We start from the raw sequence: 57,671 nt of genomic DNA on the forward strand, positions 1-57,671 counted from the left end.
TAATTTACCTAAAGTGGCTTCAATTTTTGTGGCTGTTTCATTGTCGATTTCTCCAGTTACAGGCAAGCCATTTTTCTGTTGAAGATCGCTAACCGCTGCTTTTGTTTCTGCGGTGTAGTTTGCATTGTTTTCATCAACAGGATACGCTAATACAGCTAAAATAGCATTTAAGTTCTGAATATCTTCAGATTGATCTCCTTCTTTTAGCGTTTTATCGCGAGGAATCAATTTTAAATAGGCATACTCGGGGTAATCAGCTTTGATGGTTGGTTCAATTCCTTTTTCGTTGATCCATTCACCTTTTGGTGTTAACCATTTTAAAACAGTCAATTTTATTTCGGTTTGGTCATTTAAATCTTTCACCGTTTGGACTGTTCCTTTGCCAAATGTTTTCGTTCCAATTAATGGGACATTCGCAGATTCATGCAGTGCTGCAGCAAAAATTTCGGATGCACTGGCACTATTGCCATCAATGATAACTGCAACAGGTTCTTTTACTTTAAAGCCGCCGTCTAATTCTTTGGAAGCAACTTCTTTCATCGTACGTCCTTTTTTGTCTTCAAATTGAACAATTGTTTCGCCATTTTTTAAAAACATACTGGCCATTCGCTCTGCTTGATCTAGCAGTCCACCAGGATTTTGGCGTACATCAATTACAAAGGATTTAGCTCCTTTGTCACGTAAATTCGTGATTGTTTCTTTCAATTCTTGATATGTTTTTTTACCAAAGGACGTAATTTTAATCGAGCCAATTTGGGCATCTTTTTTGTCTAACTCACCAGTCACTGTTTTAACGGGAATTTTCCCACGTTTGATTGAGATATTTTTAGTTTCTCCCTCTCTTTGGATAGTCAATTCAACGGAAGTTCCTTTTTTTCCTCGGACTTTTGAGACGACTTCTGCTAGTTTCATCCCTTTTGTAGCTGTACCATCAACTTTTTCAATAATATCGCCTTCTTTGATTCCCGCTTTTTCAGCTGGGGAATCTGCTACAGGGGCCTCTGCTACAACTGGTTCGCCATCTTTCATTGTCATAGTGGCACCAATTCCTTCAAAATCACCAGATAAGCTTTCGTTTAAATCATTGGCAGCAGATTCATTTAGATAAGTTGAGTATGGGTCTCCAATGGCTTCAGACATGCCTTTTAAGGCGCCTTCAACTAATTCATTTTTATCTACTTCACCTACATAATTGGTACTAATTTCATTATATAAATCCTGCACTTTGCTTAAATCAGCATTGGTAATTGCCCCTTCTTGACTCATCTTTTTAACACGATGATCAAAATAAATATAACTACTTCCTCCAGCTAAAAATGCGACACAGAGGAGCGAAATAATATATTGATAAAAAGGAACAGTTCGTTTGTTCTTCATAGATTTCATCTCATTTCTAACAAATTCGTCACTACTTTTGTTTACTATAACATGAATGAAAAAAGAGGAAAAGCTTTGTTTGCTTTTCCTCTGGATTTATTTATTGTTTTCAAGGTACTTTTCCCATAACTCATCAAAGATGTCCATGTTGCTTAAATAGTCAGCATTCATTTCTAAATAAGAAGAAAGTTCATGATAATCCTCGGTTTGTTTTGGAAACTGAATATCTTTGGCCGCTTCATTGGCAAAATCAGTTTCAGGATCTTTAGCCGGACCTTTTAATGTCATTAAGTAATGGTAAAAGCTTCGTCTCATGTAAATTAATCACTCCATTTTTCTTCAATAAATTCACTTCTACGTTGATGGGACAATCCATAACGCAAAGCATCTTTTTTATAAAAGTCTTGATGGTATTCTTCAGCAGGATAAAATGGTGCTGCTGGTTCGATGGTGGTAACAATTGGTTCTGTAAAACGGCCGCTATTAGCTAGACGTTCTTTACTTTTCTCAGCAGTTTCTTTTTGTTCTTGAGAACGATAAAAAATAACTGGCCGATAATTATCGCCGCGGTCTTGAAACTGACCGAAAGCATCAGTAGGATCCGTTTGTTGCCAATAAATATCCACTAATTGTTCGTAAGAAATAATCGCTGGATCAAAAGTGATTTCTACTGCTTCCGTATGGCCTGTTGTGTGTGTTAGAACCTGTTCATATGTTGGATTAGGCACGTGCCCACCTGTATAACCCGAAACAACTGAGATAATCCCTGGTTGTGTATCAAAAGGCTGCACCATACACCAGAAACAGCCACCTGCAAAAATTGCTTTTTCTTCCATCTCTAACACTCCTTTTTTATTTCTCTTTTGGCAAGTATATATTCATTCGAATGTCATCGTCAACTAAATTAATCTTTTCTGCTCGAACAAATAGACCATTTTGCATTCTAAACTGATCTAAACGTAATAAAACAGTTTGATCATCTGGATTGATTTCAACCCATTTAGGTAGTTTGTAAGAACGTTTAGCAAATTTCAATACTTCTTTAATTGGCAAGCCTAACGTTCCTATAGACAAACTTTTTGCTTTTAATTGTACATTACCATTCGCCATCACGTAAGGATCAAAATATAAGTAAAAAGGAATGTCATGCCCTAACACCTGAAATGTTCCATTTAATAAAGCATCATTTTCTAAATAAAATTTATATTTGATCTCCGAACCTTTTTGAAAATCGGCTAAATAAAAGTCAATCAGTTTGTTCACTTGTTGTTTTTTTGACTGAATGGTGACGACTGGCTCGCCTTCTTTTTCAACAATTGCTGGTATTTTCTTTAAATCTGGTTCGCGAACTTGTGTTGCTCGAAATGTTACGAAAGCTACACTACCAATGACTAAACCCACTAGAACAAGAAAAGCGATTTTCCAGGGATTTCGTTTAGGATTGGTTGGTTGTGTCTTTTTAATTGATTTACTTGTTTTTGGCTTTTCTTCATTCATTTTATTCACTACCTTCTGATTTGGTTATCCATTCTTTCTCTGTCTTGACCATTTCATCCCGGACAGCTCCGGCCATAATTTGGTAGCCAAGATTATTCGGATGGAAGCGATCTTCTTCATATAACAAATTGTTTAAATCCTCTTTGCTAGCACTACTTCCTGTAGTTTCTGAGTCACCACCAGTTACGCCAACTTCATCGCCACGACCTTTATAGAGTAAATCATTGATAGGAATGAAATAGGCTCGTTTTTGCTCTTGAACCATTTCTTCGGTTGCTTGATTCCAGTTATCAACGATTTCTTGCATTTCTGTAATTTCGGAAAAGTTTAAGTAGAAGGGATTGTAAATTCCTAAGACATAAATAGGGGCCTTCTCGTTGTACTCTCGGATTTCTTCAAGTAGTCGTCTTACTCGGCGTTGATAGGCTTTTTGTGGACGATTGAACGAGCTGACTTTCAAGTCGAAAATATTACTACTAATTACTTTCATTAAGTCATTTCCGCCAACCGTTAGCGTAATCACGTCCGCAGAGGCAAGGCCTTTTTGAATTTCAGGTTTCTCTTTGATTCGTTTTAAAATTTGATCACTACGATCCCCATTTTTCCCAAAATTGTCTGTTTGAACACCGTTCAAGTTGTAGTGTTCTTTTAAATCATCCGCCACAATAGGAACAAAACCTCCACTATTCGTCAAATCGCCAATTCCTTCAGTTAAAGAATCACCGATTGCTGTATAACGAATGACTTCTTTTTGATTTTTTTGAGCAGTTGTGGCCACTTTCTCTTGCTTTAATAGTGGCTTTGCTTTGGGGATGGCCACACTTAACAATGTAAAAACACCTAGCGCAATGAGGATAGGTGTTAAGACGGTCAGCAAAATATGCTGTGTTTGTTTTTTCATCTTCGTCACTTCCTTTTAAATAAACCAACAAGAAATTTTCCTTTTCTTGTTAGAAAGAGGTTGCGTCTACTCATTTAAGAGTGAGACCCAACCTCGTTATTTCTTAGTCTGTATAGTACATAATAGCAAAGGCATTTTTTCCTGTATGTGTTGCAATGACTGGATTCGTATGTAATACGGGAATATCCATGTCTTTAAAGATTGCTTGTAATCCTTCTTTGAATCCATTTGCTAGTTCTAGCCCATCCGCATGAGAAATGCCAATTTGTCGAACATTTGGAATCTTACTTAATTCTGATTTCAATTCGTCAAACCATTTATTAAACGTTTTAACGCCTCGGCCTTTCGCTACAGGAATCAATTCCGTATTTTCAAAGTCCATGACAACTTTCATATTAAAAATGTTTGATAATAATCCTGTTGTACGGCTGATTCGTCCACCTTTAACCAAATTATCCAATGTTGAAATGCCAATGTATAATTTGGTATTTTGTTTGACGCGTTCAATTTCAGCTAAAATTTCTGGAACACCCGCTCCCGCTTGTGCCAATTTTGCTGCTTGAATGACTTGGAAAGACAAACCTTGGTCTGTAAAATCGCTATCAATCACCGTTACTTTACTTGATGATAAGTTGCTAGCTTGACGGGCCGCTTCAACCGTTCCACTTAAGCCTTTTGTCATGTGAATCGAAATTACTTCACTGCCATCTTCACCTAAGCGATCATATAATTCTACAAATTCACCAATTGGTGGTTGACTCGTTTTGGGTAAGGCCTTCGCATTAGCCATCATGTCCATAAATTTTTCGCCTGGCAAATGATCATCATCTGGATAAACAACGCCATCAACCATAATTGATAAAGGCATCATATGGATATTTAATTCATCTCTAAGACTTTTTTCCATCGTACATGAAGAATCCGTTACGATTTTAACGTTTGTCATAAATTTATCACTCTTTCTTTAAAAGGAACCTGTTTTCATGGTAGAATACCATTAAACGGTTAATTATCTAGTTATAGTATAACAGACACTGCCGAATTTTTCATCAAATTAAAATAAAGGAAGTGAATTTATTGGAAAAAACGCATTTCTCAAAAAAATACCTAATCGTGAACGAAGTCTTAAATGCAGTTACACATGGCATAGGCGCAGGTTTAAGTATTGCTGGCTTAGTCATTTTACTTGTTAAAGGAGCTCGTTTAGGCTCACCAATTCACGTGGTATCTTATGCTATTTATGGCTCCATGTTGATTCTACTTTTTTTATCTTCAACGTTATTTCATAGTTTAATTTTTACAAGAGCCAAAAAGGTCTTTCAGGTCTTCGATCATAGTTCTATTTTCTTATTGATTGCTGGCAGCTATACGCCGTTTTGCTTAATTAGTATTGGCGGTTGGTTAGGTTGGACCTTATTTAGTTTAGTCTGGTTAATCGCCATCGTCGGTATTGTCTATAAATCCCTCACGTTGCATAAACAAGAAACAGTGAAAAACATTTCAACGATTATTTATATTGTTTTAGGTTGGCTCTGTATCATCGCTGCTCGTCCGTTATATGAATCTCTTGGATTTACAGGAACAGCGTTATTGGTCGCAGGAGGCGTGTCTTACACATTAGGTGCAGCCTTCTATTCATTGAAAAATGTGCGGTTTATGCATGTAGTTTGGCATTTGTTCGTCATGCTTGCAGCGATCCTCATGTATTTTTCTGTTCTCTTTTATACGTAATCACAGCACAATAAGAACACGATGCTCAAAGCATCGTGTTCTTTTATTGCCCTAAATCTCTTTATTATAAAGGATTATTCTTCTTTTCGAATTATTTTAACATAAATTAGTAGAAAAGACTTTACAAAACGAACATACATTCGTATAATAACAATACGAACACTCGTTCGAATCAAATGAAGAGGTGATACACATGGAAGCAATTCGTCGTGTTGGATTTTTATTTTTTGTATTGGTTATAGGTATTTTTTTGGGAACATTAGGATTACGTCTTGCTTTTATGATCGTGACGCCGTTATTTATTCTTTGGTTTATGTCATGGGATGAGAAGCGTTATACACGTACACGTAAACAACAGCAAGCAAGATACGTTTATCGTAAGTTCCCTTAATAAATAATAAAACAGTGTGTTCCCCCCAAGCTACGCTCCGTTTTTATAAATATGTCAAAGAAAGAGCGAAGGATTAAATTCCTTCGCTCTTTCTAATTAAATTAGATTAATATTCCATTAAGGTAACAATATCGTAGCCATCAATTTTATCGCGGCCATGTAAATCCATTAATTCAATTAGGAACGCACAACCAACCACAATACCACCTAATTGTTCGACTAATTCGATGGTTGCTTTAATTGTACCACCAGTTGCTAACAAGTCATCACAAATCAAAACACGTTGACCTGGTGTGATGGCATCTTTGTGCAACGTTAATGTATCTGAACCATATTCTAAGTCATACGTCACTTCGATGGTTTCACGAGGAAGTTTTCCTTTTTTGCGAACCGGAGCAAAGCCAACCCCTAGTTCATAAGCCACTGGACAGCCGACAATAAAGCCACGAGCTTCCGGTCCTACAACCATATCAATTCTTTTTTCTTTCGCGTAATCCACGATTTGTTTCGTTGCTTCACGGTATGCATCCCCATTAGCCATTAATGGAGAAATGTCACGGAACACGATCCCTTTCTCAGGATAATCTGGAATGCTTGCAATGTAATCTCTTAAATCCATTTTTATTTGTCCTCCTCATTCCACAGCCATTGTTGTATTGTTTGACAATCACTGTAAAGTAGAAATTCTTCTGTTTTTATTTTTTTCAATCGTTGTTGGTACACTTGACTTTCAGTCAATGGTCGATTGTCGGGTTTCTCAATACTGTTTAAAACACCGCTTTCTATTGTAACAAATCCTAAGTCAAAAAACACCTGTATCATGAAAATTAATAATTTTTCTTGGATATTTAAGTAATTTGCCACCTTCGATAGCTGGGAACGTAGATTTACTTCTTTTTGCTGCAAAATAAATTTATACAATGTTGCAAATTGTTCACGTGAAGCCATACCGTTTAAATAAGCTTCTTCTGGTGAAATAAACATCATGTATATACGTTGTATCTCAGTCGCTTCAACAATTTCTTTAACCGTGATTGCTTCCACAGGACAGTCGACAAAAACCAGTTGTTCGATTTGATTTTGAGAAACAGCTTCCACCAATTCTTTTTGGTTTGACCAAACAATAATATTAGCGGTTGGATCTGAAATGAATTTTTGATTTTTTTCATCAAACAAAAGATAAGCTGTTGCTTCTGAAGGAATTGGTTTCGTTTGATTATTTTTGCCACGAAAATCAAATAATTGTCTTCCCGATACAGCAAAATCAGTCACCATTAATTGTGGTTTCTTACGACCATTCCATTCATTGATGGAAAGTTGGCCTGCCACATCGGCGGTTCCTTGTGCTAGTTCATCCGCTTGAGGCCCCATTTGAAAAGCAATTGCATCCAATTGTGCCCCTTCTTGATTCATTTGAAATTTCAGATGTGCATTATCTGCACCAATTTGCCGAATTTGCGTAGGCGTGATTTCCTTAAATACAAAAGTTGGCACAGTATTATCAGTCCCAAAAGGCGCCAAAATACGCAATTGATCAATAAAAGTAGTCGTTGCCTGCGAAACCGCTAAGCTCTCACTAATGAGTAACTCTTGTCCATTAGCCATATCAATTTGATTTTTTTCAATAAAGTGTGCCAAATGTTCTTGAACAAAAGAAATATTTTCAACAGGTAAAGTCATTCCCGCTGCCATATGATGCCCACCAAAATGAGTGAATTGCTCACGCACTTCGTTCAACGCCTCATAGAGATTCAAAGCGCTAATGCTACGTCCAGAGCCTTTAGCAGTCGTACCAGATTCATCTATTGCTAAAATAATGGTTGGTTTCCCCGTTTCTTGCATAATGCGGCCCGCGACAATCCCTAAGACGCCTTCATGCCAGCCTTGTTTCGCTAAAATATGAACCGGCGCATTCGGGTCGATTAAATCCAGGGCTTCTTTGGCAATCGTCGTTACAATGTCTTTTCGTTCATTGTTTTGTTGATCAATATATTTAGCGATTTCCAGCGCTTGTTCTTCATCAAATGTAGTCATCAATTCAACACCTGGTGCGGCTTCCCCTAATCGACCTAACGCGTTTAAACGAGGTCCAATGGTAAAGCCAATTGATTCTTCTGAAACAGCTTCCTTTTTCACACCCGCTTCTTGTAATAAAACGTCTAAACCAATTCGATCACCAGTTTGAATCATTTGAAGGCCCATTTTGACAAACGTTCTATTTTCATCGGTTAATGAAACCAAGTCAGCAATTGTCCCAATTGCTACCAAATCTAATAACTCAATTGGCAATTCACCAAGTAACGCAGTAGCGACTTTGAAAGCCACGCCAACACCAGCTAAATCTCCAAAAGGATAGTCTCCTTGCGGATGTCTAGGGTGGACAATCGCATAGGCTTCTGGTAATTGTTCAGGCAATTCATGATGGTCAGTAACGATTACATCTACTCCTTGTGCCATAGCGTAGTTAATTGCTTCATGTCCGGCTACACCATTATCAACGGTTACAATTAATTGGACTCCTTGTTCAATTTGTTCAGCAAATACGTCTTTATTAGGTCCATATCCATGAAGAAAACGATTCGGTAGAAAGTACTGAACCATGCCACCGACTAATTCGATTGCTTCTTTCATAACCGTGGTACTAGTGATGCCATCTGCATCATAATCCCCATAGACAAGGATTTGTTCACCCGCTTCGACGGCTTGCTGGATACGGGCTACCGCTTTCTCCATATCATGCATTAAGAACGGATCATAAATATCTTCGATAGTCGGATGTAGAAACTTACGTAATGCTTCTTCTGTCCGGATATTGCGGTGCCATAAAAGTTGGCCAATTAATGGATTAATTTCTTCTTTTTTTAATTGTTCTATAAATTCTACAGGTAATTCTGTCTTTGTCTGTAACTGCCATTGATAGTTTGATTTTTTCACGACGTCACTCCTAACCAAGTAATTATAGCAAAATTTTTCCAAAAACTAAAGAAAGCATTTTTTTAAATCTGAGAAAAAAACTGTGATATCTGTTAGATAAATAGCAGATATCACAGTTTTATTTTAAAAGAAACTTAGCGATAAAGTCTCTTCCTTATTTTTGTTCCTCTTCATTCACACGAGGTTTCACATAACGATCAATACGACTACCTGACACAAGCGTTGCGTCTACTTCTGTGTTTGATGTTTGTTCGTTGACCACTGGTTCTGAGACTTGTGGTGCTGCCGCTTGTTTGGCTTGCAAATCAGCCAATTGATTATCAAAAGAACGTTGAACTTTTTCCGTTTCTTCTTTGACTAATTTATCCATATCATTTTTATAAATATCCAACTCTTTTTGTACAGCTTTTAATTCTTTACGTTGGTTCCAAATAGTGGTTGTGGAGGTTAGTAACCCAACTAGTGCGCCAATAATTGCAGAACCTAAAATAATTAAGATTAACGGTCCACTAATTTTAGTAAAACCAAAGTTTACTGGAACAGCTTGATTATTTAAAACAGCAAAAATAACAACAATTAAGACCAACACAAGGCCCAAAATAACACGCCATTGATTTTTCATGACTTGATCGACTCCTTTATTTTTTATTTAAAATATTTCCCGCTATGAAATCTCCTAAATGTGGAAACAATGTATAAAAGCGAGCAGCTGCTTCCATGACAAACGGACGATTAATCTCACGTCGAGAAGTCCCCATACTCCCAACCACTTCTTTCGCTAATTTCGTAGGGTCCAAAACAATTTTATCCACCGCAGCTAGATAAGTGCCTGTCGGGTCCGCTTTATCAAAGAATTCTGTTTGGATTGGTCCTGGATTGACAGTCGTTACTGCTACACCCAACGGTTTCAATTCTAAACGTAAAGCATTTGAAAAACCTAACACAGCAAATTTTGTTGCAGAATAAACGGTTGATTTAGCTGTAGCCATCTTCCCAGCCATTGAAGCAACGTTGATAATATGTCCTTGCCCAGCTTCAATCATTTTAATAGCTACTTTTTGAGTAAACGTCATCATTCCTAGAACGTTGACATCAAACATTTGGTGTGCAACAGCCAAGTCAATTTCAACAAAATTTTCAAACAAGCCAAAACCAGCATTGTTGACTAAAACATCTATAGGACCTACTTCTGCTGAAATAGCTTCAACCACACGTTCAACACTTTCTGGATCGGCAATATCTAATTGATAAGAAAATGCTTCTCGTCCGCTTAAAGTGGCACACTGCTCGCGAACTTTACCAATCAAATTAATTCTGCGGGCGCAGACAACGACGACCGCTCCTTGTTTAGCTGCTTCATAACAAATTTGTTCACCTAAACCAGCTGAACCTCCAGTTACGACAACGACTTTATTTGTTAAATCCATCTAAGCTCCTCCTTCATTGGCAAATGGAATCTCAATGATATCCATATCTTTTACGATTTTTGTATTGGGGAAAATTTCTTGGGCTTCTTCTTGAAGCTGATAGGCCTCTTTGGTTAAATAACGGGCACTAATATGCGTTAAGATAAGTTGTTTTACTTGCGCTTCTTTTGCAACTTCAGCTGCTTGTTGACTGGTTGAGTGGAAGTAGGCTTTTGCCATTTTTGCTTCGTGTTTATTAAACGTACTTTCATGGACTAAAACATCCGCTCGTTGTGCTAAGGTTACACTATTTTTAGTTTTGCGAGTGTCTCCTAAAATCGTCACGATTCGTCCAGGTTTACGCTCTCCCACAAACGCTTGTCCATTAATTTCCTGTCCATCAAAAACAATCGTTTCACCACGTTTGAGTTTGCCATACAATGGCCCAGAAGGAATCCCTAAAGCTTGAAGTTTCTCTACTTGTAATTCTCCTTCATGCGCTGCTTCCTCAATTCGATAGCCAAAGCTCGTGATGCCATGGTCCAAGATATTACAGCGAACAGTGAATTGTTTATCTTTAAAAATAACGTCATTTTCTTTCGTTAATTCAATAAATTTCAGTGGATAGGACAACCGCGATTGCGAGACCCGTAAAGAAGTCTTGACAAAGTCAGCAACCCCAACTGGTCCATAGATTTCTAAAGGTTCTGTCCCGCCCTGAAAAGAACGACTACTTAACAAACCAGGTAAACCAAAAATATGATCCCCATGTAAATGTGTAATAAAAATCTTTTCAATTTTTCTTGGGCGAATACTACTTTTTAAAATTTGCAATTGAGTCCCTTCCCCACAATCGAAGAGCCAAACTGCATTTCGTTCATCTAATAATTTCAACGCAATCCCTGTGACATTGCGATGTTTTGCTGGTACACCAGCGCCAGTTCCTAAAAATTGTATTTCCATCTGCTACCATACTTTCTTTTAAACTTCCTTTTTATTTTAGAAGAAGTTTGCTCCTTTAGCAAATAATAATTTATCTATTTTCTCAAAGTTTACTTCTTAGTTTATCGTATTTTACGATAAAATAACAAAAAATTAGCAAACTACCATAAAAAACCGTGATTTCTTAGTATTTTAAAAGACTGTTTCCCTTTATTCAGAAAACAGTCTTTGCTCCTTATTCTTCTTTCGATGTTGCTTCTTTGTGTTGTTCTTTTTTTGCTTGCCACGATTGTTTCGCTTCATTTGCAACTTCGTTCGCATCGTTAATTTCTTGTTGGACTTCCTCTAAATCAAGCCGCGTGATTTCGCCACCTAAGTCAAACATAACCAATTGGTTGAGCGGACGGTTGTCTTCTTCTTCTGCAATTAATAACAATCCCGTTTGTCCTTCATCAATCTTTTGAATCACATGTTCAAAAACCGTTTGTGCTTCTTGAATTTCTTTGGCGTCTTTGCTTGCACCATACATACTTCCAGCAAACCAGCCAAAAAGAATGCCCAGAGGACCACCTAATATGCCTACTAGCATCCCAATCATGCTATCTTTTGATGTATGATTGTTGCCTGTAAAATCGATAAAATCATTGATTTTAAATTGATGCTGGCCATCATTAACATGCGTAACAACCGCCATTTGCTCACCTTTAAGCTGTCTTTCTGCCTGCATCTTTTTTATTTCGGAAAATGCTTGGTACGATTTACTTTCAATATCAAAGTTCATAATGATAATTCGTTTTGTCATACAAATCGCTCCTTTATTTTGGATACATCTATTTTAGCAAGAAAGGCTTGTCTCTAGCAATGAAAACTTTTTGGTTATGTATAAAAAAAGAAGATAGCTAGGCTACCTCCTTGTTAATGCTTATTTACCATCAAGAATATTTAAACGGACCTTTTTCGGACCATCGATACGTACACTATAAACAATTGTCCGAATTGCTTTTGCAACACGCCCTTGTTTACCAATGATACGTCCAATATCTTCTTTGGCCACAGTCAAATTATACTCGAGGAAATCAGTTGATTCCTCAATTTCTAATGAGACTGCTTCAGGTTGACTGACTAACGGACGGACAATAGTTAAAATTAACTCTTTCACATCTGCCATATTCAATCACCTTATTTCTTAACGTTTTTAGCTTCATGATGTTTTTTCATAACGCCTTCTTTTGAAAGGATGTTACGAACTGTATCAGAAGGTTGCGCACCTTTAGATAACCAATCTAAAACTAAATCTTCTTTTAAAACTACTTCTGCAGGGTCTTTCAAAGGGTTGTAAGTACCTACAGTTTCGATGAAACGTCCATCACGAGGAGAACGAGAATCAGCTACTACAATACGGTAAAAAGGACTCTTTTTAGAACCCATACGTTTTAAACGAATTTTAACTGCCATTATTAAATACACCTCCATTAACTTAATCACAAGAGTTAGTTTAACAGATTAACAGCAACCTGTAAAGAGTTTTTTCTTGACACCTTTACTTTTTTTCAATTTTTTTAGCCAATTTGCAGGAAAACAAACGAAATAATGAAGAATTTTTACAAAATTTGATAATAGTTGTACTGGTTTCTCACTTGAAAGCCTTCTGTTTGATAGAGATGAAGCGCTGCTTGATTTTCTGTTTCAACTTCTAAAAAAATAGTCGCTGAGGCTGACTTTTCTAAAATTATTCGGAGCGCAGACTGTAACACTTGACGGCCAAGACCGCGACCTCGTTGCGTTTTTGTCACAACAAAGCCATAAATCCCCCATTCGTTTTCAAAATGATCCAAACGTAGCGTGGCTAAAAGTTGATTGTTTTCTTTATAAATAAGTGTTCGTTGAAGGTCCTCCGGCAAAGGCGTACCTTCTAGTAACCTAGCCAAGGAATCCAAATCAGCCGCTTGTGGTCGGAGAAGTGTCAGCTTCGCCAACGCCTGTGAGTAAGTTTCTCTTTGAAAAACCAGATACTGTTCTGAAAAAGCTGGCACAATTCCTTGTCTATTAAAATAATTCAGGCCAACAGATTGCTTGTCGTCCATCACGATAAAGACTTCTTTCATTCCCCACAAAGCTGCTTGCTTTTCGAGTTCTTGAACAAGTTCTTCAAAAAATGGTCCTACATTTGGCGCAACAATCGTCGCTTCCAGGGTTTCCCCATCAAAACAATACCCTACGATATATGCTTGAATGGTTTGTTCCTTCCTGTATAAACCATAATAAGTATAAGCTGATTCCTCAGGAAATGTTTGTTCCAATTTATAAAAAGTTCCTTGTTTAATCATTTCCTTGTTTCTTAATTCAGTCAATGTTTGTTTCTCCAACGGTGTTAACTGTCGGCGCCAATTTTTTATTCAAGCAGTTGCTCCTTTACTCATCCTTTTACTAGCTATTATACGTGAAGTTACGAAGTTCAACAATGTACAAGGATAAAACGTTTGCGCTTTTTTTGAAAAAGTACTATCATAAAGTAAGTAAAAGAAAAATGGAGGGATTTACATGACAAAAAAAATTGGTATTTTTGTAGGGAGTTTAAGAAAAGATTCATTTAACAAATTGGTAGCAAAAACAATGGCGGACTTATTTCCAGCTGATTTCGAACCTGTTTTTATTAACATTGGTGATTTAGAATTATACAATCAAGATTTGGATGATGAAGGAACCCCCACCGAAGCTTGGACAACGTTCCGTGAAGAAGTTAAACAAGTAGATGGCGTAATGTTTGTAACACCAGAATATAACCGTTCAGTACCAGCTGTTTTAAAAAATGCATTGGATGTCGGTTCACGTCCGTATGGCGAAAGCATTTGGGATAAAAAACCAGGACTTGTGGTGAGTGTGTCACCAGGTGCAATTAGCGGATTTGGTGCGAACCATCATTTAAGACAATCATTAGTCTTCTTAAATGTTCCAACTTTACAACAACCTGAAGCCTATATTGGCGGTATTACGAACTTAATTGGTGAAGATGGTAAAATTATTGATGGCACTGTTGGTTTCTTACAATCAATTGTAGATGCTTACGTGGATTTCTTTAATCGCTTAACTGCCTAATTGAATCAATCGAGAAAAAGTGAGGCAACTTTTTACAGGTTGTCTCACTTTTTTTATTTTTTTACTTGACCCTCTCGTTACGTAAAGGTTTATGATAGATTTTGTCAGGAGGAATGAATGATGGAATATACAATTAAAAAAATGGCTTCACTATCTGGCGTCAGTGCACGGACGTTACGATATTATGATGAAATTGGTCTTCTTCAACCAGCCAGAATTAATTCTTCTGGTTATCGAATTTACGGGCAAGCCGAGGTGAATCGTTTGCAACAAATTCTTTTTTACCGTGAATTGGATCTGAAACTAGATGAAATTAAAGAAATTTTGGAGCAACCTGACTTTAATGTTGAACAGGCTTTATACGAGCATCAACAAAAGCTATTGGAAAAGCGCAATGAAATTGATCGTCTTTTAGCCTCTGTTCAACAAACCTTACACCATTACAAAGGAGAGATAAACATGTCAGATCAGCAAAAATTCGAAGCATTCAAACAACAACGAGTTCAAGAAAACGAAGAAAAATATGGTAAAGAGATTCGGGAAAAATATGGCAACGAAACGATTGAACAAGCCAACAAAAAATATTTAAACTTGACGGAAAAAGACATGCAAGCAATGCAGAACGTGGAAAAAGATTTATTTTCTAAGTTAGCCATGTATCAAAAATCACCCAAGTTGACTAGCCAACTTGCGCAAGAAATTTTCCAATTACACAAAGATTGGTTAATGTACTCTTGGTCAAACTATTCGCCAGAAGCGCACAAAGGGTTAGGCCTTATGTATGTTGGCGATGAACGATTTACGTCATATTATGAACAACACGGTGCTGGTTTTGCCGAAGCGTTAAACGCAATTATCCAAAACTACGCTTAAACAGAAAGTGCGCCATTAGTCTCTTCGACTGATGGCGCACTTTCTGTTTCTTCCAATAATTAACTAAAGCCTGTTTATCTTTTTTTCTTTTTCTTCTTTTTGTTTTTCTTCATCATACGATTCATGGCCATTTTACCTAGCTTGCCTTTAACGCCGCCACCTAGCATTTGATCCATACCAGGAATGTTCATATCCCCTTTGGACATTTGTTGCATCATTTTTTTGGATTCTTTAAATTGTTTAATCATACGATTGACTTCAACCACACTATTTCCTGAACCAGCTGCAATTCTGCGGCGGCGACTAGGATTTAATAGATCAGGATTTTCACGTTCTGCAGGGGTCATTGATAAGACCATCGCCCGTTTCCGTGCCACATCTTTTGGATCGACTTTGACATTTTCAATACCAGGCATGTTACTCATTCCAGGGATCATTTTTAATAAGTCTTCAATCGGTCCCATGCCCATAACTTGATCCAATTGCTCAATGAAATCGTTAAAGTCAAAACTGTTTTCTTTCATTTTTTGAGCAAGTTCTTCTGCTTTTTTCTCATCGTAATCTTGTTGCGCTTTTTCAATTAGCGTCAACATGTCCCCCATACCTAGGATACGACTCGACATACGATCGGGATGGAAAGTTTCTAAATCGGTTAATTTTTCACCAGAACCGACAAATTTAATCGGAGCGCCCGTTACTGTCCGAATTGACAGCGCAGCCCCCCCACGAGTATCGCCGTCCATTTTGGTAATAACAACCCCAGTAATTCCAAGCTGTTCATTAAAACTATCTGCAACGTTGACAGCATCTTGCCCCGTCATCGCATCAACAACTAACAGAATTTCATTGGGATTAGCCAACTCTTTAATTTGTTTCAATTCGTCCATTAAAGCTTCGTCAATGTGTAAACGGCCGGCCGTATCAATTAAGACATAATCATTTTTCTTTTCTTTTGCTAATGCTAACCCTTGACGAACAATTTCCACTGGATTAGCATCTGTTCCCATATCAAAAACGGGAACTTCTAATTGTTGACCTAAAACCTTCAACTGATCAATCGCTGCTGGACGATAAACGTCACCAGCGATTAAAAGCGGACGAGCGTTTTCAGTTTTCATTAAGTGTTTGGCTAATTTACCAGTAAAAGTTGTTTTACCAGCCCCTTGTAACCCTGTCATCATAATCACTGTCGGGATTTTTGGAGATTTATTCAGTTCAACCGTTTCTGAACCTAACGTTTTCGTTAATTCTTCATCAACAATTTTTACAATTTGTTGGGCTGGTGATAAGCTTTCTAATACTTCGACTCCTACTGCCCGTTCTCTGACGCGTTTTGTGAAATCTTTGACCACTTGTAAATTAACGTCGGCTTCTAATAAAGCCAAACGGATTTCTCGCATCATTTCTTTTACGTCGGCTTCGGAAACTTTTCCCTTACGACGGATTTTACTCATTGCCTGTTGTAGGCGGTTTGTTAAACTCTCAAAAGCCATAGTTTCATTCCTCTATTTCTTGAATTTGTTCAATATATTTTTTGATTTCACTATCTTTGGGATAAGTTTCTTGAACATACTGCTGTAGTTGTTCAAGATATTCTTTCCGTACAACATAGTTTGAATAAAGATGTAACTTTTTTTCGTATTCTTCTAAAATTTTTTCGGTTCGTTTAATGTTATCATAAACCGCTTGACGACTAACCTCATATTCTTCCGCAATTTCTCCTAAAGAAAAGTCATCAGCATAGTAAAGCTCCATATAATTCATCTGCTTTTCCGTTAATAATGTCGAATAAAATTCAAATAACGCATTCATGCGGTTTGTTTTTTCCATTTCCATGAGCCGTGCTCCCATCTTCAATCCCTTATAGGTTACCGATTTCATAGGGAATAGTCAATCTTTTTTTACTAAGTTTTTACCTTTTAAAAAGAAATGTCCGCAAGTTGCCATGTTTCTTCAGAATAAACGGTCATTCCTTGTTGAATAAAATAAGCAGTTGCGACTCCAACTCCAGCTTTTTTAATGCCAGAAAATTGTCCATCATAAATCAGCTGGCTGCCACAGCTGGGACTTTTTTCTTTCAAAATCAAGGTTGTAATTTGTTGGGCTTTTAATTTTTGATACGCGCGTTGTGCCCCTGCTTTAAATGCCTCAGTCACATCTTCCCCGTTATCAGTATATACATAAGCAGTATTCGCCCAAACATCAAAGCCGTCCCCGCCAATGATTTCTGCTGGCGGACGTGGAATAGGCAACTCTCCTAAAACTTCGGGACAAATCATTATTGCTTTTCCATTAGTTATAAGTTGTTTTAACGCTTCTTGTTCTTGAGATTTTCCATCGTAACGGCAACAAATCCCACCTAAGCAACTACTAATACCAATCATTCGCTTCTCCTCATTTCATTTCTCTATTATACCATGAGTTGACTTTTCTCAAAAGTAGCATTCTCGCTTACTTTAAAGTACGTTCTTCCTCTAAAAATATGTTAAACTAACCATAGTGAAATATACACTTATTTTCAGAAATTTCTTGAAGGAGTTATGTAAATGAAAAAAGTTCTTGTCGTCGATGATGAACCATCGATTTTAACTTTGTTAACCTTTAATTTGGAAAAAGAAGGCTATCAGGTGACTACTTCCGAAGATGGTAAAAACGGCTTCGAATTAGCTTTGTCTAATCAATATGATTTTATAATTTTAGATGTAATGCTTCCTGGTATGGATGGCTTAGAAATTACCAAAGCACTTCGTCGAGAAAAAATTGACACGCCTATCTTGATTTTAACTGCCAAAGATGAACAAGTAGATAAAATCATCGGCTTAGAAATTGGGGCAGATGATTATTTAACAAAACCTTTTAGTCCCAGAGAAGTCCTAGCACGCATGAAAGCTATCTTTCGTCGTTTAAAACCTACCACGACCGAAACGCTTCAAGAGGACACACCTAAAGCTCCGCTTGTGATTGGCGAGATTCGTGTGGATGAACAAAATTATGAAGTCTTTGTGCGCAATCAGCCCATCGAGCTAACACCGAAAGAATTTGAATTACTCGTTTACTTCATGAAACGCAAAGATCGGGTCATTAATCGGGAAACCTTGTTGGAACGAATTTGGCAATATGACTTCGCTGGACAAAGTCGCATCGTCGATGTCCACATTAGTCATTTACGTGATAAAATCGAGCCCGATCCCAAACGGCCCGTTTACTTAGTAACTGTCCGTGGCTTTGGCTACCGTTTTCAGGAGCCAAAACGATGAAAAAGAGACTGCGGATTGAATATTTTTTAGTTGCGGCAGTCATGCTTTTATTATTTGTCGGAAGTATTGCAGCGACCAATTTTTTCTTTCAAAAAGAAATGGTTGCTCAGCAAGAAACCTATTTAAGAAGAAAAAATACCCTTTTAACAGACCAGTTGCCCCCTTCCGTTTTCGAAAAAGGGCAACTGACAAACCAACAACAACTCCTTGTCACCCATGCGTTAGATGATGCAGAAGAACGGGTAACTTTGTTGCAAAAAAATGGTACCGTCTTTTTTGACAGCAGCCAAAATGAACCGCTAGAGTCGCACAAAAAACGGCCTGAAATCGCTGCGGTTCTATCAGGAGCTACCTATGGTTCCGCCTTACGAAAGAGTAAAACGTTAAATAAAGAACTTCTGTACGTTGCCACGCCCGTTTTAAAATCAGGAGAAATCGTTGGCATTATTCGGATTTCGGAACAAACCGCGCTATTTTCTAAAAATATCCAATCTTTTCGTCGCTATATTATCTTTACATTCGGCATCTTGTTCCTACTAATTACCTTGTTTATCTTTTTACTGTTACGGCAAAAAAATCAACCGCTAGTGACTGTCTTACCGATTCTGAAACGAATGCTTAAACATCCAGATGAAAATCGATCCATTATCCAGCAATCTTCTGAATGGAATGAACTTTACGAAACTATTAACTTACTGAGTCAACAAGTAAGTCAAACGTATAAAGCGTATACGTCTGCGGATGAGCAATTTCACGAACTTTTAGATGAGTTGATGATTGGTGTCTTTATCATTGATACGCAAGGACGGCTTCGTCTGTTGAACCCTAAAATGCAGGAAATGTTAGGACTCTCTGCTAAAAATATGCAAAGCAATTATCTTGAAGTGATTCAAGACGCCGATTTGATTCATTTAATCCATCAAGTCGTTGCTGAAAAAAACAGTTTACATCAAGAAATCACTGTGACACAAGGACCCACACCTTTACGATTAGATCTTTCTCTTCGTTACTTGGATGATCAAAGCGCCAATGATTATCAAGTGTTAGGAATTGCCTATGATTTAACGCGCGTTCGCCAACTAGAAAAAATGCAAAAAGATTTTGTATCAAACGTGTCTCATGAATTAAAAACGCCTGTCACTTCTCTTTTGGGCTTTACCGAGACACTCATAGATGGCGCCAAAGAAGATCCGAAAGTCCTTAATCAATTTTTGCACATCATGCAAAAAGATGCCCAGCGTCTGCAACAATTAATTCAAGAAATTTTAGAACTTTCTCGGGGCAGTGCAACAATTCCTTATGCAGAACAAGAAATTACTTTAGAAAAATTTATTACAGAAATTCTCGGCTCTTATCAGCAACAATTGGCAGCAAAACAGCTGAAAACAGTCGTTCATGGTCTGCCAGAGAGCCAGTTTTTCACCAAATACGAATTGTTTTATCCAATCGTGAAGAATCTAATTGAAAATGCCATTCAGTATTCCCAAGAAAATGGACAGATTACTATTTCTTATGCTATTGAAAATCAGCAATTACGTTTATCTGTTCAAGATACTGGCATTGGCATTAGTCAAAAAGACCAAGAACGTATCTTTGAACGGTTCTATCGTGTCGATAAAGCACGTAGCCGTCATTCTGGTGGCACCGGTCTAGGTCTAGCTATTGTCCAAAATTACACAGAATTATTAGGCGGTAAAATCGCCATTGATAGTCACTTAGGCTTAGGGACCACTTTTACAATCACCTTGCCTTTAACAAAAAAAGAAGCCTAAAAAAACTCAGCCAATCCTGTTTATTGGCTGAGTTTTTTTGTTTATTTTTCAGTTACTTTTCCATTTACATCACGTTCTACTTGCATGTCTGTGATGGCTAAATAACCTAAGTCTTTGACAATTGTCTTTTGAACATCATCGGTGACCATATAGTCTAAGAAGGCTTTTACTTCTTTATTAGGCTCCCCTTTTGTATACATATGTTCATAAGACCAGATTTTCCATGAATTGTCTTTCACGTGTTCTTCTTTTGGTTCAACACCATCAATGCTTAAGGCAACGGTGGAATCATCCATATAAGAAAAAGCTAAATAGCTGATTGCTCCTGGTGTTTGTTCAACAATTTTACGAACTGTTCCCGAAGAATCTTGTTCTTGTGATTGAACTGGTTTAGCTCCATCTAAGCCCCATTTTTCAAATGTTGCTCGGGTGCCACTTCCGTTTGCGCGGTTTATTACGACAATTTCTTGATCTTTGCCGCCCACTTCTTTCCAGTTTTTGACTTTGCCAGTAAAGACATCAATCAATTGTTGCTTCGTTAAATTCTTCACGCCGACTTCTTTGTTGACCACTGGTCCCATACCGACCACGGCCACCCGATGATCGACTAATTTAGAGGCATCCACGCCATCTTTCTCTTCGGCAAACACATCGGAATTTCCAATGGTCACTGCGCCATCTGCAACTTGCGAAAGTCCTGTTCCGCTGCCGCCACCTTGGACAGAAACTGTATAATTAGGATGTTCTTGTGTAAATTGATCTTTCGCAGCATCTACTAACGGTTGTAAAGCGGTGGAACCAACAGCGACAATTTTAACTGGTTTGTTACTATCCGCTTCGCTGGATTTTTCAGTTGTGCCTCCTTGAGCTCCGCACCCAGTTAATAATAACCCTAGACTCAGCATAGTTGCTGCAATTACACGTTTTTTCATCTTTGCACTTCCTTTTCAATTAGTTACAAGTTTAGTCTACCAAGACTCTGTTAATTCTGTTTCAATTAAATGTAAATAAAAGGTAAAGGTGTGTAAAGAATCTATAAAGGCTAGTGCGTTACGCGTTGTGTCGCCATGTAATGTGCGATTCGTTCCATGGCCGTTGTTAATTTATCCATATCGGACGCATAACTAATTCGGACGTATCCTTCTGCTTCTGGACCAAAAGAAATACCTGGAATCAACGCTACTGCTTCTTTTTGCGCTAAATCAATACAAAATTTCATAGAATCTTGTTCATAACCAGTAGGAATCTTAGCAAAAATATAAAAGGCGCCATTTGGACGTGCAACCTCAAACCCCAATTGAGTCATCTGTTCATAAACAAAATCGCGCCGTTTCCGATACTCTTCTTTCATAATTTCAGCATCATGCATTCCTTCGATTAAGGCACGAACAGCCGCTTTTTGAGACACTGTTGCAGCCGCAGTAACTAAATACTGATGAACTTTAATGATCTCCGCTGTTAAAATCGCTGGTGCAAAAATAAAGCCAATCCGCCAGCCTGTCATGGCATGTGATTTCGACAAACCGTTAATTAAAATCGTTTGGTCACGTAACATTTCAGCAATCGAAACATGACTCTCATCATAAGTTAACTCACTATAAATTTCATCGCTAATCACAAAAATGTCGTATTTTTTTAGAACATCAGCAATTGCTTGCAACTCTTGGCGGTTATAGGTGACACCAGTTGGGTTGCTAGGATAATTTAAAATAATTGCTTTGACTTGTTCCCCATGCTCGGCCATTGCCGCTTCAATCATTTCAGGGGTCAAGACAAAATCGTTGTCTCGTGTATCCAAATATACCGGTTCCGCCCCCGCCAATGTAATAATTGGTTCATACCCTGGGTAAATAGGTGCTGGCAATAGCACTTTGTCACCTTGTTCTAAAATTGCTAATAACGAAGCTGAAATCGCTTCTGTTGCTCCAACTGTTACTAAAATTTCTGTCGCAGGCTGGTAAGTCAAATGATACTTTTCTTTCATAAAATAAGCGGCTGCTTCACGGACATCTAATAAACCAGACATCCCTGTATAATGAGAAAAATTCGCATCAATTGCTTCTTTGGCTGCTTTTTTGATATGCTCAGGTGTGTTAAAATCCGGCTCTCCTAGCGTTAATTTTAAAATACCTTCAATTCCTGAGACTTGTTCGTCAAATTGACGAATTAAAGAAACAGCAATTTTATTTACTTGACGATTAAAACGATTGGTTAAATCCATTTAGCTTCACTCCTTCAGTTGACGTTATAGTAGCATAAATTGACCGTAAAATGAATGATTTTCTCATTGTTTCGCTAGATTTTTATTATAAATATCTCAAAAAAATGGCAGAGAAGAAAATAGGAGAACTTTGTCCTTTTCAACAAAGTTCTCCTATTTATTTATTTTTCGAAACGCCATGTCCGAATTTCAAACGGACGTAATGGTGCATCAACTTCTATCGCCGGTGTCAACGGTTCTTCTAATACATTTGTTAAACAAGTCGCTGGTTGTGTCTCTTTGTGAAGTTCACAAGGAATATTTTGCGCTGTTAGATTAAAGCCACGAACGACTAAATGATTTGTTTGCTCTTGACGTTTAACGGCTGTCCAACCAATTGGTCCTTCTGCCGTTGTCAAGTAGACATGGTTCGGTGCTAGTTTACCTTCATGACGCGCAGTAGTAGCTGCAGTAAAAGGAATTTGTGCACTATAGGCTTGTTGATACGTAGCAAAGCGTTCTTCTGGTTTTCCATGCAATGACAAACCATATTTAAAGGTATATTCTCCTTGGCATTGTGCTTCTGGTGTCGCAAAATAGCCCCAATCACCTAGTTCGCCAACACAACGAATTAATGTGACAGCAATGGTTCCATCTGCTAAGACTTCATACTCATTTAAGCCTTCATTGAAGATAGTCACGCCTTTGTTTTGGTCATGAACATTCACAAACGCTTGTTGGTGCTGCGGGTTTGTTGGATTTTCCCATGTGTCGCTTACTTGATTTGGTCGTGTCACGACTTCATAAATACTATCCGCTTCATGTGTTTCTGTGACCATGCCAGTTGGGAAAAGCACGCGTAAACGATGATCTTTGATTTGATTATTAATGGTTGTTTCAAAGAACAATTGGTTACTTTCTTTGATCATTGTAACCACTGTCGTTATTTCGAACGGGCGAAGCGTCGTTGAACGTTGTGCTTGGCGTTCTCTAAACTCACGAACAGCCTTTTGTTCTTCTTCTAATCGTTCATCTGCTGAAACTGGTAACATGACGGTTTGTTTAATTTGATAACTTGCTTTTACAGGGGAATTTTCTTTATTCGTAATTTCAGCCGTTACATTTTCGGTTGTAATTCCTTGGTCTTCGGTCGGTTTGAAAAAGATATATTCATTCCCAATGTCGCCAGTATCTTCAAATGTTAACAATTTTGAAAATGTTTCTCCTGTTTTTTTGTCAGCAATGGTTAAGCTACCATTGTTTTCAATTTTCACTTGAATAAATTCGTTTTCCATTTCATTTGTTGCTGGTTGAGCCAAAAGACTTCCTTCAAAAGCTTTCGTTTCTCCTTGAATCAATGCAAAGCTATCCCAAGAGAATGGCGCCATTTCTTTGACAGATAATTCGACCGTTAAGTATTTGGCCATGTACGGTTGACGGAAAGCATCTTTAGGTAAATCGTAACCAAAACGAACATCTTCTTTGACAATACGGCTTGCAACGGCTTTTCCAGTTGGATCAATCACTTGATAATCTGGGGTGGCTTTTTGTTTTAATTCATGATAAAGATCTTCAGGTTTTCCTGTATAAAATGGCAATCGTTCAATCTCCACTTCCACAGTGACAACCTCCGTTTTCTGATAGCCACTAGTATTAAATAAAACAAACGGGTGCGCTTTTTCTGGGAAAACACTTGTATCAATTGCTTCTGTTAATTGTCGTGTTGCTTCATCTGCTAAGAAATGCCCGACATCATTGGCATTTTCAAAGCGAGTCATCATGCCTCGGTGAACCTCGTCGACAGAACAGCCACAAATACTATCGTGCGGATGGTTTTGAAGCAATGTTTTCCAAGCATAATCAAATTGGTCATGTGGGTAGTCGCCAGTTACTTCGTAAGCCATTGCTGCTAAAGGTTCTGCGATATTTTCTAATTGGCGTTGGACTTTTGTGTTCCACTGTTTTAAATAGACGCGAGCAGAAGAAGTATTGGCTAATGTGTACCAGCCATCCGTTTCTTGACTCGTTAATTCACCTGTTACTGTTCCTAAATCTTCTGGTAACTCCTCTTGAACAGCTTTCAAATAGTCATCGAAATTGGAATGAATAAATTCATATTCTGGGAATAGTTCATTGGCTAAAGCGATGGCCTTAGTAATATCTCTTTGTACAGGTTGGTGGTCGACCCCATTCATCATCAATAAATGGTCTGTGGAAGCGTAACGTTCCACATCAGCCAATTTTTGTTTCCAAAAAGCGATTGCTGCTTCTTTTTCTGAAGGAATTTCGTTCCCGTTACTATACCAGTTCGCAAAAAGCAAGCCGAAAATTTTCGTTTGGTCAGGACCTTCCCACCACATTTCAGAATATTGTGAGCTATAGTCGCTTTCTAAGACTTGATTATCAAAGCCAATCGGTTTCACCCCGCGTCCAAAGGCAGCCGCAGGCAGATTTGCTAATTGCATCATTTGAGGTGTTTGACCCATGTTACCAAATGTATCCGGGAAGTAACCTAATTGAACTGGTGCTCCCCATTTTTGACTTTCTAAATGCCCAATCAGCATGTTTCGAACATTGGATTCAGAGCTAATTAAAAAGTCATCTTGTAAAATATAAAATGGTCCGATTTTTAGTTTGCCTGCTTGGACAGCTTTTTTCACGGCTTCTTTTTTCTCTGGGCGAACTTGTAAATAGTCGTCTAAGATAATCGTTTGTCCATCTAAATGGAAACTGTTAAACTCTGGATCATTTTCAATTAAATCTAATACATTATCCACTAATTCAATTAAGCGCATATGATGTTCTTCATAAGGAAGATACCATTCACGATCCCAATGACTATGGGAAACAATATAGACTTTTTTCTTTGTCATCACTTTTCCTCCTATTTTTCCACTCGGATGTCAAAATAATCCATAACTAATTCACAAAACATCATATTAGCCCATGAAAACCATTCTCTTGTATAATTTTCAGGATTATCTACATCAAAACCTTCATGCATCAAATGAGTCCCCGCATCTGTGGCAACCAATAAATCTAAAATTCGTTCTTTTTCTGCTTTATCTTTGGTTGTCATTCCTTCCATTGCTAAAGCAATCGGCCACACGTAATTTTCTGGTGTATGCGAGCTACCAATCCCTTTCGCGTATTTGCCTTCATAGAAGTAAGGATTTTCTTTACTTAATAAGGTTTGACGCGTTGTTAAATATTGTTCATCCTCTGTTGAACAATAACCCAGATAAGGGGCTGCTACTAAATTGGGAACATTACTGTCATCCATCACGCTTGCATTGCCTAAGCCATCCACTTCATACGCATAAATCGTTTCGTTATTTTGATTTTTTGTTCGTCCAAATGTTTGGATGCCTTCTTCAATCTCTTCTTGTAATTTTTTAGCAATCGTCACAATCGTAGCATCTTCTAAAACATCAGAGAAAATTTCTTGAATATAGCCTAAAATTACGACTGCAAACATATTAGAAGGAACTAAGTAACCATATTGGCAGGCATCATCACTAGGACGGAAGCCTGACCATGTCATCCCTGTTTTGCCAACTGGTGTTCCTTTCCCTGCTTCAACCAACGTATCTTCTTGACGCCACGTATCTCGTTCAAATAAATAAGGTGACTGTGCGTGATCTTGTTCTGTTGTAAAAACGTTGAGAATTTTTTTGACGCCTTCCACAAAATCTGAATTAAATTGTTCGGTCATCCCAGTATTTTTATAAAGTAAATAGGCTAATTGGACCGGGTAACATAATGAATCAATTTCATATTTCCGTTCCCAAATCCAGCCATTCATTTCTGTCTTATCAGTTTGATGGCCTGCATGATTATCTGTTTCATTAAACGCATTGGCATAAGGATCAATGCAAATATAACGAAACTGGCGCTTAACCAACCCAGCAATCATTTGAGCAAGATCTTCGTCTTCTTTCGCAATCACTAAATAGGGACGAACTTGCGCTGTTGAGTCTCTCAACCACATTGCTGGAATATCGCCTGTTAATAAAAAGGTAGTACCATCTTCTTGACGTTTCACTGTTGTTATTAAAGTATTGGCAAAGGCCGCCTGAAAGTTTTTTGCCCAATCTTGATGTGCTTCACCGCATTTTTCTGTAATTGTCTCCATAAATGTTGCTACGGATTTTGGAACTTCTGTATAAACCATTCTCGTCACCTCTTAAATTTGATATATCATTTCACAATTGAATTATAGCGTTTACATTTCACTTTGTCTAGTGATTTCGATCATTTTTTTCATTTTAAAACCAATTAATTTATGGTAAACTATAAATAAGATATATCTTATTGTGAGGTGAAATGAATGAAGCAACCATTATATCAACAAATTATTGATTATTTACAAAATGAAATTGATTCAGGGCGATTGCCTGTTGGAGCGCAAGTGCCTACCGAAAAAGAATTATCGGCTCAGTTTAACGTCAGTAGAATTACGTCCAAACGAGCGCTAACTGAGTTGGAAACGCAAGGCGTAATCCAACGTCACCAAGGAAAAGGAAGTTTTGTTCAAGCACCAAAGCATCCTCTTCATACCTCTTTAAATAAAGTTCTTTTTTTATTGCCTTTTGCAGACGATTTATCAGTAGGAAATTTCTATAGCGGTTTGGCCCCTACTATTCAAGCAGCTGGTTTAGAAGTCTTTATGACCTCGCCTAATTTTTTGAGAGAGAAAAATGCTGCGGACATTGTGAATGAGTTTGCCGGGCTTGTCTATTATGCTGCTACTAGTAATGACTACCTCGACTTATTGTTTGAGTTGGCTTTGATGAATTTTCCAGTCGTTGTCTTGGATAAAAAGATCCATGATTTACCTTTTGCAACCATTCAATCAGACAACTTTGCTGGTGGTAAAACAGCAACCGAACGCTTAATTGGCTTAGGACATACGAAAATTGGATATATCCTTTCAGGAAGTCCGGCCCTACAATCCGTTCGGCAACGTTATTTAGGTTATCTCCAAGCTTTAAAAGAAGCCAATCTGGCGTTCCATACAGCAATCACGGAAACCAATCTCTTAGATGAACACAACTTTAAACAGTATTTTGAGGCGCACCAACTCACAGCCGTGGTCTGCGATAATGACTTCAGCGCGTTACATTGTTTACGAAACTGTAAAAACCTAGGTATTCATGTGCCTGAAGAATTATCGATTATTGGTTTTGACGATATTCAAGCAGCAGCATTTGTCGAACCGCCATTAACAACCATGGCGCAAGACTTTAAAGAAATGGGAAAACTAGCTGGTGAAGTGTTATTACAAACGATGCAACAAGACATTCAAATCATAGAAGACATTCAAGTACCTGTCACATTAATTGAAAGAGAAACCATTTCTACTGTTTCAAAATGAGCCAAAAAAGAAGAGCGTGGGACAAAAATCACTTTGGATTTTTGCTCCACGCTCAAAAACTAATAAACGGCGGGAACAGAAGCAACTCCTTCGGAAATAAGCCGAAATTCTCCAAAAATTAAAGAACAATTTTCGGAAATTCCTTCTTATTTCTCGGAGTTAAACACTTCTGTCCCGACCTCTTCTTTTTATTCCTTAGTGCTAAACGTTTTGGTATCTACCTCTTTTTTAAACAACGCTTTTAGTTCTTTGATAAAGTAGCGACCAATCGGACTGATTTCCCGATTTTTGGGAAAGAGTAAACAAATACGATTTTCCAAAGCTGGCGCCAATGGCACTAACCGAATTTCTTTCTTCGTAAAACCCGTTACGACTCCTGAACCAGAAGCATAAGCATTGGTTTCTACCAACAAATTCATCAAGGTTCCACGATCTGTAGTATGAATGACCGATTCCTGTTCAGGAATTTCAACTAAATCTTCAGAAAAATAGGAAAAATTGCTTCCTTCTTGATTAAAGCGAACTTGTGGATAGGGAACTAATTCCTCTAAATGAATTTCTTTTTGCTTGGCTAAAGGATGATGATTTCCTAAAAAAATGTGTGTATTAAAAGTACTAATTACCTCGTAGGCTAGATTAGCTTGTTCTAAATACCGTTCAATACTGACACTATTTTGTTCATTTAAATAAATAATCCCCAACTCACTGTGAAATCCTTTGACGTCTTCAATTACTTTTAAGGTCGTGGTTTCAAAGACACGAAAATCTTTATATTGATCCCCATACTTTTTAAGAACTTTGGCAATTACCTCACCTAAAAAATCGTAATGTTGCGAAGAGATGGAGAATCGTTCGCTGGTCACTGTCTCGCGATAGCGATTTTCCAATAACTCCATTTGAACTAAGACTTTCTCTGCTTGTTCTAAAAAAACCATTCCTTCTTCTGTTAAAAAAGCGCCCTTATTGGTACGTAAAAAGAGGGAAATCCCTAGTTCTTCTTCTAATTCTCGAATACTATTTGACAAGCTAGGTTGTGTAATAAATAGTTTTTTGGCTGCTTCCCGAAAACTCCCATTGTTAGCTATGGCAGCAACATACTTCATTTGTTGAATATTCAACACTTTTTCCTCCACACACTAATCATTTGAAAAATAAATCTTACGCCCATTCAACGGCTGAAGGGGCCGATTGTTAAAGGCCAACATACCTTCCTTGATCTTATTTAAAAAGGCTTGATCCATTTTTTGAATGGTATCAAATACAAACCATTTCACTGGACCCTTAGTTGGCGGTGTTGTTAACGAGCCTACATAATGGTAGTGTAGACGCTCCTCTGGTAAAAAGATTGACGGATTAAACCATTGTTGGTGCGTGCCGTTTTCCCAGTCCATCGGATGATTCGCTTCTGAAAAACGATTTTCTTCCTCTGTGATGGTAAACAGGCAACCAACAACTAAATTTTCGCCAGCATCATTCATATGAACCAAATGGAATTCTAGCGGATACTGCTTTCCCGACAGCAAATGTTCGCTAGGCATATGAAAATGGATATCGGTTAAATGATACGCAACATTTTCAAACATTACGTAACTTTCCGTATTTGGTGGTACAAAATGAAACGTATTTTTGAATTCCTTTTCAGTGAATTCTTCTTTTTTATAATGAAACGTAATCTGAGAATTTATTGTCTCAGCACTTTCTTTTTCTAAAGCAATTGGCGATTGATAAGCAAACTTAGCACCTTCTGCAAACCAGTCACATAGCGTATGCCAATGTTCTGGTCCATCGTTGCCTGTATAGCTCCATTCAACGTCCATATTTTTTATTTTTTTCATACACTCTTCCTTCATTTCCACATAGTAATCAGGTAAAACTCATGTTAAAACTCTATCCTAACATCTTTTCTACGTCAAACAAAAGAACTTAGATCATTACGCGCCTCGGCAAATGACCTAAGTTCTCCTACCGTTAAATCTGGTTACTGAAAATGACACTAAAAATCAGACGACAAGAACCATCTTTAGTTCAACGGTTATTTGCCCCAGTTTTCAGGATCTTTTTTCCATTCTTGTAATAAGGTAACATCTTTTTCTTCGATATAGTTTGCTTCTAATGCAGCATCAATTAAAGTTGAATAATTGGTTAACGTTAGTAACGTCATCTGTTTATCTGCAAAATTTGCCGTTCCTTTGGGTAACTCATAAGTGAAGATTGCCGCAACGCCTAAAACCGTTGCTCCTTCACGTTCCGCCGCTTCTGCCGCTTCTAACACGCTACCGCCTGTTGAAATTAAATCCTCGATAACTACCATTTTTTGTCCTTCAGAAATTCGGCCTTCAATTTGATTCCCTTTGCCGTGATCTTTGGCTTTACTGCGAATATAAACCATTGGTAATCCTAAAATATCGGCTACCCATGCCGCATGTGGAATCCCTGCGGTAGCCGTCCCAGCAATCACTTCGACTTCTGGAAAAGTCTCTTTAATTTTTGCCGCTAAGCCTTCTGCAATTTCTTTACGCACAGCAGGATAACTCATCGTGATACGGTTATCACAATAAATCGGGCTTTTTATGCCACTAGCCCAAGTAAAAGGCTCATTAGGGTTTAAAAATACCGCTTCAATATCTAATAAATCTTTGGCAATCTTTTTTGCTACTTTTGTCATGTTACTTTCTGCTCCAGTCTTTTTTGATTTCTTGATAGGCTTCATAAGGATTTTCTGCTTGGGTAATAGGTCGGCCAACAACGATATATGTGGACCCGATTTCGCGAGCATGTTGCGGCGTTACGACCCGTTGTTGGTCACCTACTGCACTTCCTGCTGGACGAATACCAGGTGTTAAGCAAATAAACGTCTGCTTGGTTGCTTCTTGAATACCACGTGCTTCTAATGCTGAACAAACCACGCCATCCAGACCCGCTTTTTCCGCACATTTAGCATAATGAATGACACTTGTCTCTAAAGAAACGTTGATTAATTGATCGTGGTGCATCTCTTCTTCACTAGTAGAAGTCAACTGGGTTACAGCAATTAACTCAGGAACCTTAGCGCCTGGCTGAGTCCCTTTGATTAGACCTTCCTTAGCTGCTTGCATCATTCGAACGCCCCCTGCTGCATGGACATTGGTAATAGCAACGCCTAATTTTGCTAAATTTGTCATCGCTTTTTCCACAGTATTCGGAATATCATGTAATTTTAAATCCAAGAAAACATCATGTCCTTGTTCTTTAAGCCAGCGAACAATCGCTGGTCCTTCTGCGTAAAAAAGTTCCATCCCCACTTTAACAAACAAGGCTTCTTCCTTAGGAAATTTTTCTAAAAAAACAGCCACTTCTTTTTGCGTGGGAAAATCTAACGCAATAATTGGTCTATCGTGCATTTTGCTGCCCCTCTCTCACTTCTTTAATTAATTGTTCCAACGATTCAATGCCTAACTCTTCCATTCGCTTAGGTAATCCGTCAATCAACTTCGGACAAATGTATGGATCTGTAAAGTTGGCCGTACCAACCCCGACAGCGCTAGCACCTGCCATGAACATTTCCAAGACATCGTCCACTGTTTGAACACCGCCCATTCCAATAATTGGCAACTGAGAAACACTGGCGACTTGTCGGATTAAGCGAATAGCAACAGGTTTAATGGCTGGTCCAGATAGTCCACCAGTTTGATTGGCTAAAATAGGTTTTCTCGTTTTTAAATCAATGCGCATCCCTAGCAATGTATTAATCATAGAAAAACCGTCTGCGCCCCCTGCTTCAATTGCTTGGGCGATCGGCACAATGTCCGTTACGTTTGGTGATAGTTTAACATAAATCGGAACAGAGGCGACTTTTTTGACTGCTTGTGTTAATTGAAAAGCAGCCTCTGGATCTGTACCAAAAGCTATGCCGCCATGTTTCACATTAGGACAGGAAATATTCAATTCAATTGCTTTGACGTTAGGCGCTTGCCCAATTTTTGCGCAAACAGCCACATAGTCCTCTTCGCAAGCACCTGCAACATTTGCGATAATCGGTAAGTTAGGGTATTTTTCTAATTTCGGTAATTTTTCTTGCATAACCACTTCTAAGCCTGGATTTTGCAATCCAATGGCATTTAGCATACCACTAGGTGTTTCAGCTACACGTGGCGTGGGATTTCCATATCGTGCTTGGGGCGTTGTTGCCTTAATCATAATTGAACCTAATTGATCAAGGTCATAATAGTTAGCATATTCTTCCCCGAACCCAAAGCAACCACTGGCGGGAATAATTGGATTTTTTAATGTTAAACCTGGAATTGAAACAGCTAAAGGATTTTTCATCATAAGATAACCTCACTTGCTTTAAAAATCGGACCTTCATCACAGACCTTGACACTTTTTGCTCCAGTAGTGTCTCCTTTTTTATGGCAAACGCAGGCATAGCAAGCCCCAATTCCACAGGCCATCCGTTCTTCTAAAGAAAGGTAAACGTGTGGATGTGTTGGAAATAAAGAATCAATTGCTTTTAACATACCATTCGCACCGCAAGCATACACTGCATCAGGGATCCGTCCTTTTGCTAACGCTTCTGACAATAAACGGCCCACGTTGCCATGAGCACCAAACGAGCCGTCATCTGTGGCAAAATGTGTTTCTCCTAATGCCATAAATTCTTGTTGGTAATAAGCAACCTCTTTTGATGCATAACCAAGAAAATGAATCACTTTCACGCCTTTTTCATTAAGTTGCTTTGATAATTCATACAATGGGGGAATCCCGATTCCTCCGCCAACGATAAAAGCAGTTTGACCAGCTGCTACGGTAGTTATATCAAAGCCGTTTCCTAAAGGACCTAAAATATCTAATTGTTCACCAGCCTTCATGGTAGCAAACACTTCCGTTCCAGCGCCTTCGACTCGATAAATCAAACGACAGGTTTCGTTCGAATGATCAATTTGGTTGATGCTAATCGGTCGCCGCAAAAGTAAATCTGCACGCGGAACCTTGATATGCACAAACTGTCCAGGTCGTGTCATCTCTTTCACTAACTCGCCTTGTAAGTCTAACTGATAAATGCGTGGCGCTAACTGTTTTTGAGCTACAATGGTCATCATTTCTTGCTTTCTCTGCATCAGTATCCTTCACTCCTTTATTCTCTGATTCCCCTATAAATGATTTTCTATTTCTTCGTAAAAGAATCTGGAACAGTCCTCCTCAGACGATTGTTCCAGATTTTTGCTTAAATGGCTTCTGTCGTAAAGGCTCTTGATTCTAAAACTTTTAAAATCGCATTTGCTGTGTCAAGTGAGGTAAACAATGGAATCCCATGTTCGACTGCTTCCCGACGGATTGAAAACCCATCTTGGTTGGCACTGGAACGATTTTTATCCATGGTATTGATTACCACTTGTGCATTCCCGTTGCGAATGACATCCAGCACGGTTTCCCCTTCAGGATTAGAAATTTTCGTCACTTTCTTAACAGGCAACTGATGCTTCGCTAAAAAGTCAGCGGTTCCTTCCGTTGCGACTAAACTATAGCCAATTGCTGAAAAACGCTTAGCAATTTCTAACGCCTCTTCTTTTGTTTCATCAGCAATGGTGAAAAGTACAGCTCCATAACTTGGCAAATGCAAGCCAGATGCTTCAAAGGCTTTATACAAGGCTTTTTCTAAATAATAATCACTACCCATAACTTCCCCAGTTGATTTCATTTCAGGCCCTAAGTACGTATCTACTTTTTGTAGTTTCGTAAAGGAGAATACAGGGGCTTTCACATGAACTTGTTTACTTTCAGGATATAACCCGTCTTGATATCCTAGGTCAGTCAGTTTCTCACCAAGAATCGCTTTTGTAGCAACTTGGGCCATCGGAATCCCTGTGATTTTACTTAAGAAAGGAACTGTTCGACTCGCACGAGGATTCACTTCAATCACATAAACACGATTTTCATGAATAACAAATTGAATATTCATCATGCCTACACAGTTTAAACCAAGTGCTAGTTTTTTTGTATAATCGGCAATTGTTGCCTGAATTTCTTGAGAAAGATACTGCGGTGGATAAACCGCCATTGAATCGCCAGAATGCACGCCAGCTCGTTCAATATGTTCCATAATCCCTGGAATTAGTACTGTTTCACCATCACAAATGGCATCAACTTCACATTCTTGTCCCAATAAATAGCTATCAACTAAGACAGGATGTTCTGGAGAAGCTTTGACTGCATGTCGCATATAATCTTCCAAATCCTTTTGATTTTCGACAATTTCCATTGCACGACCACCTAAAACATAACTTGGACGCACTAAAACGGGATAGCCGATACGATCAGCAATCACGACTGCTTCTTCTGCACTTGTGGCTGTATCTCCTGGTGGTTGAGGAATCGCTAACTCTTGCAAAGCTTGTTCAAATAAATCACGATTTTCCGCACGATCTAAATCTTCAATCGTTGTTCCAAGAATTTTAACGCCTTGTTTTGTGAGCGGCTCAGCTAAATTAATCGCTGTTTGTCCACCAAATTGGACGATCACGCCAATCGGATTTTCTAAATCAATCACATTCATGACATCTTCTAAAGTTAATGGCTCAAAGTATAATTTATCAGAAACAGAGAAATCTGTTGAAACTGTTTCAGGATTACTATTCATAATAATTGCTTCATAACCAGCCGCTTGGATTGCTTTGACAGAATGAACGGTTGCATAATCAAACTCGACCCCTTGACCAATGCGAATGGGACCAGAACCTAATACTAGTACAGAAGGCTTGTTCGAAACATTGCTTTCGTTTTCCACTTCATACGTGCTATAAAAATAAGGCGTGTGTGATTCAAACTCTGCAGCACACGTATCCACCATTTTATAGACGGGCACAATTTGATTGGCTCTGCGGAAGTCAGCGATGGCTTGTTCTGTTTGTCCCCAAAGTGCTGCGATTTTCCGATCAGAAAAACCATTTTGTTTGGCTTCTTTCAAAACAGCTACGTTGTCCACGTGACTTTCAAGGGCTGTTTCAATTTCGATAATGTGTAAAAGTTTATCCAAGAAGAATAAATCAATTTTCGTTAAACTTTGTAATTCTTCGATGCTATATCCTCTACGAATGGCTTCTGATAAGTAGAACAATCGATCATCTTGCGCATGGACCATTTTCTTCGTTAATTCTAAATCACTGACATGACTTAGTTCTGCTAACTCGTTGTGATAAGCACCAATTTCTAAAGAACGAACTGCTTTTAATAAGGATTCTTCAATATTGCGGCCAATTGCCATGACTTCCCCGGTTGCTTTCATTTGCGTTCCTAGTTCTCGAGCACCTTTTTCAAATTTATCAAAAGGCCAACGAGGAATTTTGGAAACAACATAGTCCAAAGCGGGTTCAAATTCGGCATAAGTGGTTCCAGTAACTGGATTTTTCATTTCATCTAATGTTAAACCAACAGCAATTTTTGCAGCTAACTTCGCAATGGGATACCCTGTGGCTTTACTAGCAAGTGCAGATGAGCGAGAAACACGAGGATTAACTTCAATCACATAATAATTAAAGCTATGCGGGTCCAAAGCTAATTGAACATTACAGCCACCTTCAATTTTTAATGCACGAATAATTTTCAAGGACGCATCTCGCAACATTTGGTATTCATAATCTGATAAGGTTTGACTCGGAGCAAAAACAATCGAATCCCCAGTGTGAATGCCGACAGGATCAAAGTTTTCCATGTTACAAACCACAATCGCATTATCAGCCGAATCACGCATCACTTCATATTCAATTTCTTTAAAACCAGCAATACTTTTTTCAATTAAACATTGTGTAACTGGTGATAATTTCAGACCGTTTTCAGCAATTTGGCGGAGTTCTTCTTCCGTATCACACATGCCGCCGCCTGTTCCACCTAAAGTAAATGCGGGACGAACGATAATTGGATAGCCAATTCGTTTGGCAAAAGCCACGGCTTGTTCTACCGTATTGACAATTTCACTTTCTGGAATCGGTTGTTCTAATTCTTCCATCAATTGTTTAAATAAATCACGGTCTTCCGCTTGGTCAATCGCACTGAGCTTTGTTCCTAGCAATTCTACATTTAGCTCATCTAAAATTCCTGATTCCGATAATTCCATCGCCATATTTAATCCAGTTTGACCACCTAATGTTGGTAGAAGAGCATCAGGACGTTCTTTTCGCAAAATTCTTGAAACAAATTCTAAAGTAATCGGTTCAATATAAACATGATCCGCGATTTCTTTATCGGTCATGATGGTCGCTGGATTTGAGTTTACTAAGACAACTTCATACCCTTCTTCTTTTAGCGCTAAACAGGCTTGTGTGCCTGCATAGTCAAATTCTGCTGCTTGTCCAATAATGATTGGTCCTGAACCAATCACCATGATTTTCTTGATGTCCGTTCGTTTTGGCATTAGTTTTGCTCCTTCCATGCATCCATTAATTCCATAAATTCGTCAAATAAATGAAGACCATCGTGCGGTCCTGGAGCCGCATCTGGGTGATATTGCACAGTAAAAGCTGGATAATCTCGATGACGCACGCCTTCAACCGTTCCATCATTGACTTCCACGTGGGTCACAAGTAATTTTTCTGGATCAATTGTTGCTTCATCTACGGCATATCCGTGATTTTGTGAAGTGAAATCAATGCGTCCTGTTGCAATTTCTCGTACAGGATGATTCAAACCGCGATGTCCAAACTTCATCTTATACGTATCCGCACCATTTGCTAATGAAAATAACTGATGACCTAAGCAGATGCCGAAAATTGGAACTTTTCCTTGGATTGCTTGAATCATTTCAATAGCTTCAGGCACATCTTTGGGATCTCCAGGCCCATTTGTCAACATGACACCATCGGGACTTAATTCTAAAATCTCTTCGGCCGTTGTATTATAAGGCAACACAGTTAAGTTGCATTGCCGTTTTGATAATTCTCGCAAAATACTATGTTTCAACCCAAAATCAACGACGACTACATTACGCCCAATACCTGGACTCGGATAAGGCTTAGTGGTGGAGACTTGTGCCACTTGATTTTTCGGCATGACTGTCGCTTTTAATTGATCAAACGCATGCGGCAAATCATCCACGGCATCAATGATGCTCCCTTTCATTGTTCCAGCTGATCGTAACTTACGAGTCAGCGCACGCGTATCAATTCCTGAAATTCCCGGAATCCCTTTGCGCTTTAAAAATTCATCCAAGGTCATTTGTTGACGCCAATTTGAAGCAACCCGCGCATGCTCTTTAACAATGACACCTTTACAGGTTGGTGCAATGGATTCATAATCATCTCGGTTGACCCCGTAATTTCCAACTAATGGATACGTAAAAGTAATCATTTGTCCATTAAAACTTTGGTCAGTAATTGCTTCTTGGTAACCTGTCATGCCAGTAGTAAAAACAACTTCTCCTACTACATTGCCTTCTGCACCAAACGCTTTTCCTTCAAATACTGTTCCGTCTTCTAAAATCAATAACCTTTTCAAACCTACTGCGCCTCCTCCAACCAAGCTAATGCTCCGTCAACAAATGTCATAAGTGTCTTTCCTTTGACTGTCCACCCTGTAAATGGTGTATTGACAGCCATTGATTCAAATGCTTCTGCATCAATTGGTGCAGCTGTTGCTAAGTCAAAAACTGCAATATCTGCTGGTGCACCAATTGTTAGTGTTCCTGCGTTTAATCCAAAAATTTCTGCCGGTTTCACTGCCATCCAATCAATCACTTGTTCTAATGTGAAAATGCCTGTTTCGACAAAGTTCGTATAAATCAATTGGAAGGCCGTTTCACTACCGACAATGCCAAAAGGTGCGTTTAAAAATGATTGTTGTTTTTCTTCTAAACCATGGGGCGCATGGTCGGTAGCAATACAGTCAATCGTGCCATCTAACAAGCCGTCAATCAATGCTTGTCGATCTGCTAAACCACGTAATGGCGGGTTCATTTTCCAAAACCCTTCGTCACCAGGAATATCCTCATCGACTAAAATTAAATGGTGTGGCGAAACTTCGGCTGTTACGTGAATCCCTGCTTTTTTAGCATCTCGAATAACGCGCACGCTTTCTTCTGTTGAAACATGACAAACATGATAATGAACGCCTGTTTCTTTTGCTAAAGTAATATCCCGAGCAATTTGTGAAGCTTCCGTTGCACTTAAAATCCCTGGTAGGCCTAATTTCTTAGAAACTTCTCCTTCATGCATCACACCACCAAATAATAAAGATTCATCTTCCGTGTGCGCAACAAGCGCCATATTTAATGCAGCCGCTTCTTTCATGGCTAAGTACATCGTTCCTGCCGTTTGGACACCAACACCATCATTCGTAAATGCAAAGGCGCCCGCTTCTTTTAAGGCCTTCTGATTGGTTAAAACTTCACTCCGTAGCTCTTCTGTAATGGGGGCATATTGTAAAACTTTCACGACTGCATCTTTTTGAATTAAGTCGTAAACCTCACTTAATTTTTCAGCCGTATCTGGTACTGGATTCAAATTGGGCATTGCGCAAACCGTAGTAAAACCACCGCGAGCAGCAGCTTTACTGCCCGTTTTAATCGTTTCTTTATACGTAAAGCCTGGTTCTCTAAAGTGAACATGTACATCCACAAAGCCTGGCGTGATTAGTTGCCCTTTCGCATCAAACACTTGCTCAAAATCTGCTTCGTCAAACGATTCTCCGATTGCGTGAATCACACCATTTTCTAGCCAAAGTGCTGCCTCAATCAATTGATTCTCTTTTTTGATGATTTTTCCATTCTTAATTAACGTCTTCATTTCTCCACCTAGGCCTTTCCATGTAAAATTGCTTCCAAAATTGCCATGCGCATAAAGACTCCGTTACTCATTTGCGCGACGATTCTTGATTGCAGACTTTCCACTAATTCATCTGCCAGTTCAACATCCCGATTGACTGGCGCTGGATGCATAATAATTGCGTGTTTCTGTAAACGAGTTGCCCGTTCGTTGGTTAAACCATATTCCAAATGATAGCCTTCTTTTGAAAAACTTTCCTTACCATCATGACGTTCGTGCTGCACGCGAAGCAACATCATCACATCGACTTTTTCAACAATTTCATCTAGCGGCACATATTGTCCATAGACATCAAACTGATGATCATACCACTCTTCTGGACCTGAAAAATAAATTTCAGCGCCTAAACGGTTTAATAACTGCATATTTGATTTGGCAACGCGAGAATGTGTAATATCTCCCACAATCGCCACTTTCAAGCCTTCAAATCCACCAAATTCTTCATAAATGGTCATCAGATCCAATAAACATTGTGTAGGGTGTTGTCCACTCCCGTCCCCGCCGTTAATAATAGAACATTGAATCGTTTTACTTTGAATCAATTCATCGTAATAATTTTCTTTACCATGACGAATGACTGCTACATCTACACCAATTGCCGACATCGTTAGTACTGTATCGTATAACGTTTCTCCTTTTTGAACAGAACTTCTACTTGCTTCAAACTCAATCACTTCTAAGCCTAATTTTTTCTCAGCTACCTCAAAACTTTTATGTGTTCGAGTACTATTTTCAAAAAACAAGTTTGTTGCAAAATATTGACGTTCTTCTGGGTACCATTTTGCCCCCTGTTTAAATTCTCCTGCGCGACGGATTAACCCCATGACTTCACGGTCGGTTAAAGCCTCAGCAGTTAAAAGATGTTTTAAACTAATTCGTTCAGATGTAATAATCATTCGTCCAGTCCTCCTACTGTTCTTCGCTACGTGCGTTTTCCGGTAAAATTAAATTCAAAACAATTCCTAAGACGGTTGCTAATGCCATTGAAGACAATTCAAAGGTTGCTACTTTGAAGACTAAGCCACCAATGCCGATGACTAAAATTACTGAAGCAATCAATAAATTCTTTTTCTTATCAAAATTAATCTTATTATCGATTAAGATTTTCAAACCACTTGCGGCAATCACACCGAACAAGACGAAACTAATTCCTGAAATAACTGGTCCTGGGATACTTAGAATCAAGGCACTTAATTTTCCAACAAATCCTAAAGCTACAGCGAACACCGCGGCTCCACCAATCACGAAGACACTGTGTACTCTTGTAATTGCCAACACGCCGATATTTTCACCATAACTTGTAACTGGCGGTCCACCAACAAAACCTGCTACAATTTGCGCTAAGCCATCTCCCATTAAAGTTTTAGATAAGCCTGGGTCTTGGAAAAAGTTGCGCTTGGTTAATTTATTCAAGACCATTAAATGACCAATATGTTCTGTCATTGTTACAAAAGCAATTGGTGCCATTGTTGTAATGGCATTTAAATACAATTTCGGTTCATATTGAACAAAAGGTACTTCAAAATTCGGTAAAGCAAACCAAGCGGCTTCTTTAATAGGGGTTAAGTCAATAATTCCGAAAGCTAAAGCGACCAGGTACCCACTAACAATTCCCAAAAGAATTGGAATTAATCCTAGGAAGCCTTTGAAAAACATGTTGTAAAAAATGGTTAAGCCTAAAGTAATTAAGGCTACGGCAATATATTTAAAATCATAAACGTTGTTGTTATACATTGCGTTATTTGCGGCATTAGCTGCTAAGCCTAAACCGATAACCATCACGACAGGTCCTACAACGATAGGCGGTAAAATTTTATCCAACCAGTCGGAACCAATTTTTTTAATGATTAATGAAACGATTAGGTATACCAAGCCGGTTGTCATAGCACCTTGGGCAATGGCTGGATAACCATCACTCTTCATTAACATCTGCATCGCTGCAATAAAAGCAAAGCTACTGCCAAGATAAGCGGGGATTTTTCCTTTTGTAGTAATCAGATAGACCATTGTTCCTAATCCTGAACTGACTAACGCAATCCCTGGGTCAATTCCCACTAAGATTGGTACTAAAACCGTTGCGCCAAACATCGTAAATAAATGTTGTAAACTTAGGCCAACCCAGTGAAAAGCTTGCGGTCTGTCTTTAATATCTAAGACTGCATCCTCATTTCGAAATTCTTTTTCTGACAACGTTGTTCACTCCTTTTTATTCGTTTCCTTTACTGATCATAATACGATCTGCGCCGTCACGCTCTTCCATTTCCACAATAATTTCCTCAGTTTTTGATGTTGGAATATTTTTTCCTACATAATCGGCACGAATCGGTAGTTCCCGATGCCCACGATCTACTAAGACTGCTAAAGAGATTTTTCTTGGACGACCTAAATCCATAACAGCGTCCATCGCAGCACGAATGGTCCGGCCCGTGTACAAGACATCATCCACTAAAATAACTTCTTTACCTTCAATTGAGACTGGTACGTCAGAAGAATGTAATTCAGGTTCCTCCATATCTTTCACATCATCACGATACAAAGTAATATCTAATTCACCAACTGGCACGTCAATATCTTCTAATTGTTTTAAGCGTTCGGCTAGACGTTGTGCAATGTATATCCCACGCGTTTTAATTCCTACTAAAACAATGTCTTGAATTCCTTTGTTTCTTTCAATAATTTCATACGAGATTCGAGTAAGCGCTCGTTTCATTGTGACTGCGTCAACAACTTCTTTCTTTGGCATAATAATTTCCTCCTCATTTCTTTTTTATCTACGTCCTCGCTGTCTTGGGGTCAGCGATTCTTCCTTCAATTGAGCAGCTGAAAAATAAGTGGATTTTTATTGAAATTGTCCTGTTATTTTTTCCAACAAAAAATCCTCCTACCCGTATGAGGATAGGAGGATGTTGGTTACAGTTTAAAAAGGTACAAGGGTACCATGTAGCCCACACAACTTACTAACTAAGCGCACCTAGTGTTCTTTTGCATGATTCCTTCTTAGCCTCACGGGACTAAACTTAAAGGTTACAGTTATTTAGTTATTTTTCTTCTTAAAAAAGAGTTTACCTCTTCTTCAGAAAAAAATCAATGATTATTTCTTAATTGGTGTAAAGTTTTTTCAAAAACTTCTGGTAAAGGTGCTTCAAAGACTAATTGTTCACCTGTAGTAGGATGTGTAAAGCCTAATAACTTCGCATGTAAAAATTGTCCATTGCCAGGCAATGTTTTTTTCGGTCCATATAATGGATCTCCAGCTAATGGATAACCGATATATTTCATGTGAACACGGATTTGATGTGTCCGGCCTGTTTCTAGTTGTAATTCAACTAAGGTAAATGCATCAAAACGCTCTAAAACAGTAAAATGCGTGACTGCTTCTTTACCGCCTTCAATGACCGCTTGCATTTTGCGGTCAACCTTGGAACGACCAATAGGCGCATTTATTTCTCCCTTATCGTGAGGAATAACACCGTGGACCAAGGCAACGTATTTGCGTAACGATGTTTTTTCTTTTAGCTGTTTCGCTAATGATTCATGGGCTTGATCATTTTTAGCCACCATCAATAGCCCCGAAGTATCTTTATCAATTCGATGAACAATTCCCGGTCGCACCACATCATTAATCGCCGATAAGTGATCCGCATGATGAAGTAACGCGTTCACTAATGTACCCTTGGGATGCCCTGCCGAAGGATGAACGACCATGCCTTGAGGTTTGTTGACAACAATCACATCATTGTCTTCATAAACAATGGTCAAAGGAATATCCTCTGCTACCATATCTAGAACTTCTGGTTCAGGAATTGTTACAACAATTTCATCGCCTGCTGTAACTTTGTAATTTGCGCGGACCGTTTCACCATTAACTGTTACGTGTTTTTCTTTTAACCATTGTTGAATTTGCGAGCGGGAATGATTGGGTAAATGTTCACTTAATACTTTGTCAATCCGGCCTTTTTCTGTTTGAATCGTTACGTTAATTTGTTCCATTTTTGCCTTCCTTTGCTGCTTTTTCATCTAAAATCAAATAAATAAATATACAAATAACGCCGACCACTAACGTACTATCTGCAACATTAAAAATAGGAAAATTCATAAAATCCGTTTGGAGCATGTCCACCACGTAGCCTAAACGTACACGATCAATAAAATTCCCAATGGCACCTGCTAAGACAAAAGATAAACCTACAGAATACCAGATACTTTTTTTATAATTCTTAATTAATAAATAAATAATCACGACACTAACAATTACTGTGATGACATAAAAGAATATCATCTTTCCTTCTAATAAGCTCCAAGCGGCTCCGGTATTTCTTAAATGGGTCAGCGACAAAAATCCAGGAATGAATTCTTTTGTTTCACCCAAAGAAATGTTTTGGACCGTCAAATATTTGCTCCATTGGTCAAGCCCTACTAATAAGGCACTGATTAAAAAATATACTACTAACAATCGCGTCATTCCTTTTCTCTATGAATACTTGCTAAATCTCTTGGTCGAACAATGCCTACTAACTCACCATTAGGATGGCCACTTTTACTAATAAGCACAGCTTCTAAGCGTGGCTGCTCCCGAAACATTTGTTCAACTTCAAAAACGGTTGCTTCAATTGAAACAAATTGATAGTTGCTGCGTTTATAATTTGATGCCAACAATTCTCGCACCGTTCGGTTGGCAATGTGAACTTCGCCTTTGGTGCTCTCAATGGCAAACCATACACCAATCCCTCGAACCGTGATTAATCCTTTAAATACACCTTTTTCATAAATCGGAAATTGGGAATATTGTTTTTTTGCAATAATCGTTAATAACGTTTCTAAAGAAGTGGTGATTTCAAAAGCTGTAACACGTTTCGCAAATTTAGGCACTACTTTTTCTGGTTTTGTTAAAGCTTGTTCAATCGTTTCAATTCGTTGAACTGCCCATTCGTTTGGCTCTGCAATTACAAAATCATCAGCAATTCGCTCATGAACGATGGCATTTCTTAACTGAGCCATTTGAAGCAAATCCTCTTCAAATTGAGCAATCAGTCCTTTTTCTTTTCGGGAAAGACGTCTTGTCATTTCACTGAATCCCATATTGACAGGATTGTTCAGTCTCTCTCTCATCCACTTTTCAATGCGATTAAAGTGTGCTAAAAATGTATCTGCTCGTTCCCCCATAGTCTTTGCTCCTTATAATAAACTACGCAATAAATTTCCGTCATTATTTTTTATTGAGCTACTTTCAAGTATATACTAAAAATAGTTCTCAGGAAAGAGCGGCTTTAAAAGAGACCGCTCGCTTGACCCGTTTCGTCCACATCCATATTTAACGCAGCAGGAACCTTCGGCAAGCCAGGCATCGTTAAAATGTCACCCGTTAACGCCACGATAAACCCCGCACCGATTTTTGGAACTAGTTCACGAATCGTAATCGTAAATCCTTCTGGCCGTCCTAATTTTTGAGGATCGTCAGAAAGTGAATACTGTGTCTTCGCCATGCAAATTGGTAATTGATCCCAACCATTTTTTGTAAAGTCTGCGATTTGTTTTTGCGCTTTCGGAGAAAAAATCGCCTGTTCCCCGCCATAAATCGTTTGTACAATGGCTTGAATTTTTTCTTCAATAGTTTGGCGAGGATTATATAAAGGTTGAAACTGTTTTGTATTGGCTTCAATCTCTGCTACTACTGTTTTCGCTAGGTTCGTGCCACCTGCGCCACCTTGCGCCCAAACACTTGTTAACTCGACGGGCACGCCTAACGCTTGGCAGGCTTCTTTCAATAGTTGAATTTCTTTTTCTGTATCCTGTGTAAACTCATTAATTGCAACAACTACTGGTACATCATAACGTTGCATGTTTTGAATATGTTTTTCTAAGTTGGCAAAGCCTTTTTGTAACGCTGGTAAATTTTCTTCTGCTAACTGATCTTTCGCCAAACCGCCATGCATTTTCAACGCGCGAATCGTTGCCACAATCACAACGGCATCGGGTGCTTTTCCTAAAGAAGGTACTTTAATATCTAAAAATTTTTCGCCACCTAAGTCACCACCAAAACCCGCTTCTGTTACGACATAATCCCCTAGATGCAAAGCCGTTTTTGTCGCTAAAATACTGTTACATCCATGAGCGATATTGGCAAAAGGACCACCGTGAACAAAAGCTGGAGTTCCTTCAATCGTTTGAACTAAATTAGGTTTTAAGGCGTCTTTTAATAATAAAGTCAGGGAACCTGCCACGTTTAAATCTTTAACCGTCACCGGCTCTCTTTGGTCATTATAGGCGACAATAATCCGACTTAAGCGTTCTTTTAAGTCCGTTAAATTTTGCGCTAAACAAAGAATCGCCATAATTTCGCTTGCCACAGTAATATCGAAACCGTCTTCTCTTGGTACACCTTGGAAAGGACCGCCTAAACCAACAACGACCTGTCTGAGCGCACGATCATTTAGATCCACTGCCCGTTTCCAAATCACCCGCCGAGAATCAATCTTTAATTCATTTCCTTGCTGTAAATGATTATCTAGTAACGCAGCTAAGGCATTATTGGCTGTCGTAATCGCATGCATATCACCAGTAAAATGCAAATTGATTTCTTCCATTGGTAATACTTGTGCGTAACCGCCACCTGTTGCGCCACCTTTAATCCCCATTACAGGACCTAATGATGGTTCTCTTAGGGCAATAACTGTTTTTTTATTGATTTGATTTAATGCATCTCCTAAACCAATGGTCACGGTTGACTTTCCTTCTCCTGCTGGCGTTGGATTAATCGACGTAACGAGGATTAATTTACCTTCTGGTTGCGCTTCTAAGGATTGAAGCGTTGGAAAATCTATTTTCGCTTTGTATTTCCCATAAAGTTCTAGCGAATCTTCTGAAAGACCGATTGTTTCGGCAATCTCTTGAATAGGTTTTAATGTTGCTGCTTGTGCAATGTTAATATCTGTCTTCATAACGGACCCCTTTTCAATTCTTTATCGTCTTTGTGACACATTGTTTCTTTTAAATTATAGCTTGTATTGAATAGAATGGCTAGAATAACCTTTTTTAAACAACCCAACCATTGACGTTTGGTAGCCTTTTCTCGTATAATGAAAGTGTCTTTACAAATCTAAAAGGAGCGTGAATTGGATGCAAAAAGGAATTGTCAAATGGTTCGATAACAGAAAAGGTTATGGTTTTATCGTTTACAACGAAGAAGATGAGATTTTTGTCCACTTCACTGCTATAGAAGGTGACGGATTCAAATCACTTGATGAGAATCAATCTGTAGAGTTCGAGATAATGGAAGGCAATCGTGGGCTACAAGCAGCACATGTCAAAAAAATAGATAACTAAAAAAGCTGAACCAACAACGCTTTGCTCCAAAAAGTAAGTAAACGTAGCGTTTGTTTCAGCTGATTATTTTAAGATTTTGAGAGTGGGTCACCAGTCGTTTCGACTTATGACTCACTCTTGTTTTTTTCTTCTTTTTTATGAAGGCCCAAAGAATGATCTTCTGCTACCTTCAATTCAGGCTTTTTTACCTTAAGTGCCTCAAGAAATAACGGAATCGTTTTCTTTTTCATTAAAAAGACTTTTGAACCTTCCTTAAATTCTGAGGAAAAAATTTCGATGCTTTTTTCATTGTAGGTTACTTTTTCTATCTGAGAAAGCGGAAGTGCTTTTTTGCGAAACCATAAAACATCTCTGACAATTAAAGATGTTTCTGTCATGTTAAAAGACCGCGCAATTCCTAGATACGCAAACACAAAAAATGGAACCATCACCAGATTACTAATCAAGTAAGGACCATTATTTTCCAATGCTAAAATTAAACTAATAAATAATATACAAAATGTGCAAGACCAGTAAATAATTGTTGATGCTAATTCTGGCTGCCAATAGAATTTCTGTTTTTTCATAAAGTGCCCTCACTACTTCTGGATCAACGCCGCTAAATTTAAATATGTTATAATAGTAACATACTTTTTTTAAGAACAAAAAGAAATTAGGAGTAATTTTATGTTAAGAATTTATGTAGATGCTGCAACAAAAGGCAATCCAGGTGAATCTGGCGGCGGTATCGTTTACCTCACCGACCAATCGCGGCAACAATTGCATGTGCCTTTAGGCATTGTTAGTAATCACGAAGCCGAATTTAAAGTGCTGATTGAAGCTTTAAAACAAGCGATTGCCAATGAAGACAATCAACAAACCGTTCTTCTCCACTCAGATAGTAAAATTGTTGTCCAAACAATTGAAAAAAACTATGCTAAAAATGAAAAGTACCAGCCTTATTTAGCAGAATATCAACAACTAGAAAAGAATTTCCCTTTGCTCTTAATCAAATGGCTACCTGAAAGTCAAAACAAAGCGGCCGATATGCTCGCACGGCAAGCATTACAAAAATTTTATCCCAATAAAAAGTAGCACTGTCTACTTAATGCTTTTCCTTTATTAATTTGATAATTAAACACGTGGAGCAAAAATCCCTAGTGATTTTTGCTCCACGTTTAAAAACAGATAAACGGTTCTGTCTCGACTTCTTCTTATAGCCACTTATTCTTTTGTCGTTATTTCCGCAAATTGTCCATTGGTTAGCGAAAGGATTGCTTCAGGCGCTAATTCAATTTGCATGCCACGTTTGCCTGCAGAAACAATAATTGCAGAATATTGTTGAGCTTCTTCAGCCAAATAGGTGGGAAATTGTTTTTTCATCCCAATTGGTGAACAGCCCCCACGAATATAGCCTGTGGTTGCTTCTAAATCTTTTAAGTGAAGCATTTCTACCTTTTTGTTGCCACTAGCTTTCGCTAATTTTTTCAAATCTAATTCTTGATTACCAGGAATGACAGCCACGACTGGACCTGTTTTATTACCTACTGTAACCAAGGTTTTAAAAATTCGTCCTTTTTCAATACCTAAACTTTCAGCGACACTTTCTGCACTTAAATGATCTTCACTCCAAGCGAATTCATATTCTTTATATGGTACTTTATGTTGTTCTACCATGCGCATCGCATTCGTTTTTTGTTGTGTTTTTTTCTTTGCCACTTTTTTCACCTTCTGAATCACTTGTTTTGTTCGAATGTCTTTAAATAATTTCTTAATACTTGTACGGATAGTTGGCCTGGTGCAGACGCTTGCTGGGCGGAGCCAAAAGTTAGTGCCGATCCGAACAGTTGACCTGTTACGCGACTAATCATCCCTAACTGTCCCATTGACATAGTAACGATTGGGACGGATGCATAATGGGTGTACATTTCATTGGTTGCTGAAAGTAACGTAAGTACATCTGTCGCATCTTGTGGCATCACAGCTATTTTACAAATATCCGCCTGACGCATTTGCATTTGGCGTAACCGTGCGACAATCTCCTCTTGCGACGGTGTTTTCTGAAAGTCGTGATTACAGAGAACAATTTTAATCCCCGCCTTTTTAGCTTCGTGAATTAACGTATCTGCCGCCAGCGGATTCGCAAATAATTCAATATCTAATAAATCCAACGCACCCTTTTTCACTAATTCATGATACAAAGCAAAATAATTTTCCTCAGAAAAAGCCATTTCGCCGCCTTCTTTTTGTGTACGAAAAGTTAACAATAACGGTTTTTGCCCCAACCGTTCCATTACTTGTTGTGAAAGATTACATACATCGGAAAAATCAGCGACATTTTCATAATAGTCTAAACGCCATTCCACCAAATCACAATCTAGTGTTTGGCTCGCCGTTGCTTCGGCCAAAATATCCTCGGCTGTTGGAGCAACAATGGGCACCACAATTTTGGGATTCCCTTCACCTATTCGCACATTTTTGACTATAACTGGCTTCACAGTTCCACCTAACTTCCTCGTTTGTTTTTCTCTCTTCATATCATACCATTTCTATTCTTTTTTGCAATTTAAAGAGCTACAAAGACAGCTAGAATTAGGAATTTCCTAACACTAAATGCCTTTGTTTAAGTTATTTAACTCTTTCTATTGTTACGTTAAACTTCCGTACTTTGTAACTGATACATATCCGCATAAAGGCCACCTTCTGCCAGTAACGTTTCGTGCGTTCCTCGTTCTACAATCTGCCCTTTGTCTAAAACTAAAATCAAGTTTGCATCACGAATCGTCGAAAGGCGATGCGCAATCGCAATTGTCGTTCTCCCTTGACGCATTTTGGCTAATCCTTCTTGAATCAATCCTTCTGTTTCTGTATCAATATTAGCGGTTGCTTCATCTAAAACTAAAATTTTGGGATCAGTCACAATCGTTCGTGCAAACGAAATTAATTGACGTTGTCCGCTAGAATAACTCGCTCCTCGTTCAATAACTTTCGCATGATAGGTATTGGGTAACGTGTGAATAAATTTATCTGCCTGAACAAATTCCGCAGCCTGTTTAATTTGTTCATCTGTAATATTGGGATTCAGTAAACGGATATTTCCAGCAATATCTCCATAAAACATGAAAGCGTCCTGTAATACTAAGCCCATCTTTTCCCGTAATTCTGTCATGGGAAAATCACGAATATCACGATCATCAATTAAAATCTGCCCTTCATAAAATTCATAGAAACGCATGAGTACATTAATAATTGAACTTTTACCACTTCCTGTATGACCGACTAAAGCGACGGTTTCCCCTGGATTTGCAACAAAGCTAATATTTTTCAATACTTCGTTTTTGCCGTCATAAGAAAAAGTAACATTGCGAAATTCAATTTTCCCGCGGATAATTTCCCCATTCGCACCTACTGATTGTTGCGGCGTTAATTCTTCCGTATCCATAATTTTTAAAATACGACTACCTGCGACAATCCCATCTGTAAAGATACTTAGGAAGTCCATCATTTGTGTCATCGGATTAAAAAAAGCTTGGACATACGTTACAAAAGCATAAATCATCCCCGCTTCTACAGGAGAATGTAAAGCATCGATGCCAAACATAGTTAAGGCCAATGCAATCGCCAACGTATACAACAAATTAATGATGGGACTTAATAATAATGAATTCATACGAATCATTGCTACTCGTGTTTTTAAATAATCATCATTGGTTTCCTCAAATTCTTTTTCCAAACGCTTTTCTTGGCGAAATTGTTGAATGATTTGCATACCAGAGATGTATTCATTTAGTTTGGTGTTTAATTGACTTAATTTTTCCCGCATACTGCGATATAATTTTGAACTAAATTTTTGGTAATACCAAATCACAACTAATAAAATTGGCAAGAAAATTAGAGAATAAAATGAGATTTCTGGACTGAGTTGAAACATTGCAAAAAATGACGAGATTACGGCAAAAATTCCTGTAATCACCATTAGGAATACATACCAGAATTCAAACAATGTTTCTGTGTCATTTGTAACACGAGACACCGTCGAACCCGCTGGTGTTTGATCAAAATAACGCATACCTAAAGTGTGTAATTTTTCAAATAATTTCACTCGTATATATTGATACGTTTTTAAAGAAGCCATCGAATACAAATACCATTGGAAAAACCAAACAATACTTTTGACAATGACACCAAAAAAATAAATAGCAGCAAAAGTTAGAATCACTTGCATTGTAGCAGTTTTAGGCGTTAAATAATTATCCATAAAAACTTGAATGACTCTAGGCAAAAGAATATTGATAATTGATAAGCCAAATGCAAAGAGAATAGCTGTGTAAAACATGCGTCGAAACGGTTTGGCAAAACGAAACAAACGCTGAACAATCGTTAATTGTTCTTTCAGCGGTAACTCTCTGGACCATTCGGATTGATACTTTTCTTCCATTAACTCTCACTCCCTTCAATTTTCGCTTCTAATTGCTGTTTTTCCCACATCCGCTGATACCAACCCTTCTGAGCCAGTAACTCTGGATGCGTCCCCCGTTCAATAATTTTCCCTTCATCCAACACTAAGATTTCTTTTGCATGCATGACACTACTTAAACGATGCGCTGTAATAATAGTGGTTTTTTCTTGGCGCGTTTCTTTTAGATTTGATAAAATCGCCTCTTCAGTCTTCGCATCGACTGCAGATAAGGCATCGTCTAAAATTAACAATTCTGGTTCAACAATCAAGGCCCGTGCAATAGAAATCCGTTGTTTTTGTCCTCCAGAAAGCGAAACGCCACGTTCCCCAACCATTGTGTCATAGCCTTCAGGGAATGCTTTAATTTCTTGGTTAATAAATGCTAATGCTGCCGCTTGTTCAACTGCTGCTTGTTCTAAGTCTGGTTTAGCAAAACGAATGTTATCTCGTACCGTCATGGAAAAGAGAAAGTGGTCCTGTGGCACGTACCCCATTGCACCCATCAATGCATCTAATGTGTAATTTTTAATGTTATGTTTTCCAAAGGAAATCGTTCCTTGGTATTGGTCATATTCACGCATCAACAACTTCAAAATAGTGGTTTTACCAGCGCCTGTTTTACCAACAATCCCCAAGGTTTCTCCTTCTTGCAACGAAAATTGGATGTTTTCCAATGCCACTGCCTCTTCTTTTGGATAAGAAAAAGAATCAATCTTCATTGAAATTGTTCCTTGCGCCATTGTTTTGATGGCATCTTTTCGTTCGATAATATGCGTTTTTTCATGTAATAATTCGTTCACACGATCGTAACTAGCATTCCCACGTTCTAACACATTAAATAAGCGCCCAATCGCAAACATTGGCCAAACTAGCATCCCAATATAGGCAATGAAAGAGACCAACTGACCTAAACTAATCGTTCCTTCCATGATGAAACGACCACCAATAATAATTGTCAAAACATAAGAAACACCAATAATCAGCGTAATAAACGGATCAAACAGTGCATCTAAAAAGTTCGTTCGTTTATTTTTGACGATAGCATCATCAATTTTCTCTGTAAAATCAGCAAGATCTTCTTTTTCTTGCCCAAATGTTTTAATGACTTTAATTCCAGTGATACTTTCTTGTGTTTTATCATTAATCGCTGAAAAAGCAGCTTGTGAATCTCGAAAGGCATCATGCAACTTAGAACCTAAAACTCGTGAAGTGACGGCTAATAAAGGCAGCGGTAATAAAGCAATTAATGTTAAGCGCCAATCGACAAATAGAATCATTGCGATAATCGTTGTTCCTCCCGTAATCATAGAGTCGGCAAACGTTAAAATCCCAGCTCCAGCCACATTTTGGATGGCATTTAAATCATTGGTTGCATGCGCCATCAAGTCACCTGTCCGATATTTCTGATAAAAGATGCTATCCATTTTTGTGAAATGATGAAATAATTGAGTCCGTAGCTCTTTTTCCAAACGAGCCGCACTCCCCCAAATATGCATCCGCCAAATATAGCGAAAAAGATATTGGGCAAGCCCAGCACCAATCAAGAGTGCAACCCACACGATAATTTTCGTCAAGCGAATTTCTTTGTTAACGATTTCATCTACAACGACGCCAATAACTTTGGGCGGGACTAATTGAACAAGAGCGACCATCATTAATGAGAAAACCCCAATAATATAACTTTTTTTCTCTTGCTTAAAAAACCAGCCTAATTTTTTGAATATGGACATTCAGTTGTCCCTCCTTTTACTTTGTTGTTCTACGAAGACTACTTTCGAGCTAGAAGGTTTCTTCGTTATTGTTGTTTTTGATTAAACGTTTCGCTCTTTTCCTCCTAGATTATCCTATTCTCCCGCAAAACAACAAAAAAACGGACTGAAAATCAGCCCGTTTTTACACTTATTCATGATTACCTGAATAACCTTTACTATTTTCCTTGGTTTTTCATTTGTTGCATCATTTGTCTAACCTTTTTCTCTGACGGTTTTTGACCCATTGATGCCATCATCATGCGTAACATATCCTCATTAACGGGAGGATTTTTTTTGAAATAATCTTGCATATATTTGCGTGCAAGGAAAAAGCCCCCTGCAGCGCCTACTAATAAAGCGATTACTGCGATTAATACTACCCAACCTGTTGCCATTGAAACTCTCTCCTCTCCGTATAGTTTTGCTCTCAATGAATTATTTTACTAGAAATAGCAAAAAAAGAAAAGTTCTTTTTGCGGGATTTCTCTTAAATAATGAAAAAAGTCTGATTTTTTTGCAAAATAGTGATTAAAAGTCAAAAATATACGCTCTTAAATGTCAATAGGACCTTTAAGAGCGATTGTTGCTTTAGTTTTGTCCTTGAATTTTTTCTAATAATTCTGGATCAAATGTTTGATTTTTTAACATCGCAATTTCAAAGCCGTAAGGGGCCTTTTTATTTTTTTTGTCTTCTCCGACATAAGGTGTTTCTAAAATTTTTGGTAAAGCAGCTAATTTTTCATGGTGAACCACACCGTTTAAAGCTTCAAAACCAATAGTGCCAAAACCAATATTGGCATGACGATCTTTATGTGAGCCCATAGGATTTTTAGAATCATTCACATGAATAACTTTTAAACGATCCAATCCGATAATTTTATCAAATTCAACTAATACGCCATCAAAATCATCTTTTACATTATAACCTGCATCATTAATGTGGCAAGTATCCAGAGTGACAGAAAGTTTATCATTTAGCGTAACTCCGTCAATAATCGCAGCTAGTTCATCAAACGTACGGCCAATTTCGGTTCCTTTACCAGCCATTGTTTCTAAAGCGATTTGAGGGATTTGCTCTTTCCACAAGACTTCGTTTAGACCTTTAACAATTTGTTTAATGCCGGCTTCTGGACCTGCACCAACATGCGCACCTGGATGTAACGTGATTTGCGTTGCTCCCAACGCTTGTGCTCGCTCAATTTCTTGACGCAAAAAGTCTACGGCAAAACCGAAATTTTCCGTTTTAATTGTATTACCTAAATTAATAATATACGGGGCATGAACGACGATATTACTTAAATTGTGTTCCTTCATAAAAGCTTGCCCAGCTTCAATATTCATTTCTTCAATCGGTTTCCGGCGCGTGTTTTGTGGCGCGCCTGTATAAATCATAAAGGTTGTTGAGCCATAACTAGCCGCTTCCTCGGCAGAGCCTAATAGCATTTTCTTGCCACTCATACTAACGTGTGATCCTAATAACATGTGGTTCCTCCTAATAATTCTTCTTTTTCTTTTGGTAGTGTTGATACTGTTGCAGCCATTCTTCAAGCGTGATTTTTGTTACTAATTCGCCAATTAGTTCATAGGGTATTCGCTTAGGATTAGTGAAGCGAAGACAACTTTTCCCCATGTTTAGCTTTGTTGACACTTGTTCCTGATAGGCTTCTTGAAACCAACTTCGGACGGCTTCATTTCCCATTAATCCCATGTGATATAAAGCTACTTGCCTTTTAGTAGCGCCTAAGCTGATAAATGGTAACGGTTCATCACCACGGTTAAGATAGCCTTCTGGAAATACTGAAAGCGGCACAACAAAGGTTGGCATGCCATATTGCATTGTTAATTCAAATCCTGCTGGCAAATTTTGCGAAACGACATCTAATACTTGCTGATAAGCAATTCGCCAGTTTGGTTCAACTGTTTCGATGTATGCTGTAACTGTTTCAATTGACTGCGCCATTATTTCTTCCTTTGCTGATAAAGCGCTTTGGTTTTATAGCCTTCTTTTAAAATAACTAACATTTCAGTTTGCCGCTTTTTCCGTGTCTCCGCTCGCTTTGCACTAAATACATACCGCGCCCACTCTTTTTGATAACCAGGCGTTAATGCAGCGAATGTCGCTGCAGCAGCTGGTTCTGTTTGTACCAACGCTTCAATTTCTGGTAAATATTGAACATAATCCCCAACAGCAGAACTGGTCTGATTCTTCGCTGGCTTTTTAAGAACATTCTTCATGCCGACAACCGTAAAAGTCTCATCTAAACTAACCATGCGATTAAATTTTAAGGTTGAGCCTTTAATATACCCATCTGCCTCGTTTACTTGTAATGTTGGAAAAATTTCATCTCGGTGGACAAAGGTTGGATACATTTTATTGCCTTTTTTCGGATAAGCCACATATAACAACCCATTTTCTACTAAATGTTGACCTTCAATCACCATTGAAACAATCTCTTGAAATTCCGCCATCGTTTTCACAAATGCAAAAATCAGCTCAACTGGTTCTGAAGGTAATTGCTGCGCGGCTGAAACAAATTCAGATAGATACTCTGCCTGTGGTCTATTTAAAATAACTGGGTGCTGATACTTCGTTAAGTTTAACTTTTCGACAATTGATTTCATAACCTACTCCTTATAGCGACTGCACTTTTTATTCTAGCATAGCACAAGTTATCTGTAATTGAATATGCCCAATAGTAAAAAAGAGTTTTTTGTAACAGAATTAATCCCAATTTATCTTTTTTAAAAGCGAAAGCTTGGAACCTGTTGTCTAAACGACCTTCGTCCCAAGCTTTCATTTTTTTAGTATTTTAACAAGAAATATTTTTTCTTACCGCGACGAATCACAGTAAATTGTCCTTCGATTTTATCAGTTTCTGTCAATTCAGCTGCTAAATCTTGTCTACGTTCTCCATTGACGTAAATCGCTCCATTTTGAACATCTTCACGGGCTTGACGTTTGGATGGTTCTATTTTTGAGGTAACTAATAAGTCGACTAAACTTAATTGATCCTCTGGTTGCACCTCATACGTTGGTACATCTTTAAAGCCTTGTTTAATTTCTTCTGCTGTTAAGCTTTGGATATCTCCGCTGAACAACGCTTCTGAAATTTTAACCGCTTGATGATAGGCTGCTTCACCGTGGACTAAAGTAGTCACTTCTTTGGCTAACGCTTTTTGCGCAGCACGTTGACCTGGGTTCGCTGTAAATTCTTCTTCAATTGTTGCAATTTCATCCAATGTTAAGAAAGTAAAGTATTTCAAGAATTTCACGACATCACGATCATCTGTGTTAATCCAGAATTGATAAAATTCATATGGCGAAGTTTTTTCAGCATCTAGCCAAACTGCGTTTCCTTCTGTTTTACCAAATTTGGTACCATCTGCTTTTGTAATTAAAGGCATAGTTAAGCCAAATCCTTGAACTTCTTGTTCTCGGCGTAATAATTCAATCCCTGAAGTAATGTTTCCCCATTGATCACTGCCGCCTAATTGCAATAAACAACCTTCTGTTTCGTACAATTTCAAGAAATCATACGCTTGTAATAATTGATACGCAAATTCAGTATAAGAAATTCCTGTTTCGATTCGACGTTTCACGCTTTCTTTACTCATCATATAGTTAATTGTAAAGTTTTTTCCCACATCACGTAAGAAATCAATTAACGAAAGCTCTCCAAGCCAATCATAGTTATTTGCTAGAACCGCTGGATTTTTTTCATCTTCAAAATCGATAAAACGTGACAACTGGCCCTTAATACTTTCAGACCAAGCTTTCACTGTATCAAGTGTGTTTAAACTACGTTCTGCATCTTTGAATGATGGATCACCAATCATGCCTGTTCCGCCACCAACTAAAGCAATGGGCACATGACCATTTTGTTGGAAACGACGTAACATAAGAATTGGCAGTAGATGCCCGATGTGTAAACTGTCTGCCGTTGGATCAAAGCCGATATATAATTTAACAGATTCTTCATTTAATTGTTTTTGTAAGGCTTCTTCATCTGTGACTTGGTAGACCAACCCACGGGCTTTTAATTCTTCAAAAAAAGCTGAATTCATGATTTTCCTCCTATAGTAAAACATAATAATAGATCAAATTCCCCTATTCATAGTAACCGATTCTGTCACACTTGAAAAGTCAAAAAATGAGATTTCCCTATTTTCTATTAAGTTTTTTCAACAAAAAATGGCAATTGGTGTAGAAACTATTCATAGAAGCTTTTTTTTGCTATAATAACACAGAATGTATCATTTTATTGAGGTGAAGCTTTTGAAAAATAATTCAAGTAACAATAAGCAAAAACCAACGACCTCTTCTGGCGGCAATGTCTTTTTACTTATTTTAAATGTCATTATTCGCGTTTTTCAGTCATTAGTGGTTTTTGGGGTTATTCTGATTGTCTTAGGTGGCTCTCTTGGCTTAGGTATCGGAATGGGCTATTTTGCTTTTCTAGTTGAAGATACACAGCCCCCAACGAAGGAAGAATTGCAAAAAGAAATCAGTGATATTACCGAAGTGTCAAAAATGACTTACGCAGATGGTACTCCGATTGCTAACATCAAATCAGATTTAATTCGGACACGAATTAATGGCGATCAAATGTCTCCATTGCTAAAAAAAGCCATTATTTCAACAGAAGATGAATATTTTGAAGAACATCATGGGGTAGTACCAAAAGCGCTAGTTCGAGCGTTGATTTCTGATGCGACAGGTATCGGCGGTTCTTCTGGTGGTTCAACATTGACTCAGCAATTGGTAAAACAACAGATTTTAACTGACGAAACGACTTTTAAACGGAAAGCCAACGAAATTTTATTAGCTTTACGTATTGAAAAATACTTCTCTAAGGACGAAATCGTGACAACTTATCTAAATGTCTCCCCTTTTGGTCGTAATAACAAAGGTGAAAATATTGCAGGCGTGGAAGAAGCAGCCAAAGGACTCTTTGGTAAAAGTGCCAAGGACTTGAATCTTCCTCAAGCGGCCTTTATCGCAGGACTTCCCCAAAGTCCCATTGTTTACACGCCCTATACTAACACTGGTGCCTTGAAAGACGATTTGTCTTTAGGAATGAAGAGAAAAGATTTTGTTCTTTTCAGTATGTACCGAGAAAAAGCAATTTCACAAAAGGAATATGAAGAAGCCAAAGCTTACGACTTGAAAAAAGACTTTTTACCAACTGAACAGGCCAATGTCAATACAGAAGGCTATCTATACTATACGGTGTTAGATAAAGCAGTTGAGATTGTCATGGATTTAGATATGAAAAAAGCTAAAGTTAATCGTGATGATTTAGATCAAGTTGGTTTAGATCAATATGAAGAACAAGCACGTCGCGAAATCCAGTCGCAAGGCTATACAATCCAATCAACCATTGATCAGAACATTTATAACACGATGCAAACCGCTGTCGCAAATTATGGTTATTTGCTTGATGATGGCACTGCAGATGTCAATGGGAATACAATGATTGAAACTGGGAATATTTTAATGGATAACGCTACTGGTCGTATCCTCGGTTTTATCGGCGGCAGAAACTTCGATATTAATCAAAATAACCATGCCTTTAATGCCGATCGTCAAGTTGGTTCTACGATTAAACCAATTT

The 57,671-nt window shown here is 38.3% G+C and carries 59 protein-coding genes (2 of these 59 running past the window's edge); 10 read left to right on the plus strand and 49 right to left on the minus strand.

Annotation, left to right across the window (positions count from 1 at the left end):
- The 6 genes from IGI63_RS02740 to IGI63_RS02765 all read right to left on the minus strand — a co-directional run.
- Positions 1-1,386: the 5' portion of a S41 family peptidase gene (locus IGI63_RS02740; protein ID WP_050590288.1), read on the minus strand. 57 nt of this gene lie to the left of the window's left edge; the window shows 1,386 of its 1,443 coding nt (coding positions 1-1,386); it begins with the start codon at positions 1,384-1,386; its stop codon lies off the left edge, out of view.
- Between the two features lie 87 nt (positions 1,387-1,473).
- Positions 1,474-1,692, minus strand: coding sequence for a YozE family protein (locus tag IGI63_RS02745; protein WP_002357449.1), 219 nt, complete (start codon positions 1,690-1,692; stop codon positions 1,474-1,476).
- A gap of 5 nt (positions 1,693-1,697) precedes the next feature.
- Positions 1,698-2,213: a peptide-methionine (S)-S-oxide reductase MsrA gene (gene msrA / locus IGI63_RS02750; protein ID WP_002365716.1), complete on the minus strand. Its 516-nt coding sequence runs from the start codon at positions 2,211-2,213 to the stop codon at positions 1,698-1,700.
- Between the two features lie 16 nt (positions 2,214-2,229).
- Entirely contained in the window at positions 2,230-2,883 is a 654-nt protein-coding gene (locus IGI63_RS02755) for a YpmS family protein (protein WP_002377303.1), read from the minus strand.
- Positions 2,876-3,775 (minus strand): SGNH/GDSL hydrolase family protein, encoded by a 900-nt coding sequence (locus tag IGI63_RS02760; protein WP_429975272.1) that lies wholly within the window; start codon positions 3,773-3,775, stop codon positions 2,876-2,878. Before IGI63_RS02760 ends, IGI63_RS02755 begins: the two co-directional genes overlap by 8 nt.
- A 103-nt stretch (positions 3,776-3,878) precedes the next feature.
- Positions 3,879-4,721: a DegV family protein gene (locus IGI63_RS02765; protein WP_002357444.1), complete on the minus strand. Its 843-nt coding sequence runs from the start codon at positions 4,719-4,721 to the stop codon at positions 3,879-3,881.
- 131 nt (positions 4,722-4,852) lie between these two features.
- On the opposite strand from IGI63_RS02765, the gene trhA reads away from it, so the two are divergent.
- Positions 4,853-5,506 carry a PAQR family membrane homeostasis protein TrhA gene (gene trhA / locus IGI63_RS02770; RefSeq protein WP_002357443.1) on the plus strand — a complete coding sequence of 218 codons (654 nt, stop codon included), beginning with the start codon at positions 4,853-4,855 and terminating at the stop codon, positions 5,504-5,506.
- Between the two features lie 193 nt (positions 5,507-5,699).
- Positions 5,700-5,897: a hypothetical protein gene (locus tag IGI63_RS02775; RefSeq protein WP_002360203.1), complete on the plus strand. Its 198-nt coding sequence runs from the start codon at positions 5,700-5,702 to the stop codon at positions 5,895-5,897.
- A gap of 106 nt (positions 5,898-6,003) precedes the next feature.
- Here the strand turns inward: IGI63_RS02775 and IGI63_RS02780 are convergent, their stop codons facing one another.
- The 9 genes from IGI63_RS02780 to IGI63_RS02820 form a co-directional block, all read right to left on the minus strand.
- Complete coding sequence (locus IGI63_RS02780) at positions 6,004-6,516, minus strand: adenine phosphoribosyltransferase (protein ID WP_002357441.1); 513 nt, start codon at positions 6,514-6,516, stop codon at positions 6,004-6,006.
- A gap of 2 nt (positions 6,517-6,518) precedes the next feature.
- Positions 6,519-8,831, minus strand: a complete 2,313-nt coding sequence (recJ, locus tag IGI63_RS02785; protein ID WP_429975273.1) for a single-stranded-DNA-specific exonuclease RecJ — start codon at positions 8,829-8,831, stop codon at positions 6,519-6,521.
- A 154-nt stretch (positions 8,832-8,985) separates the two neighbouring features.
- Positions 8,986-9,453, minus strand: a complete 468-nt coding sequence (locus tag IGI63_RS02790; protein WP_429975274.1) for a LapA family protein — start codon at positions 9,451-9,453, stop codon at positions 8,986-8,988.
- Between the two features lie 16 nt (positions 9,454-9,469).
- Positions 9,470-10,258, minus strand: a complete 789-nt coding sequence (locus IGI63_RS02795) for an SDR family NAD(P)-dependent oxidoreductase (RefSeq protein ID WP_429975275.1) — start codon at positions 10,256-10,258, stop codon at positions 9,470-9,472.
- A complete protein-coding gene (gene rnz / locus IGI63_RS02800) occupies positions 10,259-11,200 on the minus strand; it encodes a ribonuclease Z (RefSeq protein WP_002396276.1) in 942 nt (313 codons plus the stop codon).
- A 214-nt stretch (positions 11,201-11,414) separates the two neighbouring features.
- Complete coding sequence (locus IGI63_RS02805) at positions 11,415-11,981, minus strand: hypothetical protein (protein WP_002360199.1); 567 nt, start codon at positions 11,979-11,981, stop codon at positions 11,415-11,417.
- A gap of 120 nt (positions 11,982-12,101) precedes the next feature.
- Positions 12,102-12,347 carry a KH domain-containing protein gene (locus tag IGI63_RS02810; protein ID WP_002357435.1) on the minus strand — a complete coding sequence of 82 codons (246 nt, stop codon included), beginning with the start codon at positions 12,345-12,347 and terminating at the stop codon, positions 12,102-12,104.
- 11 nt (positions 12,348-12,358) lie between these two features.
- Complete coding sequence (gene rpsP / locus IGI63_RS02815; protein ID WP_002357434.1) at positions 12,359-12,634, minus strand: 30S ribosomal protein S16; 276 nt, start codon at positions 12,632-12,634, stop codon at positions 12,359-12,361.
- Between the two features lie 146 nt (positions 12,635-12,780).
- Positions 12,781-13,506 (minus strand): GNAT family N-acetyltransferase, encoded by a 726-nt coding sequence (locus tag IGI63_RS02820; protein WP_429975977.1) that lies wholly within the window; start codon positions 13,504-13,506, stop codon positions 12,781-12,783.
- A gap of 214 nt (positions 13,507-13,720) precedes the next feature.
- Between IGI63_RS02820 and IGI63_RS02825 the strand changes: the two genes are divergently transcribed.
- Together IGI63_RS02825 and IGI63_RS02830 are read left to right on the plus strand one after the other, a co-directional pair.
- On the plus strand, positions 13,721-14,275 hold the full coding sequence (locus IGI63_RS02825) for an NADPH-dependent FMN reductase (protein WP_429975276.1): 555 nt from the start codon (positions 13,721-13,723) through the stop codon (positions 14,273-14,275).
- Between the two features lie 117 nt (positions 14,276-14,392).
- Positions 14,393-15,148, plus strand: a complete 756-nt coding sequence (locus IGI63_RS02830) for a MerR family transcriptional regulator (protein WP_429975277.1) — start codon at positions 14,393-14,395, stop codon at positions 15,146-15,148.
- 74 nt (positions 15,149-15,222) lie between these two features.
- Here the strand turns inward: IGI63_RS02830 and ffh are convergent, their stop codons facing one another.
- From ffh to IGI63_RS02845, 3 genes are all read right to left on the minus strand, one after another.
- A complete protein-coding gene (gene ffh / locus IGI63_RS02835; RefSeq protein WP_429975278.1) occupies positions 15,223-16,641 on the minus strand; it encodes a signal recognition particle protein in 1,419 nt (472 codons plus the stop codon).
- 4 nt (positions 16,642-16,645) lie between these two features.
- Entirely contained in the window at positions 16,646-16,984 is a 339-nt protein-coding gene (locus IGI63_RS02840) for a putative DNA-binding protein (protein WP_002357429.1), read from the minus strand.
- 83 nt (positions 16,985-17,067) lie between these two features.
- The gene (locus IGI63_RS02845) at positions 17,068-17,532 is read right to left on the minus strand and encodes a DUF523 domain-containing protein (RefSeq protein WP_429975279.1); all 465 of its coding nucleotides are present in this window, start codon (positions 17,530-17,532) and stop codon (positions 17,068-17,070) included.
- 162 nt (positions 17,533-17,694) lie between these two features.
- Here IGI63_RS02845 and IGI63_RS02850 point away from each other — a divergent pair, with 162 nt between their 5' ends.
- Both IGI63_RS02850 and pnpS read left to right on the plus strand, forming a co-directional pair.
- The gene (locus IGI63_RS02850; protein WP_002357427.1) at positions 17,695-18,405 is read left to right on the plus strand and encodes a response regulator transcription factor; all 711 of its coding nucleotides are present in this window, start codon (positions 17,695-17,697) and stop codon (positions 18,403-18,405) included.
- Positions 18,402-20,177 (plus strand): two-component system histidine kinase PnpS, encoded by a 1,776-nt coding sequence (gene pnpS, locus IGI63_RS02855; protein WP_075582540.1) that lies wholly within the window; start codon positions 18,402-18,404, stop codon positions 20,175-20,177. The genes IGI63_RS02850 and pnpS overlap by 4 nt, the downstream gene beginning before the upstream one ends.
- A 41-nt stretch (positions 20,178-20,218) precedes the next feature.
- Here the strand turns inward: pnpS and IGI63_RS02860 are convergent, their stop codons facing one another.
- The 4 genes from IGI63_RS02860 to IGI63_RS02875 all read right to left on the minus strand — a co-directional run bounded on the left by IGI63_RS02860 (position 20,219) and on the right by IGI63_RS02875 (position 26,551).
- Complete coding sequence (locus IGI63_RS02860) at positions 20,219-21,109, minus strand: phosphate ABC transporter substrate-binding protein PstS family protein (RefSeq protein ID WP_002357425.1); 891 nt, start codon at positions 21,107-21,109, stop codon at positions 20,219-20,221.
- Positions 21,110-21,219: 110 nt separating this feature from the next.
- On the minus strand, positions 21,220-22,398 hold the full coding sequence (locus IGI63_RS02865; RefSeq protein WP_429975280.1) for a pyridoxal phosphate-dependent aminotransferase: 1,179 nt from the start codon (positions 22,396-22,398) through the stop codon (positions 21,220-21,222).
- 161 nt (positions 22,399-22,559) lie between these two features.
- Positions 22,560-25,250, minus strand: coding sequence for an alpha-mannosidase (locus IGI63_RS02870; RefSeq protein WP_429975281.1), 2,691 nt, complete (start codon positions 25,248-25,250; stop codon positions 22,560-22,562).
- 11 nt (positions 25,251-25,261) lie between these two features.
- Positions 25,262-26,551 carry a glycoside hydrolase family 125 protein gene (locus tag IGI63_RS02875; RefSeq protein WP_429975282.1) on the minus strand — a complete coding sequence of 430 codons (1,290 nt, stop codon included), beginning with the start codon at positions 26,549-26,551 and terminating at the stop codon, positions 25,262-25,264.
- Positions 26,552-26,707: 156 nt separating this feature from the next.
- Here IGI63_RS02875 and IGI63_RS02880 point away from each other — a divergent pair, with 156 nt between their 5' ends.
- Entirely contained in the window at positions 26,708-27,754 is a 1,047-nt protein-coding gene (locus IGI63_RS02880) for a GntR family transcriptional regulator (RefSeq protein WP_002360181.1), read from the plus strand.
- Positions 27,755-27,942: 188 nt separating this feature from the next.
- Here the strand turns inward: IGI63_RS02880 and IGI63_RS02885 are convergent, their stop codons facing one another.
- The 16 genes from IGI63_RS02885 to IGI63_RS02960 form a co-directional block, all read right to left on the minus strand.
- Positions 27,943-28,872, minus strand: coding sequence for a LysR family transcriptional regulator (locus IGI63_RS02885; RefSeq protein WP_002361904.1), 930 nt, complete (start codon positions 28,870-28,872; stop codon positions 27,943-27,945).
- Positions 28,873-28,890: 18 nt separating this feature from the next.
- Positions 28,891-29,604, minus strand: a complete 714-nt coding sequence (locus IGI63_RS02890; protein WP_002394492.1) for a carbonic anhydrase — start codon at positions 29,602-29,604, stop codon at positions 28,891-28,893.
- 182 nt (positions 29,605-29,786) lie between these two features.
- Positions 29,787-30,419, minus strand: a complete 633-nt coding sequence (gene pyrE, locus IGI63_RS02895; protein ID WP_002357418.1) for an orotate phosphoribosyltransferase — start codon at positions 30,417-30,419, stop codon at positions 29,787-29,789.
- A 1-nt stretch (position 30,420) separates the two neighbouring features.
- Positions 30,421-31,134 (minus strand): orotidine-5'-phosphate decarboxylase, encoded by a 714-nt coding sequence (pyrF, locus tag IGI63_RS02900; RefSeq protein ID WP_429975283.1) that lies wholly within the window; start codon positions 31,132-31,134, stop codon positions 30,421-30,423.
- The gene (locus IGI63_RS02905; protein WP_429975284.1) at positions 31,124-32,062 is read right to left on the minus strand and encodes a dihydroorotate dehydrogenase; all 939 of its coding nucleotides are present in this window, start codon (positions 32,060-32,062) and stop codon (positions 31,124-31,126) included. Before IGI63_RS02905 ends, pyrF begins: the two co-directional genes overlap by 11 nt.
- Complete coding sequence (locus IGI63_RS02910; RefSeq protein ID WP_002365731.1) at positions 32,059-32,850, minus strand: dihydroorotate dehydrogenase electron transfer subunit; 792 nt, start codon at positions 32,848-32,850, stop codon at positions 32,059-32,061. Before IGI63_RS02910 ends, IGI63_RS02905 begins: the two co-directional genes overlap by 4 nt.
- Positions 32,851-32,957: 107 nt before the next feature.
- Positions 32,958-36,140 carry a carbamoyl-phosphate synthase large subunit gene (gene carB, locus IGI63_RS02915; protein ID WP_429975285.1) on the minus strand — a complete coding sequence of 1,061 codons (3,183 nt, stop codon included), beginning with the start codon at positions 36,138-36,140 and terminating at the stop codon, positions 32,958-32,960.
- Positions 36,140-37,219 (minus strand): carbamoyl phosphate synthase small subunit, encoded by a 1,080-nt coding sequence (locus IGI63_RS02920; RefSeq protein WP_002360175.1) that lies wholly within the window; start codon positions 37,217-37,219, stop codon positions 36,140-36,142. The genes carB and IGI63_RS02920 overlap by 1 nt, the downstream gene beginning before the upstream one ends.
- A 2-nt stretch (positions 37,220-37,221) precedes the next feature.
- Positions 37,222-38,505, minus strand: coding sequence for a dihydroorotase (locus IGI63_RS02925; protein ID WP_429975286.1), 1,284 nt, complete (start codon positions 38,503-38,505; stop codon positions 37,222-37,224).
- 8 nt (positions 38,506-38,513) lie between these two features.
- Positions 38,514-39,440: an aspartate carbamoyltransferase catalytic subunit gene (locus tag IGI63_RS02930; protein WP_202571769.1), complete on the minus strand. Its 927-nt coding sequence runs from the start codon at positions 39,438-39,440 to the stop codon at positions 38,514-38,516.
- A 13-nt stretch (positions 39,441-39,453) separates the two neighbouring features.
- Complete coding sequence (locus IGI63_RS02935; protein ID WP_429975287.1) at positions 39,454-40,734, minus strand: solute carrier family 23 protein; 1,281 nt, start codon at positions 40,732-40,734, stop codon at positions 39,454-39,456.
- 16 nt (positions 40,735-40,750) lie between these two features.
- Positions 40,751-41,290: a bifunctional pyr operon transcriptional regulator/uracil phosphoribosyltransferase PyrR gene (gene pyrR, locus IGI63_RS02940; protein WP_301280621.1), complete on the minus strand. Its 540-nt coding sequence runs from the start codon at positions 41,288-41,290 to the stop codon at positions 40,751-40,753.
- A 338-nt stretch (positions 41,291-41,628) separates the two neighbouring features.
- A complete protein-coding gene (locus tag IGI63_RS02945; RefSeq protein ID WP_002357408.1) occupies positions 41,629-42,534 on the minus strand; it encodes an RluA family pseudouridine synthase in 906 nt (301 codons plus the stop codon).
- Entirely contained in the window at positions 42,521-42,997 is a 477-nt protein-coding gene (gene lspA, locus IGI63_RS02950) for a signal peptidase II (RefSeq protein ID WP_002360174.1), read from the minus strand. Before lspA ends, IGI63_RS02945 begins: the two co-directional genes overlap by 14 nt.
- A gap of 5 nt (positions 42,998-43,002) precedes the next feature.
- Complete coding sequence (locus tag IGI63_RS02955) at positions 43,003-43,707, minus strand: CBS domain-containing protein (protein ID WP_429975288.1); 705 nt, start codon at positions 43,705-43,707, stop codon at positions 43,003-43,005.
- A gap of 104 nt (positions 43,708-43,811) precedes the next feature.
- Complete coding sequence (locus IGI63_RS02960; RefSeq protein ID WP_429975289.1) at positions 43,812-45,482, minus strand: formate--tetrahydrofolate ligase; 1,671 nt, start codon at positions 45,480-45,482, stop codon at positions 43,812-43,814.
- Between the two features lie 178 nt (positions 45,483-45,660).
- Between IGI63_RS02960 and IGI63_RS02965 the strand changes: the two genes are divergently transcribed.
- A complete protein-coding gene (locus IGI63_RS02965; RefSeq protein WP_002357404.1) occupies positions 45,661-45,867 on the plus strand; it encodes a cold-shock protein in 207 nt (68 codons plus the stop codon).
- 104 nt (positions 45,868-45,971) lie between these two features.
- Here the strand turns inward: IGI63_RS02965 and IGI63_RS02970 are convergent, their stop codons facing one another.
- Positions 45,972-46,433 carry an EbsA family protein gene (locus IGI63_RS02970; RefSeq protein WP_002357403.1) on the minus strand — a complete coding sequence of 154 codons (462 nt, stop codon included), beginning with the start codon at positions 46,431-46,433 and terminating at the stop codon, positions 45,972-45,974.
- A 100-nt stretch (positions 46,434-46,533) separates the two neighbouring features.
- Here IGI63_RS02970 and IGI63_RS02975 point away from each other — a divergent pair, with 100 nt between their 5' ends.
- On the plus strand, positions 46,534-46,941 hold the full coding sequence (locus tag IGI63_RS02975; RefSeq protein ID WP_002357402.1) for a ribonuclease HI family protein: 408 nt from the start codon (positions 46,534-46,536) through the stop codon (positions 46,939-46,941).
- Positions 46,942-47,070: 129 nt separating this feature from the next.
- Here the strand turns inward: IGI63_RS02975 and ybaK are convergent, their stop codons facing one another.
- The 10 genes from ybaK to tyrS all read right to left on the minus strand — a co-directional run bounded on the left by ybaK (position 47,071) and on the right by tyrS (position 56,121).
- Positions 47,071-47,586, minus strand: a complete 516-nt coding sequence (ybaK, locus tag IGI63_RS02980; RefSeq protein WP_002382387.1) for a Cys-tRNA(Pro) deacylase — start codon at positions 47,584-47,586, stop codon at positions 47,071-47,073.
- Positions 47,583-48,344, minus strand: a complete 762-nt coding sequence (gene aroD, locus IGI63_RS02985; RefSeq protein ID WP_002357400.1) for a type I 3-dehydroquinate dehydratase — start codon at positions 48,342-48,344, stop codon at positions 47,583-47,585. The genes ybaK and aroD overlap by 4 nt, the downstream gene beginning before the upstream one ends.
- Positions 48,345-48,499: 155 nt before the next feature.
- Positions 48,500-50,284: an ABC transporter ATP-binding protein gene (locus IGI63_RS02990; RefSeq protein WP_002365738.1), complete on the minus strand. Its 1,785-nt coding sequence runs from the start codon at positions 50,282-50,284 to the stop codon at positions 48,500-48,502.
- Positions 50,284-52,035, minus strand: coding sequence for an ABC transporter ATP-binding protein (locus IGI63_RS02995; RefSeq protein WP_429975290.1), 1,752 nt, complete (start codon positions 52,033-52,035; stop codon positions 50,284-50,286). The genes IGI63_RS02990 and IGI63_RS02995 overlap by 1 nt, the downstream gene beginning before the upstream one ends.
- Positions 52,036-52,232: 197 nt before the next feature.
- A complete protein-coding gene (locus tag IGI63_RS03000; protein ID WP_002357397.1) occupies positions 52,233-52,451 on the minus strand; it encodes a YneF family protein in 219 nt (72 codons plus the stop codon).
- Positions 52,452-52,644: 193 nt separating this feature from the next.
- A complete protein-coding gene (locus IGI63_RS03005) occupies positions 52,645-53,538 on the minus strand; it encodes a deoxyribonuclease IV (protein ID WP_002361913.1) in 894 nt (297 codons plus the stop codon).
- 10 nt (positions 53,539-53,548) lie between these two features.
- Complete coding sequence (locus IGI63_RS03010) at positions 53,549-54,016, minus strand: DUF1801 domain-containing protein (RefSeq protein WP_002369299.1); 468 nt, start codon at positions 54,014-54,016, stop codon at positions 53,549-53,551.
- Complete coding sequence (locus IGI63_RS03015; protein WP_033592453.1) at positions 54,016-54,678, minus strand: YdeI/OmpD-associated family protein; 663 nt, start codon at positions 54,676-54,678, stop codon at positions 54,016-54,018. Before IGI63_RS03015 ends, IGI63_RS03010 begins: the two co-directional genes overlap by 1 nt.
- Positions 54,675-54,854: a hypothetical protein gene (locus IGI63_RS03020; protein ID WP_002365741.1), complete on the minus strand. Its 180-nt coding sequence runs from the start codon at positions 54,852-54,854 to the stop codon at positions 54,675-54,677. Before IGI63_RS03020 ends, IGI63_RS03015 begins: the two co-directional genes overlap by 4 nt.
- Before the next feature lie 4 nt (positions 54,855-54,858).
- Positions 54,859-56,121, minus strand: a complete 1,263-nt coding sequence (gene tyrS / locus IGI63_RS03025) for a tyrosine--tRNA ligase (RefSeq protein WP_429975291.1) — start codon at positions 56,119-56,121, stop codon at positions 54,859-54,861.
- A gap of 184 nt (positions 56,122-56,305) precedes the next feature.
- Between tyrS and IGI63_RS03030 the strand changes: the two genes are divergently transcribed.
- Positions 56,306-57,671 carry the 5' portion of a transglycosylase domain-containing protein gene (locus tag IGI63_RS03030; RefSeq protein ID WP_429975292.1) on the plus strand. The gene runs 1,046 nt beyond the window's last position, so 1,366 of the gene's 2,412 nt are visible here — the first part of the coding sequence; the start codon lies at positions 56,306-56,308; its stop codon lies off the right edge, out of view.

It is taken from the genome of Enterococcus sp. DIV0086, assembly GCF_050498705.1.
Lineage (GTDB): Bacteria > Bacillota > Bacilli > Lactobacillales > Enterococcaceae > Enterococcus > Enterococcus faecalis.

Coding starts and splice junctions, on each gene's coding strand:
- IGI63_RS02745 (WP_002357449.1), bottom strand. CDS start 1,692: ATGAGACGAAGCTTTTACCATTACTTAATGACATTAAAAGGTCCGGCT.
- msrA (WP_002365716.1), bottom strand. CDS start 2,213: ATGGAAGAAAAAGCAATTTTTGCAGGTGGCTGTTTCTGGTGTATGGTG.
- IGI63_RS02760 (WP_429975272.1), bottom strand. CDS start 3,775: ATGAAAAAACAAACACAGCATATTTTGCTGACCGTCTTAACACCTATC.
- IGI63_RS02765 (WP_002357444.1), bottom strand. CDS start 4,721: ATGACAAACGTTAAAATCGTAACGGATTCTTCATGTACGATGGAAAAA.
- IGI63_RS02775 (WP_002360203.1), top strand. CDS start 5,700: ATGGAAGCAATTCGTCGTGTTGGATTTTTATTTTTTGTATTGGTTATA.
- IGI63_RS02780 (WP_002357441.1), bottom strand. CDS start 6,516: ATGGATTTAAGAGATTACATTGCAAGCATTCCAGATTATCCTGAGAAA.
- IGI63_RS02790 (WP_429975274.1), bottom strand. CDS start 9,453: ATGAAAAATCAATGGCGTGTTATTTTGGGCCTTGTGTTGGTCTTAATT.
- IGI63_RS02795 (WP_429975275.1), bottom strand. CDS start 10,258: ATGGATTTAACAAATAAAGTCGTTGTCGTAACTGGAGGTTCAGCTGGT.
- rnz (WP_002396276.1), bottom strand. CDS start 11,200: ATGGAAATACAATTTTTAGGAACTGGCGCTGGTGTACCAGCAAAACAT.
- IGI63_RS02805 (WP_002360199.1), bottom strand. CDS start 11,981: ATGACAAAACGAATTATCATTATGAACTTTGATATTGAAAGTAAATCG.
- IGI63_RS02810 (WP_002357435.1), bottom strand. CDS start 12,347: ATGGCAGATGTGAAAGAGTTAATTTTAACTATTGTCCGTCCGTTAGTC.
- rpsP (WP_002357434.1), bottom strand. CDS start 12,634: ATGGCAGTTAAAATTCGTTTAAAACGTATGGGTTCTAAAAAGAGTCCT.
- IGI63_RS02820 (WP_429975977.1), bottom strand. CDS start 13,506: ATGATTAAACAAGGAACTTTTTATAAATTGGAACAAACATTTCCTGAG.
- IGI63_RS02825 (WP_429975276.1), top strand. CDS start 13,721: ATGACAAAAAAAATTGGTATTTTTGTAGGGAGTTTAAGAAAAGATTCA.
- IGI63_RS02830 (WP_429975277.1), top strand. CDS start 14,393: ATGATGGAATATACAATTAAAAAAATGGCTTCACTATCTGGCGTCAGT.
- ffh (WP_429975278.1), bottom strand. CDS start 16,641: ATGGCTTTTGAGAGTTTAACAAACCGCCTACAACAGGCAATGAGTAAA.
- IGI63_RS02840 (WP_002357429.1), bottom strand. CDS start 16,984: ATGGAAATGGAAAAAACAAACCGCATGAATGCGTTATTTGAATTTTAT.
- IGI63_RS02845 (WP_429975279.1), bottom strand. CDS start 17,532: ATGATTGGTATTAGTAGTTGCTTAGGTGGGATTTGTTGCCGTTACGAT.
- IGI63_RS02850 (WP_002357427.1), top strand. CDS start 17,695: ATGAAAAAAGTTCTTGTCGTCGATGATGAACCATCGATTTTAACTTTG.
- pnpS (WP_075582540.1), top strand. CDS start 18,402: ATGAAAAAGAGACTGCGGATTGAATATTTTTTAGTTGCGGCAGTCATG.
- IGI63_RS02860 (WP_002357425.1), bottom strand. CDS start 21,109: ATGAAAAAACGTGTAATTGCAGCAACTATGCTGAGTCTAGGGTTATTA.
- IGI63_RS02865 (WP_429975280.1), bottom strand. CDS start 22,398: ATGGATTTAACCAATCGTTTTAATCGTCAAGTAAATAAAATTGCTGTT.
- IGI63_RS02870 (WP_429975281.1), bottom strand. CDS start 25,250: ATGACAAAGAAAAAAGTCTATATTGTTTCCCATAGTCATTGGGATCGT.
- IGI63_RS02875 (WP_429975282.1), bottom strand. CDS start 26,551: ATGGTTTATACAGAAGTTCCAAAATCCGTAGCAACATTTATGGAGACA.
- IGI63_RS02880 (WP_002360181.1), top strand. CDS start 26,708: ATGAAGCAACCATTATATCAACAAATTATTGATTATTTACAAAATGAA.
- IGI63_RS02890 (WP_002394492.1), bottom strand. CDS start 29,604: ATGAAGGAAGAGTGTATGAAAAAAATAAAAAATATGGACGTTGAATGG.
- pyrE (WP_002357418.1), bottom strand. CDS start 30,419: ATGACAAAAGTAGCAAAAAAGATTGCCAAAGATTTATTAGATATTGAA.
- pyrF (WP_429975283.1), bottom strand. CDS start 31,134: ATGCACGATAGACCAATTATTGCGTTAGATTTTCCCACGCAAAAAGAA.
- IGI63_RS02905 (WP_429975284.1), bottom strand. CDS start 32,062: ATGATGAAAAATCCTTTAGCTGTTTCAATTCCAGGTTTAACATTAAAA.
- IGI63_RS02910 (WP_002365731.1), bottom strand. CDS start 32,850: ATGCAGAGAAAGCAAGAAATGATGACCATTGTAGCTCAAAAACAGTTA.
- carB (WP_429975285.1), bottom strand. CDS start 36,140: ATGCCAAAACGAACGGACATCAAGAAAATCATGGTGATTGGTTCAGGA.
- IGI63_RS02925 (WP_429975286.1), bottom strand. CDS start 38,505: ATGAAGACGTTAATTAAGAATGGAAAAATCATCAAAAAAGAGAATCAA.
- IGI63_RS02930 (WP_202571769.1), bottom strand. CDS start 39,440: ATGATTATTACATCTGAACGAATTAGTTTAAAACATCTTTTAACTGCT.
- IGI63_RS02945 (WP_002357408.1), bottom strand. CDS start 42,534: ATGGAACAAATTAACGTAACGATTCAAACAGAAAAAGGCCGGATTGAC.
- IGI63_RS02955 (WP_429975288.1), bottom strand. CDS start 43,707: ATGGGGGAACGAGCAGATACATTTTTAGCACACTTTAATCGCATTGAA.
- IGI63_RS02960 (WP_429975289.1), bottom strand. CDS start 45,482: ATGAAGACAGATATTAACATTGCACAAGCAGCAACATTAAAACCTATT.
- IGI63_RS02965 (WP_002357404.1), top strand. CDS start 45,661: ATGCAAAAAGGAATTGTCAAATGGTTCGATAACAGAAAAGGTTATGGT.
- IGI63_RS02970 (WP_002357403.1), bottom strand. CDS start 46,433: ATGAAAAAACAGAAATTCTATTGGCAGCCAGAATTAGCATCAACAATT.
- IGI63_RS02975 (WP_002357402.1), top strand. CDS start 46,534: ATGTTAAGAATTTATGTAGATGCTGCAACAAAAGGCAATCCAGGTGAA.
- IGI63_RS02990 (WP_002365738.1), bottom strand. CDS start 50,284: ATGGAAGAAAAGTATCAATCCGAATGGTCCAGAGAGTTACCGCTGAAA.
- IGI63_RS02995 (WP_429975290.1), bottom strand. CDS start 52,035: ATGTCCATATTCAAAAAATTAGGCTGGTTTTTTAAGCAAGAGAAAAAA.
- IGI63_RS03000 (WP_002357397.1), bottom strand. CDS start 52,451: ATGGCAACAGGTTGGGTAGTATTAATCGCAGTAATCGCTTTATTAGTA.
- IGI63_RS03005 (WP_002361913.1), bottom strand. CDS start 53,538: ATGTTATTAGGATCACACGTTAGTATGAGTGGCAAGAAAATGCTATTA.
- IGI63_RS03010 (WP_002369299.1), bottom strand. CDS start 54,016: ATGGCGCAGTCAATTGAAACAGTTACAGCATACATCGAAACAGTTGAA.
- IGI63_RS03015 (WP_033592453.1), bottom strand. CDS start 54,678: ATGAAATCAATTGTCGAAAAGTTAAACTTAACGAAGTATCAGCACCCA.
- IGI63_RS03020 (WP_002365741.1), bottom strand. CDS start 54,854: ATGAAAGCTTGGGACGAAGGTCGTTTAGACAACAGGTTCCAAGCTTTC.
- tyrS (WP_429975291.1), bottom strand. CDS start 56,121: ATGAATTCAGCTTTTTTTGAAGAATTAAAAGCCCGTGGGTTGGTCTAC.